At 67.8% G+C, this 55,183-nt stretch carries 55 protein-coding genes, 1 tRNA gene and 1 pseudogene (1 of these 57 cut by a window edge); 34 read left to right on the top strand and 23 right to left on the bottom strand.

Features of this window, described 5'->3' with window-relative positions:
• On the top strand, window positions 1–197 hold the 3' portion of the coding sequence (locus AAEX57_RS12955) for a GNAT family N-acetyltransferase (protein ID WP_342092761.1). It extends 163 nt beyond the left edge of the window; only the last 197 of its 360 coding nucleotides appear in the window; the start codon falls outside the window, past its left edge; the stop codon is at window positions 195–197.
• A gap of 24 nt (window positions 198–221) precedes the next feature.
• On the opposite strand, the gene AAEX57_RS12950 is transcribed toward AAEX57_RS12955, so the two are convergent.
• Together AAEX57_RS12950 and AAEX57_RS12945 are read right to left on the bottom strand one after the other, a co-directional pair.
• The gene (locus AAEX57_RS12950) at window positions 222–569 is read right to left on the bottom strand and encodes a DUF3054 domain-containing protein (RefSeq protein ID WP_342092762.1); all 348 of its coding nucleotides are present in this window, start codon (window positions 567–569) and stop codon (window positions 222–224) included.
• 44 nt (window positions 570–613) lie between these two features.
• Complete coding sequence (locus AAEX57_RS12945) at window positions 614–1,045, bottom strand: hypothetical protein (protein WP_342092763.1); 432 nt, start codon at window positions 1,043–1,045, stop codon at window positions 614–616.
• Between the two features lie 158 nt (window positions 1,046–1,203).
• Between AAEX57_RS12945 and dop the strand changes: the two genes are divergently transcribed.
• Genes dop through der form a run of 6 tightly spaced genes read left to right on the top strand, consistent with a single transcriptional unit; the run spans window position 1,204 to window position 6,748 of the window.
• Window positions 1,204–2,694: a depupylase/deamidase Dop gene (gene dop / locus AAEX57_RS12940; RefSeq protein WP_342092764.1), complete on the top strand. Its 1,491-nt coding sequence runs from the start codon at window positions 1,204–1,206 to the stop codon at window positions 2,692–2,694.
• A 10-nt stretch (window positions 2,695–2,704) separates the two neighbouring features.
• Window positions 2,705–2,893, top strand: coding sequence for a ubiquitin-like protein Pup (locus tag AAEX57_RS12935; protein ID WP_342092765.1), 189 nt, complete (start codon window positions 2,705–2,707; stop codon window positions 2,891–2,893).
• Entirely contained in the window at window positions 2,890–3,969 is a 1,080-nt protein-coding gene (locus AAEX57_RS12930; RefSeq protein WP_342092766.1) for a prephenate dehydrogenase, read from the top strand. Before AAEX57_RS12935 ends, AAEX57_RS12930 begins: the two co-directional genes overlap by 4 nt.
• 19 nt (window positions 3,970–3,988) lie before the next feature.
• The gene (cmk, locus tag AAEX57_RS12925) at window positions 3,989–4,660 is read left to right on the top strand and encodes a (d)CMP kinase (RefSeq protein WP_342092767.1); all 672 of its coding nucleotides are present in this window, start codon (window positions 3,989–3,991) and stop codon (window positions 4,658–4,660) included.
• A 1-nt stretch (window position 4,661) separates the two neighbouring features.
• Window positions 4,662–5,354, top strand: coding sequence for a lysophospholipid acyltransferase family protein (locus tag AAEX57_RS12920; RefSeq protein ID WP_342092768.1), 693 nt, complete (start codon window positions 4,662–4,664; stop codon window positions 5,352–5,354).
• Between the two features lie 11 nt (window positions 5,355–5,365).
• Window positions 5,366–6,748, top strand: coding sequence for a ribosome biogenesis GTPase Der (gene der, locus AAEX57_RS12915; RefSeq protein WP_342092769.1), 1,383 nt, complete (start codon window positions 5,366–5,368; stop codon window positions 6,746–6,748).
• A gap of 105 nt (window positions 6,749–6,853) precedes the next feature.
• Here the strand turns inward: der and AAEX57_RS12910 are convergent, their stop codons facing one another.
• Entirely contained in the window at window positions 6,854–7,099 is a 246-nt protein-coding gene (locus tag AAEX57_RS12910; protein WP_342092770.1) for an LPXTG cell wall anchor domain-containing protein, read from the bottom strand.
• 10 nt (window positions 7,100–7,109) lie between these two features.
• Window positions 7,110–8,837, bottom strand: a complete 1,728-nt coding sequence (locus AAEX57_RS12905) for a sodium:solute symporter family protein (protein ID WP_342092771.1) — start codon at window positions 8,835–8,837, stop codon at window positions 7,110–7,112.
• Between the two features lie 157 nt (window positions 8,838–8,994).
• Between AAEX57_RS12905 and AAEX57_RS12900 the strand changes: the two genes are divergently transcribed.
• Window positions 8,995–9,068, top strand: a tRNA-Pro gene (locus AAEX57_RS12900).
• An 887-nt stretch (window positions 9,069–9,955) separates the two neighbouring features.
• Here AAEX57_RS12900 and AAEX57_RS12895 read toward each other — a convergent pair.
• Entirely contained in the window at window positions 9,956–10,546 is a 591-nt protein-coding gene (locus AAEX57_RS12895) for a TetR/AcrR family transcriptional regulator (protein WP_342092772.1), read from the bottom strand.
• A 150-nt stretch (window positions 10,547–10,696) separates the two neighbouring features.
• Between AAEX57_RS12895 and AAEX57_RS12890 the strand changes: the two genes are divergently transcribed.
• The 3 genes and pseudogenes from AAEX57_RS12890 to AAEX57_RS12880 all read left to right on the top strand — a co-directional run bounded on the left by AAEX57_RS12890 (window position 10,697) and on the right by AAEX57_RS12880 (window position 13,298).
• Window positions 10,697–11,650: an alpha/beta fold hydrolase gene (locus tag AAEX57_RS12890; protein ID WP_342092773.1), complete on the top strand. Its 954-nt coding sequence runs from the start codon at window positions 10,697–10,699 to the stop codon at window positions 11,648–11,650.
• Window positions 11,647–12,575 (top strand): annotated as a pseudogene (locus tag AAEX57_RS16255) (serine hydrolase domain-containing protein). Before AAEX57_RS12890 ends, AAEX57_RS16255 begins: the two are co-directional and overlap by 4 nt.
• Window positions 12,576–13,094: 519 nt before the next feature.
• Window positions 13,095–13,298, top strand: coding sequence for a helix-turn-helix domain-containing protein (locus tag AAEX57_RS12880; protein ID WP_342092774.1), 204 nt, complete (start codon window positions 13,095–13,097; stop codon window positions 13,296–13,298).
• 183 nt (window positions 13,299–13,481) lie between these two features.
• Here AAEX57_RS12880 and AAEX57_RS12875 read toward each other — a convergent pair whose 3' ends face one another.
• From AAEX57_RS12875 to AAEX57_RS12860, 4 genes are all read right to left on the bottom strand, one after another.
• A complete protein-coding gene (locus AAEX57_RS12875) occupies window positions 13,482–14,243 on the bottom strand; it encodes a MerR family transcriptional regulator (RefSeq protein WP_342092775.1) in 762 nt (253 codons plus the stop codon).
• Entirely contained in the window at window positions 14,237–15,439 is a 1,203-nt protein-coding gene (locus tag AAEX57_RS12870; RefSeq protein WP_342092776.1) for an MFS transporter, read from the bottom strand. Before AAEX57_RS12870 ends, AAEX57_RS12875 begins: the two co-directional genes overlap by 7 nt.
• A gap of 430 nt (window positions 15,440–15,869) precedes the next feature.
• Window positions 15,870–16,025, bottom strand: coding sequence for a hypothetical protein (locus tag AAEX57_RS12865; protein ID WP_342092777.1), 156 nt, complete (start codon window positions 16,023–16,025; stop codon window positions 15,870–15,872).
• Between the two features lie 201 nt (window positions 16,026–16,226).
• The gene (locus AAEX57_RS12860) at window positions 16,227–17,447 is read right to left on the bottom strand and encodes an MFS transporter (protein WP_342097790.1); all 1,221 of its coding nucleotides are present in this window, start codon (window positions 17,445–17,447) and stop codon (window positions 16,227–16,229) included.
• Window positions 17,448–17,508: 61 nt separating this feature from the next.
• Between AAEX57_RS12860 and AAEX57_RS12855 the strand changes: the two genes are divergently transcribed.
• On the top strand, window positions 17,509–18,126 hold the full coding sequence (locus AAEX57_RS12855; RefSeq protein WP_342092779.1) for a TetR/AcrR family transcriptional regulator: 618 nt from the start codon (window positions 17,509–17,511) through the stop codon (window positions 18,124–18,126).
• Between the two features lie 219 nt (window positions 18,127–18,345).
• Window positions 18,346–19,044 carry an MOSC domain-containing protein gene (locus tag AAEX57_RS12850; RefSeq protein WP_342092780.1) on the top strand — a complete coding sequence of 233 codons (699 nt, stop codon included), beginning with the start codon at window positions 18,346–18,348 and terminating at the stop codon, window positions 19,042–19,044.
• 694 nt (window positions 19,045–19,738) lie between these two features.
• Here the strand turns inward: AAEX57_RS12850 and AAEX57_RS12845 are convergent.
• Both AAEX57_RS12845 and AAEX57_RS12840 read right to left on the bottom strand, forming a co-directional pair.
• On the bottom strand, window positions 19,739–20,179 hold the full coding sequence (locus AAEX57_RS12845; protein ID WP_342092781.1) for a pyrimidine dimer DNA glycosylase/endonuclease V: 441 nt from the start codon (window positions 20,177–20,179) through the stop codon (window positions 19,739–19,741).
• A gap of 2 nt (window positions 20,180–20,181) precedes the next feature.
• Window positions 20,182–21,153 (bottom strand): SDR family NAD(P)-dependent oxidoreductase, encoded by a 972-nt coding sequence (locus AAEX57_RS12840; RefSeq protein WP_342092782.1) that lies wholly within the window; start codon window positions 21,151–21,153, stop codon window positions 20,182–20,184.
• 366 nt (window positions 21,154–21,519) lie between these two features.
• Here AAEX57_RS12840 and AAEX57_RS12835 point away from each other — a divergent pair, with 366 nt between their 5' ends.
• Window positions 21,520–21,708, top strand: a complete 189-nt coding sequence (locus tag AAEX57_RS12835) for a hypothetical protein (protein WP_342092783.1) — start codon at window positions 21,520–21,522, stop codon at window positions 21,706–21,708.
• 140 nt (window positions 21,709–21,848) lie between these two features.
• On the opposite strand, the gene AAEX57_RS12830 is transcribed toward AAEX57_RS12835, so the two are convergent.
• The 5 genes from AAEX57_RS12830 to AAEX57_RS12810 form a co-directional block, all read right to left on the bottom strand.
• The gene (locus tag AAEX57_RS12830) at window positions 21,849–22,361 is read right to left on the bottom strand and encodes a M23 family metallopeptidase (protein ID WP_342092784.1); all 513 of its coding nucleotides are present in this window, start codon (window positions 22,359–22,361) and stop codon (window positions 21,849–21,851) included.
• A gap of 360 nt (window positions 22,362–22,721) precedes the next feature.
• Entirely contained in the window at window positions 22,722–24,242 is a 1,521-nt protein-coding gene (locus tag AAEX57_RS12825; RefSeq protein ID WP_342092785.1) for a xylulokinase, read from the bottom strand.
• 175 nt (window positions 24,243–24,417) lie between these two features.
• Window positions 24,418–26,127, bottom strand: a complete 1,710-nt coding sequence (locus AAEX57_RS12820) for a ribonuclease J (protein ID WP_446721159.1) — start codon at window positions 26,125–26,127, stop codon at window positions 24,418–24,420.
• 21 nt (window positions 26,128–26,148) lie between these two features.
• The gene (locus AAEX57_RS12815; protein ID WP_342092786.1) at window positions 26,149–27,747 is read right to left on the bottom strand and encodes a peptide chain release factor 3; all 1,599 of its coding nucleotides are present in this window, start codon (window positions 27,745–27,747) and stop codon (window positions 26,149–26,151) included.
• 118 nt (window positions 27,748–27,865) lie between these two features.
• Window positions 27,866–28,597: an SH3 domain-containing protein gene (locus AAEX57_RS12810; protein WP_342092787.1), complete on the bottom strand. Its 732-nt coding sequence runs from the start codon at window positions 28,595–28,597 to the stop codon at window positions 27,866–27,868.
• Between the two features lie 319 nt (window positions 28,598–28,916).
• Here AAEX57_RS12810 and AAEX57_RS12805 point away from each other — a divergent pair, with 319 nt between their 5' ends.
• Window positions 28,917–29,252, top strand: coding sequence for a DUF4333 domain-containing protein (locus AAEX57_RS12805; RefSeq protein ID WP_342092788.1), 336 nt, complete (start codon window positions 28,917–28,919; stop codon window positions 29,250–29,252).
• Between the two features lie 275 nt (window positions 29,253–29,527).
• On the top strand, window positions 29,528–31,273 hold the full coding sequence (locus AAEX57_RS12800; RefSeq protein WP_342092789.1) for a hypothetical protein: 1,746 nt from the start codon (window positions 29,528–29,530) through the stop codon (window positions 31,271–31,273).
• A 78-nt stretch (window positions 31,274–31,351) separates the two neighbouring features.
• On the opposite strand, the gene AAEX57_RS12795 is transcribed toward AAEX57_RS12800, so the two are convergent.
• A complete protein-coding gene (locus AAEX57_RS12795; protein WP_342092790.1) occupies window positions 31,352–32,314 on the bottom strand; it encodes an SPFH domain-containing protein in 963 nt (320 codons plus the stop codon).
• A 42-nt stretch (window positions 32,315–32,356) separates the two neighbouring features.
• On the opposite strand from AAEX57_RS12795, the gene AAEX57_RS12790 reads away from it, so the two are divergent.
• Window positions 32,357–32,905: an SRPBCC domain-containing protein gene (locus tag AAEX57_RS12790; RefSeq protein ID WP_342092791.1), complete on the top strand. Its 549-nt coding sequence runs from the start codon at window positions 32,357–32,359 to the stop codon at window positions 32,903–32,905.
• A gap of 27 nt (window positions 32,906–32,932) precedes the next feature.
• Here the strand turns inward: AAEX57_RS12790 and AAEX57_RS12785 are convergent, their stop codons facing one another.
• On the bottom strand, window positions 32,933–33,604 hold the full coding sequence (locus tag AAEX57_RS12785; protein ID WP_342092792.1) for a TetR/AcrR family transcriptional regulator: 672 nt from the start codon (window positions 33,602–33,604) through the stop codon (window positions 32,933–32,935).
• 160 nt (window positions 33,605–33,764) lie between these two features.
• On the opposite strand from AAEX57_RS12785, the gene AAEX57_RS12780 reads away from it, so the two are divergent.
• The 3 genes from AAEX57_RS12780 to metW are packed head-to-tail and all read left to right on the top strand — an operon-like array spanning window position 33,765 to window position 36,873.
• Window positions 33,765–35,066, top strand: a complete 1,302-nt coding sequence (locus tag AAEX57_RS12780; RefSeq protein ID WP_342092793.1) for an O-acetylhomoserine aminocarboxypropyltransferase/cysteine synthase family protein — start codon at window positions 33,765–33,767, stop codon at window positions 35,064–35,066.
• Window positions 35,063–36,259 (top strand): homoserine O-acetyltransferase MetX, encoded by a 1,197-nt coding sequence (gene metX, locus AAEX57_RS12775; RefSeq protein WP_342092794.1) that lies wholly within the window; start codon window positions 35,063–35,065, stop codon window positions 36,257–36,259. Before AAEX57_RS12780 ends, metX begins: the two co-directional genes overlap by 4 nt.
• Window positions 36,256–36,873: a methionine biosynthesis protein MetW gene (gene metW, locus AAEX57_RS12770; protein WP_342092795.1), complete on the top strand. Its 618-nt coding sequence runs from the start codon at window positions 36,256–36,258 to the stop codon at window positions 36,871–36,873. Before metX ends, metW begins: the two co-directional genes overlap by 4 nt.
• Here the strand turns inward: metW and AAEX57_RS12765 are convergent.
• The gene (locus tag AAEX57_RS12765; RefSeq protein ID WP_342092796.1) at window positions 36,854–37,807 is read right to left on the bottom strand and encodes a 5'-3' exonuclease; all 954 of its coding nucleotides are present in this window, start codon (window positions 37,805–37,807) and stop codon (window positions 36,854–36,856) included. The two genes, metW and AAEX57_RS12765, sit on opposite strands and share 20 nt — an antisense overlap.
• Before the next feature lie 43 nt (window positions 37,808–37,850).
• Between AAEX57_RS12765 and AAEX57_RS12760 the strand changes: the two genes are divergently transcribed.
• The 4 genes from AAEX57_RS12760 to AAEX57_RS12745 are packed head-to-tail and all read left to right on the top strand — an operon-like array spanning window position 37,851 to window position 41,340.
• On the top strand, window positions 37,851–38,303 hold the full coding sequence (locus AAEX57_RS12760; RefSeq protein ID WP_342092797.1) for an Lrp/AsnC family transcriptional regulator: 453 nt from the start codon (window positions 37,851–37,853) through the stop codon (window positions 38,301–38,303).
• Window positions 38,287–39,858, top strand: coding sequence for an apolipoprotein N-acyltransferase (lnt, locus tag AAEX57_RS12755; RefSeq protein WP_342092798.1), 1,572 nt, complete (start codon window positions 38,287–38,289; stop codon window positions 39,856–39,858). The genes AAEX57_RS12760 and lnt overlap by 17 nt, the downstream gene beginning before the upstream one ends.
• Window positions 39,859–39,913: 55 nt before the next feature.
• Complete coding sequence (locus AAEX57_RS12750) at window positions 39,914–40,768, top strand: polyprenol monophosphomannose synthase (RefSeq protein ID WP_342092799.1); 855 nt, start codon at window positions 39,914–39,916, stop codon at window positions 40,766–40,768.
• Window positions 40,769–40,770: 2 nt separating this feature from the next.
• A complete protein-coding gene (locus AAEX57_RS12745) occupies window positions 40,771–41,340 on the top strand; it encodes an FxsA family protein (protein WP_342092800.1) in 570 nt (189 codons plus the stop codon).
• A 79-nt stretch (window positions 41,341–41,419) separates the two neighbouring features.
• Here the strand turns inward: AAEX57_RS12745 and AAEX57_RS12740 are convergent, their stop codons facing one another.
• The 3 genes from AAEX57_RS12740 to AAEX57_RS12730 all read right to left on the bottom strand — a co-directional run bounded on the left by AAEX57_RS12740 (window position 41,420) and on the right by AAEX57_RS12730 (window position 43,257).
• The gene (locus tag AAEX57_RS12740) at window positions 41,420–41,752 is read right to left on the bottom strand and encodes an RNA polymerase-binding protein RbpA (protein ID WP_342092801.1); all 333 of its coding nucleotides are present in this window, start codon (window positions 41,750–41,752) and stop codon (window positions 41,420–41,422) included.
• A gap of 128 nt (window positions 41,753–41,880) precedes the next feature.
• Window positions 41,881–42,684 (bottom strand): glycerophosphodiester phosphodiesterase, encoded by an 804-nt coding sequence (locus AAEX57_RS12735; protein WP_342092802.1) that lies wholly within the window; start codon window positions 42,682–42,684, stop codon window positions 41,881–41,883.
• 39 nt (window positions 42,685–42,723) lie between these two features.
• Window positions 42,724–43,257, bottom strand: a complete 534-nt coding sequence (locus AAEX57_RS12730) for a PGPGW domain-containing protein (RefSeq protein WP_342092803.1) — start codon at window positions 43,255–43,257, stop codon at window positions 42,724–42,726.
• Window positions 43,258–43,380: 123 nt separating this feature from the next.
• Between AAEX57_RS12730 and pdxY the strand changes: the two genes are divergently transcribed.
• Together pdxY and AAEX57_RS12720 are read left to right on the top strand one after the other, a co-directional pair.
• Window positions 43,381–44,235, top strand: coding sequence for a pyridoxal kinase PdxY (gene pdxY, locus AAEX57_RS12725; protein ID WP_342092804.1), 855 nt, complete (start codon window positions 43,381–43,383; stop codon window positions 44,233–44,235).
• Window positions 44,235–44,762, top strand: a complete 528-nt coding sequence (locus tag AAEX57_RS12720) for a 2'-5' RNA ligase family protein (RefSeq protein ID WP_342092805.1) — start codon at window positions 44,235–44,237, stop codon at window positions 44,760–44,762. Before pdxY ends, AAEX57_RS12720 begins: the two co-directional genes overlap by 1 nt.
• Window positions 44,763–44,873: 111 nt before the next feature.
• On the opposite strand, the gene AAEX57_RS12715 is transcribed toward AAEX57_RS12720, so the two are convergent.
• On the bottom strand, window positions 44,874–46,403 hold the full coding sequence (locus tag AAEX57_RS12715; RefSeq protein WP_342092806.1) for a helix-turn-helix domain-containing protein: 1,530 nt from the start codon (window positions 46,401–46,403) through the stop codon (window positions 44,874–44,876).
• Window positions 46,404–46,666: 263 nt separating this feature from the next.
• On the opposite strand from AAEX57_RS12715, the gene AAEX57_RS12710 reads away from it, so the two are divergent.
• The 8 genes from AAEX57_RS12710 (at window position 46,667) to AAEX57_RS12675 (ending at window position 54,558) form a co-directional block, all read left to right on the top strand.
• Window positions 46,667–48,166, top strand: coding sequence for an alkaline phosphatase (locus AAEX57_RS12710; protein WP_342092807.1), 1,500 nt, complete (start codon window positions 46,667–46,669; stop codon window positions 48,164–48,166).
• 108 nt (window positions 48,167–48,274) lie between these two features.
• Window positions 48,275–48,841, top strand: coding sequence for a hypothetical protein (locus tag AAEX57_RS12705; RefSeq protein ID WP_342092808.1), 567 nt, complete (start codon window positions 48,275–48,277; stop codon window positions 48,839–48,841).
• Between the two features lie 28 nt (window positions 48,842–48,869).
• A complete protein-coding gene (gene lpdA / locus AAEX57_RS12700; protein ID WP_342092809.1) occupies window positions 48,870–50,270 on the top strand; it encodes a dihydrolipoyl dehydrogenase in 1,401 nt (466 codons plus the stop codon).
• A 157-nt stretch (window positions 50,271–50,427) separates the two neighbouring features.
• A complete protein-coding gene (locus tag AAEX57_RS12695) occupies window positions 50,428–51,399 on the top strand; it encodes a hypothetical protein (RefSeq protein WP_342092810.1) in 972 nt (323 codons plus the stop codon).
• Between the two features lie 32 nt (window positions 51,400–51,431).
• Window positions 51,432–52,010, top strand: a complete 579-nt coding sequence (locus tag AAEX57_RS12690; RefSeq protein WP_342092811.1) for an HhH-GPD-type base excision DNA repair protein — start codon at window positions 51,432–51,434, stop codon at window positions 52,008–52,010.
• Window positions 52,003–52,413, top strand: a complete 411-nt coding sequence (locus AAEX57_RS12685) for a (deoxy)nucleoside triphosphate pyrophosphohydrolase (protein ID WP_342092812.1) — start codon at window positions 52,003–52,005, stop codon at window positions 52,411–52,413. The genes AAEX57_RS12690 and AAEX57_RS12685 overlap by 8 nt, the downstream gene beginning before the upstream one ends.
• A 10-nt stretch (window positions 52,414–52,423) precedes the next feature.
• The gene (locus AAEX57_RS12680; RefSeq protein ID WP_342092813.1) at window positions 52,424–53,398 is read left to right on the top strand and encodes a diacylglycerol/lipid kinase family protein; all 975 of its coding nucleotides are present in this window, start codon (window positions 52,424–52,426) and stop codon (window positions 53,396–53,398) included.
• Window positions 53,395–54,558 carry a phosphatase domain-containing protein gene (locus AAEX57_RS12675; RefSeq protein ID WP_342092814.1) on the top strand — a complete coding sequence of 388 codons (1,164 nt, stop codon included), beginning with the start codon at window positions 53,395–53,397 and terminating at the stop codon, window positions 54,556–54,558. Before AAEX57_RS12680 ends, AAEX57_RS12675 begins: the two co-directional genes overlap by 4 nt.
• Window positions 54,559–55,183: the final 625 nt, after the last annotated feature.

The following is a 55,183-nucleotide window of genomic DNA, read 5'->3' as shown; positions in this document are numbered from 1 at the left end:
TGGTGGCGGTGGTGGACGCCGTTCCGGTTGGCCTGTTGGGCGTGCACACCGGCGAGGGGTGGCAGCTGCACGGCCTGGTGGTCAATGCTTCGATGGCCGGGCAGGGAGTCGAGGAGCGTCTGGTGGCGGCTGCCGAAGAGCTGGCCCGGCCGATGGGCTCCATCACCGGACTGGACGGCGTGATGCACCAGCTGTGAGGCCCGCGCGGTCAGCTGGTGGGCTCAGGCGGTGAGCTTCTTGCTCAGGAGCAGTCGCCAGCCCACCAGGAAGAGCCCGGTGACCACGGTGGTGACGACGATGAAGGCGGTCTGGGTGCCGCCACCCGTCGCGGCGCGCAGGGCCAGGCCGCCCCAGGCGGTGACCAGCCAGACGAAGACACCGGCGCCCAGGGTGCCGACGGGGCGCTTGCGCCACAGCATGATCAGCCAGGCGATGGCGCAAGCCACCAAGAAGGGCCACACCACCGGGATCAGCCGGCTCAGCAGGCTCTCGGAGTGGCTCAGCACGCCGATGATGGAGAACAGCACAACCAGCGCCAGGTCAATGGCCAGCACAACTTGCTTCGTCATGGCCTCAGCCTATCGGCGCGCCCTCCGAGACCGCGGCAAGCACGTCACTGCTGCTGGATCTTGGCGCGCTCGGCCGCCGGCAGCTGGCCGAGCTGGCAGTCCAGGATGGCCATGGCCTGCTGCCCACTCAGGCCGAGGTGCTTCTGCAACGCGTGCAGTGCCTCGTCACGGGTGGCTCGGTCATGCACCAGTTGGACGATCGGCATCGGATCGTTGACCAGCAGCGCGAGCGCCTGCAGGACCGGCCGCATAGCGGCCTCCAGCTCCCGTCGCTCTTCGGGCGTGGGGACGTACTCGTGGTGCTCGTTGCTCAGGAACTCGCCGCAGAAGGGGCAGTATTCCACCGGCCGCACCTCGCCCTGGTTCGCCGCCGTTCTCAGCAGGACCTGCCCGGTCTCGGCGTCCAGTACCAGCGGCCCATCGGGGGCGTCCAGGGCTTCCTGGAAGAAGTCGCAGTCGCCGTGGATTTGGCTCATGCACCGATGGTCCCACGAGCCCAACCCTGCATGTGTTGCACAACCGGCACCATTGTCCGGGCAGTGCGGGGAAGATCCCCGCGGGACGCAGCGACTATGACGCTCATCATGTGCAACGTATGCAGGGTTGGGCGCCCGGGCCGGGCTAGGGTTCGAGCGTGAGCATCCTGGGCCTGGAGACCGAGTACGGCGTCTTCGTCACCGGGCTGGGCTCGGAGCAGCGCCAGCCCGACCCGATCAGCCTGTCCGAGGCGGTGATCGGGGCCGTGGCCGCGCCCGGCACCCGCTGGGACTACGCCGACGAGCAACCGCTGGTGGACGCCCGGGGAACCGTGCTGCCGCGCCGGATCGCCCACCCCGACCTGCTCACCGACGAGGTTCGCCAGGCCAACCGGCTGCTGGGCAATGGCGGCCGCAGCTATGTGGACCACGCCCACCCGGAGTGGTCCGGGCCCGAAGTGACCTCCGCCACGAATGCAGTGATCTGGGACCGGGCGGGGGACCGGCTGCACGCCGACGCCGCCCGTCGCGGCAGCGAACGCACCGGGTTGAGCATCCACCTGGTGAAGAACACCACCGACAACAAGGGCCGCAGTTACGGCTGTCACGAGAACTACCTCCTGCCGCGGGGGCTGTCCTTCCAACGGATCGTCGAGCAGTTCACTGGCTTCCTGGTCAGCCGTGTTGTGGTCACCGGCGCCGGCCGGGTGGGACTGGGGCAGGCGGGGGAGCAGCCCGGCTTCCAGCTCAGCCAACGGGCCGACTTCTTCGAGCGGCTGGTGGGGTTGGAGACCACGGTGAAGCGGCCGATCATCAACACCCGCGACGAGCCGCATTCGGACCAACGCACCCATCGTCGGCTGCACGTGATCACCGGCGACGCCAACCTCAGCCAGGTCGCCACCCTGGTCAAGGTGGGTTCGGCGCAGCTGGCGCTGCGGGCGATCGTCGCCGGCGCACGACTGCCGCAGTTGGCCGACCCGCTGGCCGCGCTGCGTGCCTTCAGCCGGGACCCGTCCTGCACCGTCGCCCAGCCGTGCATCGACGGGGTGGCGCGGACTGCCGTCGAGCTGCAGCGGCTGTGGCTGGAGGCCGCCACCGGTCAGGTGGGACAACCCGACACGATCACCGATGCCGAGCTGGTGCTGCGGCACTGGGACGCGATTCTCGCCGACCTGGCCACCGATCCCGCCCGGTGCGCCGACCGATTGGACTGGGCCGCCAAGCTGCGGCTGCTGAACGGACTGCGCGCCCGACACGGCTGCGGCTGGGATGATCCCCGGCTGACCGCGCTGGACCTGCGCTACGCGGATCTCACCGACGGCCTGTTCAGCAAGCTGGAAGCTGCCGGGGCGGTGCAGACCCTGGTGGACGAAACAGCAGTTGAGCAGGCCAGACACAGCCCGCCGCCGGATTCCCGCGCCTGGCTGCGTGGCACCCTGGTCAGCCGGTTCGCGGAACATGTCGTCGCCGCCAACTGGGATCGGATCAGTCTTGCCACGCCGGTGGGCCTGCAAACCCTCCACTTGGTCTCACCGCTGGACGGCGACCGGGAACGGTGGGCGTCGAGCCTGGCAGCGGTGCATGAGATGGGTGACCTGGTGACGTGGGGCGAGTCGATAGGCTGGAGCTCCCAAACCCAGCAGTGAGAGGCGTGACGTGAGCGAGCAGCAGCGGGTCAACCGCACCCGCACCAGCCACGAGCAGGACGAACAGGTGGAGCTGCCGCAGGCCAGCACCACCGGCTCCGACGAGGGTTTCGACGCCCTGCTCGACGAGATCGACGGGCTGCTGGAGAACAACGCCGCCGAGTATGTCCGCAGCTTCGTGCAGAAGGGCGGGCAGTGAGCGAGGCTTCCGCCACGGGGGAGCTGGGCCCCGTGGTGGTGGTTGGTGCCGGACTGATCGGTTCCTCGATCGGGATGGCCCTGACCCGGGCTGGCGAGCGGGTCCACCTGGTTGATGCCTCCAACATCCATGCCGTCGTCGCGGCCGGGCTCGGTGCCGGGTTGATCGAATTTCCCCAGACGGAGTCGATCCGGCTGGTGGTGGTGGCCACCCCGCCCTCGGCCGTGGTGCAGGAGGTGCTGGAGTCGCTGGAGCTCTCCCCGGCGGCAGTGGTCACTGACGTCGCCTCGGTGAAGGGACGGGTGCTGGCGGACCTGACCGACAGTGGCGCCGACTTGTCCCGCTATGTCGGATCGCATCCGATGGCGGGTTCGCAGCACGCCGGACCGCTGACCGCCAGCGCGGATCTGTTCGTGGATCGCACCTGGGTGGTGTGCCCCCGCCCGGAGAACTCGCCGGAGCACGTCCAGCGGGTGCGTGACCTGGCGACGCTGTGTGGCGCCCGGATCGTGGAGATGGATGCCACCGACCATGATGAGGCGGTGGCGCAGGTCAGCCACCTGCCGCAGCTGATGAGCACCCTGACCGCGCAGCAACTGCGTGGCGTCGATCCGACCCATCTGCAACTCGCCGGGCAGGGCATCCGTGATGTCACCCGGATCGCGGGCAGCGACCCGGTGATGTGGCGCCAGATCCTCACCGCCAATGCCGGTGCGGTCCGGCTGGAGCTGGAGCGGGTCCGCAAGGGGCTGGACGAGCTCTTCGAGGTGCTGGACGAGCCTGAGGCGCTGGAGGCCTTCATGGCCCGCGGGCGCACCGCGGTGAAGTTGCTGCCCGGAAAGCACGGTGCGCATCCGACGGACTGGGAGGCCGTCGTGGTGGAGATCCCCGATGCCCCCGGCGCCCTGGCACGGCTCTTCGTTGACATCGGTGAGGAGGGCGTCAACGTCGAGGACCTGTCGATCGAACACGACGACGCCCGCGAGGTCGGCTTCCTCTCCGTGGAGGTGAGCCCCGACCACGCCACCCGGCTGCGCGATGCGATGCGCACCAAGGGTTGGTCGCTGCGCGCATGAGCCCCGGTACCCTGTTGGGGTGAACGACAGCCTGCTCATCGCCATCGACGGACCCAGCGGATCCGGCAAGTCCAGCACCTCTCGCGGGGTGGCCCAGCGCCTCGGTCTGGCCTACCTCGACACGGGGTCGCTCTACCGGGCAGCGGCGATCTGCTTCCTGGAATCCGGGCTGGATGCGGCGCAGACCGAGCTGGTCACCGAGCTGGTCACCAGCGCCACCATCGTGCCCGGTACGAACCCGGAGCATCCGTCGACCACGGTCAACGGCCGCGACGTCACCGCCGAGATCCGTGACCCCCGGGTGAGCGAGAAGGTCTCCGTCGTCGCTACCATCCCGGCCGTCCGGGAATGGCTCAATGAGCAGTTCCGCGCCATCATCGATGCGCATCAGCGCCGGATCGTGGTGGAGGGGCGCGACATCACCACCGTCGTCGCCCCCGACGCCGACCTGCGCGTGCTGCTGGTGGCCGACCCGGCAGCGCGGATCGCCCGTCGTCAGGCCGAGCTGGGTGGCGCCGTGAACACCGAGCAGGTCACCGACCAGGTGGTGCGGCGGGACCGCGACGACGCCACCGTCAGCCAGTTCGAGAGGCCCGCCGAGGGCGTCGAGCTGATCGACTCCACCCACCTTGACCTCGGCCAGGTGATCGACACGATCTGCCAGATGGTGCCCGCCGGCAAGCAGGCCTGAGATGGGGGAGCTGGACATCCCCGGCCAGGTCCCCGACCTGTCGGTGTTGCCGCCGCTGCACACCCCGCTGCTGAAGAGCTTTCGCGCCCCGGTGCGGGCCTGCTTCCAGGCCCTCTGGCGGGTGCAGTTGCACCACGCCGATCGCATTCCCGACGGCCGGGCGATCCTGGCCTTCAACCACGTCGGCATCCTCGACGGGCCGTTGGCCGTGGCCGTCTCCCCGGATTCGCAGGCGATGGCCAAGATGGAGCTGTGGCGCTCCAAGCCGCTGGCCGCGGTGCTGGACGGCATCGGCCAGATCCCGATCGACCGGTGGAATCCGGATCCGCGGGCAATCCGGCGGTGTGTGCAGGTGCTGGAGGCCGAGCGCAAGCTGGTGATCTTTCCCGAGAGCCATCGGGGAGCGGGAGATTTTGCCAATTTCAAGCGTGGCGCAGCCTACTTGGCGATGGTCACCGGGGCGCCGGTGGTACCCGTTGCCCTGATCGGCAGCGCGGTAGGCGGGACCGGGCTGCGCTCCTTGCCGAGGCCGCGGCAAGCGGTGCACGTCGTGTACAGTGAGCCAGTTGCTGTGCCGGCCCAGGAGTGGCCGCGCAGAGCCGGTGAGGTCGCCGATCTCACCGAACGGCTGCGCCAGTTGTGCGCGCAGCACGTCCAGCAGGCCCAGCGCGAGGTGGGTCTGGAACTGCCCTGAAGGATCCCGTCATGACCGATGACTTCACCACGCCCGAATTCGACGCCTTCCAGGCGGAGATCGACGAATCCACCGCCATCAAGCCCGTGCTGGCCGTGGTCGGACGCCCCAATGTGGGCAAGTCCACCCTGGTCAACCGCATCCTGGGCCGGCGCGCCGCCGTCGTGCAGGACACGCCCGGCGTCACCCGTGACCGGGTCAGCTACGACGCCAACTGGAATGGCCGCGAGTTCGTGGTGGTCGACACCGGCGGTTGGGTGAGCGATGCTCGGGGCCTGGCGCACCAGATTGCCGAGCAGGCCGAGCTGGCGATCGGCGCCGCCGACGCCGTGCTCTTCGTCGTCGATGCCCAGGTGGGCACCACCGACGAGGACGAGGCCGTCGTGCAGGTGCTGCGGCGCAGCAAGAAGCCCGTCGTGCTGGCCGCCAACAAGGTGGACGACCAGCGCACCGAGGCCGAGGCGGCCTCCATGTGGAACCTGGGTCTGGGGCAGCCGTGGGCCATCTCCGCCATTCACGGCCGCGGCACCGGCGACCTGCTGGATGCCGTGCTCGAGGTGCTGCCCGAGGCACCCAAGGAGCAGTACCGCGAGGTGGGCGGTCCCCGCCGGGTGGCGATCGTCGGCAAGCCCAATGTGGGCAAGAGTTCCCTGCTGAACAAGCTCTCCGGCCAGCAGCGCGCCGTGGTCAGCGACATGTCCGGCACCACCGTTGACCCCGTCGACGAGCTGTGCGAGGTGGGCGGCCAGCTGTACCGGCTGATCGACACCGCCGGCATCCGCAAGCGGGTCAAGGAGGCCAGCGGCCACGAGTACTACGCGTCGCTGCGCACCCAGGGTGCGATCGAGCGGGCCGAGGTCTGCGTGGTGGTGATCGACGCGTCGGAGCCGCTGAGCGAGCAGGACCTGCGCATCCTGTCCAATGTGGAGGACACCGGCAAGGCGCTGGTGATCGCCTTCAACAAGTGGGACCTGACCGACGAGGAACGCCGCCGCTACCTGGATCGTGAGATCGAGCGGGATCTGGTGGCCTTCACGTGGGCGCCGACGGTGAACATCTCCGCTCTGACCGGGCGCAATGTGGACAAGCTGAGCAAGGCGATCGAGGAGGCCCTGGAGGGCTGGGAGACCCGGATCTCCACCGGCAAGCTCAACGCCTTCCTTGGCCGGGTCGCCTCCGCCCATCCGCATCCGCTGCGCGGTGGCAAGCAGCCGCGCATCTTGTTCGGCACGCAGGCGCAGAACTGCCCGCCCACTTTCGTGCTGTTCACCTCCGGGCTGCTCGACCAGGGCTACCAGCGCTTCGTCGAGCGCCGGCTGCGTGAGGACTTCGGCTTCACCGGCTCCCCGGTGCACGTCGAGGTGCGGGCCCGGGAGAAGCGCGGCAAGAAGTAGCTCGCTGGCCCTACGCCAGCTGAGACCCAATCTTCGTCGGCTGAGCCTGTCGAAGCCAGTGGCCGTCACCCGCAAGATCGGGGTGACGGCCACTGGCCCTTTTCGTCAGTCGACGTGCACCTCACGCAGCTTGAGCGGGGTCATCCTGGCGCGCAGCAGGAAGAGCCCGCCGCTGACCAACAGCACGATGCCCGCGATGAGGTTGGCATTGACGCCACCGGTCTTGGCGAGTTCCGGATCGGCAAACAGGCCCATCGCTGTGAGGATCAGACCGATGATCGCCAGCATGGCACCGATCAGGGCGCGGATGTCCAGCGGCTTGATCGTGCGGGTGGATGGTGTGGTGTTCATGCTCAGCTCCTCAGAAGATGCAATTCAGGATGATGACCATCGCCATCGCCAGGCAGGCCAGCGGGATGGTCCGGCTGTACCAGGGCTTGCCCTGCTCCTCGGCGTCGGAGAGATCGGCCTTCGGGGTCTCGGAGTAGACGAAGCCGCGCAACTGTTCGCGAGGCTTGGGCGTGGTGAACAGTGAAACGACGACGCTGACCAGCAGGTCCATCACGAAGCCGGCGCTGGCGGCGACGAAGGCCAGGCCCTGACCCGGCAGTGAATACCAGTTCAGGCCGATCTCCGGGTTGCCGCCCAGCCAGACCAGGATGGCCGACAGGGTGCCGGTGATCAGGCCCACCCAGCCGGCCGTCGGGGTGCTGCGTCGCCAGAACATGCCCAGGATGAAGGTGGCGAACAGGGGAGCGTTGAAGAAGCCGAACAGGGTCTGCAGGTAGTCCATGATGTTGCTGAACTGCCCGGCGATCATCGCGGTGAAGATGGCCGTGACCACGGCGATCGCGGTGGCGATCCGTCCCACCGCGACGTAGTAGTCGTCGCTGCGGCCCTTCTTGATGTAGGTGCCCCAGATGTCCACGCTGAAGACCGTGTTGAAGGCGGAGACATTCGCGGCCATGCCGGCCATGAAGGCGGCGAGGAGGCCGGTGATGGCCAGGCCCAGCAGGCCATTGGGCAGCAGGTCTCGCATCAGCAACAGGAGGGCGTCGTTGTAGGTGACCCCGCTGCCCGCGGCGCCGCCCGCCGGGTGTCCACCGCCCTTGAGCTGGGCGATCTCGGGCACCAGAACGGCGGCCAGCATGCCCGGCAGGATGGTGATGGCCGGAACCAGCATCTTGGGGAAGGAGCCGATGATCGGCGTCTTGCGGGCCGCCGAGAGCGATTCCGAGGCCATGGCGCGCTGCACCTCGACGAAGTTGGTGGTCCAGTAGCCGAAGGAGAGCACGAAGCCCAGCCCGAAGACGATGCCGATCACACTCAGCGACGAGCTGTTGAAGCCGGACAGGGCCTGCCCGGGCCAGGAGTTGAGCTGCTGGGCGGCGCTGGGAACCTGGGCGCTGGCGGGCGCATGCGCGGCTCCCTGGGCGATCTGCGCCTTGAGCCCACCCCAGCCACCGACGCGGTGCAGACCGAGCATCACCAGCGGCAGCAGGGAGGCGACGATCACGAAGAATTGCAGCACCTCGTTGTAGATGGCCGCGCTCAGGCCGCCCATGGTGATGTAGGCCAGCACGACGAAGGCCGCCACCACCAGGGCCACCCACATCGGCCAGCCCAGCAGGGCGTGCACGATGGAACCAAGCAGGTACAGGTTGATGCCGGCGATCAACAATTGCGCCAGGGCGAAGGAGATGGCATTGACCAGATGGGCGCCGGGGCCGAAGCGGCGCAGCATGAACTCGGGAACCGAGCGCACCTTGGAGCCGTAGTAGAAGGGCATCATCACGACGCCGAGGAAGATCATGGCCGGGACGGCGCCGATCCAGAAGTAGTGCACCGTCGGGATGCCGATCTGGGCGGCGGTGGCAGACATGCCCATGATCTCCACCGCACCGAGGTTGGCGGAGACGAAGGCGAGACCGGTCACCCAGGCGGGCAGGGAACGGCCGGACTGGAAGTAGTCAGCGGCGTCGGCAACCTGGCGCTTGGCCAGCCACCCCACGCCCAGGACGAAGACGAAGTAGACCACCAGGATCAGGTAGTCGACGGCCTTCGCGTCGATCAGTGTTTCCAGCAGCATCGCTGTACCTTTCGAGTCGGATCATGCCGGCTGTGCGCGGCCCGGCAATGGTACGACCACAGTGATGGCGCGTGCAGCCCGGGGGTGATCCACCGGTTGATTGGCGCCTGTGGCGCAGTTCCGGTAGTGTTCTTTGTCGGGTCGGAAACGGCCTGGACGGGCTGTAGCGCAGCTTGGTAGCGCACTTGACTGGGGGTCAAGGGGTCGCAGGTTCAAATCCTGTCAGCCCGACGTCCGAAGGGGCTTGTCAGAGCGAGTTGGCTCTGGCGGGCCCCTTCTTCGTGCCCTATACGTGCCCTATCGACTTTACAGAACTCCCTTCAAGCCTGAATGTGGCACCTGCGTTCCCCCTAAGTGACTAGGCGTTTCTCCTAGGTACCTTGCGCGTGTTTCCCCAGCGGCGTGGCCCGTCAGCGAGATGTTCAGTCAGGCTCTCAGCACTCCTCGGGCGCGACGCCACCTGCGAACGCAAGCGCCGCGGACGCCGCTGCGAATTCGTGTGAGAGCCGGTCTGGTTCTCCGGTCCCGTGCACCAGCAGCGCGTCATCCAGCGCCGTTCGAACTCAGTTCCCAGCGCTTGGGCCGGGGTACTGGCCAGTGTGGCCACGGCGAGGGCTCCAAGCAGCCCGCGCTCCGCCCGGGAGGCCTCCCCAGCGAAGCCGGCGCCGCGAGCCACGAGGACCATCATCGGCAGAAGGCTGGCGATGCTGGCAGCCGCGACCCGTCGGCCGTTGGCTGGATCCGTCACCCGGCCCCACTGACAGCGGTGTGTGGCAGGCGCTGCGTGAGAACGGCGGTGTGCGTGGCAATGCTGGCCGTCACGCCACCGAATGCCAGTGCGACGGCAAAGCGAAGCGGGATCTCTCACGAAAGGACTGGACAAGCTGCACTGCTCGGACTCCCAATCTCGGCGACAGATGATGACGGATTCACGAGACGCCACAGAGGCGCCGTGCCAGCGCGGGCCGATGTAGAACGGTCGGCGGGCCAATATTGTGGACTGCATGGGAACGCCAGGCATCCGCTGGGGGAACAGCGTGCAGCAGAGGTGTGAATTGTTCGACGGCCACATGTCAGGGGATTGATTGCAGGTGCCCGGCCTGGGGCGGGTTGGTGCATCACGCCGACGACTTGGCCGGGGACCTCGACGCAATGTGGCGGTGGATCACGTCGACCGCTTCCTCGTGGCGAATCGCGCCCGCCAGGACACACATCATGAGGCCGTCGCCCAGTGCGGAGAGTTCAAGGCCATCGGCCATGTCGTCCGGGGTGGGGGAACTGTGGCCGCGTGCCCGTGCGCACCGTCGGATCATCTCTGTGTGCCCGCCTTCGGTGGCTTCGCGTACCAGTTCTGCGATGGTCGGGTCTGCCCCCACGTGGGCGACGTAGGCGCACCAGACCGTGGCGGCGACCTTGCTGATCTGGGTTGTGGGGATGGTGTGGACGGCCAGGGCGGTGAGGTCGGCAAGAGCGTCACCGGTGTCGGTGTTCAGGTGTTGTGCCTCCGCGGTGGTGACCAGTTCTCGGCAGCCTTCGTGGACCAGTGCGTCCTTGCTGGGGAAGTAGTGCTGGATGCGGCCGATCGAGATCTGCGCCTCGGCGGCGACGGTTCGCAGGCTCGCCGTAGCGATCCCCTGTTGGTGGATCACCATCCACAGCGCGTAGACGATCTCCCGGCGACGGGCGGCATGGTCGACTATGCGAGGCATGCCGTCATCTTAACGGTATGGATGTCCTGTTACGATTGCGATATGAACGTACTGCGAAAGCACCGGGCGTTCGCTCCAGGGGCTCGGCCCGGATCCGACGGCATCACCATGCCGCCGCGCAAGGGGTCCCGTCGCCGGTGGAGAGCCTTCGTGAAGGCGGCCGCCGCCCTGGGGCTGGCGGTCCTGGTCGCGGTGGGCAGTTCGTTGCGAGCCGCTTCACCGGTAGGGCACTGGCGTTCGGCCCAGGGGCAGGACGCGTATCTGGCGTCGTACCGGGCCGCGTTCGCCGAGCTGCCTCGGCCCGCGGCAACCCTCGACCTGCGCACGAGCTCTGGCGTCGTGCGCGTCTATCGCTTCGCCACCACGCGGTCGGCCTCCGCGCCGGCGGTGGCTCCGCTGGTGCTGCTCCCGGGGACACGTTCGGCCACACCGGTGTGGGCGGACAACATGGACGACCTGCTGGTGATCGCGGACGTCTACAGTGTGGAACTGCTGGGCGAGCCGGGCATGAGCGTGCAGGAGCGCCCGATCACCTCCGCCGCTGACGAGGCGCGCTGGCTGCACGAAGTGCTTGCCCAGTTGCCGGAGAAGTCGCTCAACCTGGTCGGACTGTCGATCGGTGGCTGGACCGCGGTCAATCTGGCCCTGCACCATCCCGAGAAGGTCAACTCTCTGACCTTGATCGACCCGATCAACGTCTTTGGCGCGATCCCCTGGGGAACCGCTCTGCGATCCCTGCCCGCGGCGGCCTCGTGGCTCCCGAAGTCCTGGCGTGACGGGTTCAACTCCTTCACGGCCAACGGTGCCCCCGTGGAAGACGTCCCGGTGGCGGACATGATCGAACTCGGCATGCGCCACTACGCCCTCAAGAAACCCCAGCCGGGGATGGTCACCCCGGAACAGCTCGAGAGCCTGTCCATGCCCGTCCTCGCACTCGTGGCGGGCAAGTCGGTCATGCATGACGACCAGGCCGATGAGGTGGCTGCGCGACATCTGCGCCAAGGTACTGTTCGGCTGTATCCGGAGGCCTCGCATGCACTCAACGGGGAGGTTCCCGAGCAGATCGCCAAGGACATGACCGACTTCTTGGCGGACATCCGATGAGGCGCCTGGTCGTGACGCTCCTGGCGGGCCTCGTCTGCGCCGTCGCCATCCCTGCTCCGCATGGTCTGGCCGACGCGCAGGTCGCGGTGGGGGAGGCCTTCATTCGCGATGCCGGTCGTGCGGGGGTTCCTGGGGGAGCCCTGGCCCGGATCGAGAACGGGGCGGTGGTCGAAACGGTGAGCTTCGGCGACACGGCGGCCGACTCACGCTTCCTGTGGGGGTCGGTCTCCAAACCCGTGGCCGCTCGGGTCGTGCGTCCCCTTGTTGCCGAAGGACGCTTGACGACTGCAGACCTGGCTTCCGAGCACGTCGCTGGTGCGCCCCAAGTCACCGTTCGGAACCTGCTCTACCACACGGCGGGCCTCTCCTTCGGTGCGGACCATCTGGACGTGGACCGACCAGACGCAACGGCTCGCGAACTCGTCGCCGCTGTGCAGGAACCGTCAACACGCGACAGGGAGTACTCCTATTCCAGTTGGGATATGTGGTGGTGCAGGCGGTCGTCGAGGCAACATCCGGCGGGAGCTATGACAAGGCCTTGCGGGACACATTTCCTGGCACGACGATTCACGCGAATGTCACCGAATGCGGACGGACTACTCCGGGTCGCCACTTCATCGGTTCGAAGGCGGTGATCTGGGAGGCCGGCTTCGACGCTGCTGGTGGCGCTTACGGTTACACGTGCGGAACGATCGGGGATCTGGCGGCCTTCGCCGTCGACCACCTCCAGGACCCCGAGGTGGGTCGAGTGGTCGACACCGGCCATCCCGGTCAGGGTTACGCGTCGGGATGGCGCGTGACGACCGAGAATGACAAGCGCGCGACCCATTGGCACACGGGAACGGTTCCAGGGTACTTCTCTGCCATCCATCTCGACCCAGCCTCGGGCGACGGCGTCGTCATCCTGATGAATGCGTCCAGCTAATTGCACGAGAGCCAACTGGCACAGGTGACGCGCGCCGCATACGACCGCACCATGGGTCGAGAACCAGTAGCTCGCATCCCAGGCGCCGCGGCTGCCTCGTGGATCCCGGCATCCCTTGTGGGGGTGGCGATGTTGGTGCTGGGGATCGGGATCCGCTGGAGCCCCCGAACCAGTGTGGATGTCATCGTATGGGCGGTCTTGGGCACCATGGTGGTCGGCGCTTTCGTGGCCGCACCACGATTGCTGGGCGTTCCTCCCCGATACTTCTGGCTCTGGGAGCCGAGCGTGGTCCTCGCTGCCAGCACGGTGCTGGCAGCACTGATCACGGTTCTGGGACTCTCACTGCATCGCCGCTCAGTCAGCCGACGACCTGAATCATAGGAAGGCCTTACGGGGCCAGTGCGTAGGAGTCGGTTTCTGCGGGACGCCTCCCTCGAGATCTTTGCCATCGCCCCGGTGCGCGTGAGCGCTGTCATGCCGAAAGTGGTGCTTTTCGCCGGAGGCTCTTGAACGCCACTGATGAAGACTGTGATCGGTTCGGATGCTCGAGGGCACATCCTCGATGAATTGGCGCGTCTCGCTCGGGAGCGTCAGGATCTGGCCTCAGCAGAGGTCATCGCAGTGCGGCGAGCGCGAACCGAGGGATTCTCCTGGGCAGAGATCGGCGCTGTGCTCGGGGTCACGAAGCAGGCGATGCACCGCAAGTACGGCAAAGCGACCTGAACCCTCCAATCTGCCGCTGGTCTCGCCCAAGGAGTTGACACCGATCGCTCGGACAAATCTGGTGGTCGTGAGCCGGGGGTCCTCTGCAAGGGATTCGCCATGTAGCCGATGATCGGACGCTGCCCGGATCTTCAGTGCGGTCCGGGTGCGCGCAAGGAAAGACCGGGCATGTTTGGGTCGGCGTCAGTCAGCCATCTCGTAGCCTGCGTCCCGCAGCAGTTCATCGACCTGGCGGGTGAGCCGACGCCATGCGGGCGATCTCTGGGTACTGTGCAGGTCGATGAGCTGGTAGGGGGTGGTGTCCAAGTCGGACCACCAGTCCTCACCGGGGCGGTCGACGGGGTGGTGCGCTGTCGTGATTGCCACACAACGTTTGGCCAGGTCTTCGATACGTGGATCATCGGGGTTCCAGTCGTGCGCATCCGCCCACAGCCGATAGACCGCTTCAGCCTCGGGATCGTTCAGGGCCTCGGTCTGTGACCGCATCCAGTCCTCGCAGTGGTCTGGGTAGATCACCGAGATCAGCACCGCGGCCTCCCTCTGGATGTCCATGAAGCCTGGGGGAAGTCCCCACTGAGCCATCCGCGTCAGCAAGCGTTGAGCCTGAGGGCCCAGCACACCTGCATCTGGATCGGTCGTTCGCGTCAGCCGCGCCCGGTGGGTCTCCAGCTCACGGATCTGAATCGCGAGCAGGGTGTCGACGTCGCGGATCGCCCGGGCGAACTCCGCCGGTCCGGCCTCGAGCAGCTCGCCGACTCGCGTGAGTGGTACTCCCGCGGCCGCCAAACCGCGGATCCGCACCAAATTGATCACCGCGTCGGTGCCGTATCGGCGGTAGCCGGATGCGTCGCGCTCGGGTTCGGGCAGCAGACCGATCTGGTGGTAGTGCCGAACCGTGCGTACGCTGACGCCGACATGGGCGGCGAGCTGCGAGATCGTCAGCATCCGACCTTCTCCGGAGGTTCCACGAAGTCCCGCAGGTTCGTGGAGACAACGCCGTACACGGCGGCCGGGGCCCAGACGACCAGCAGCGCCCACACCCCGACCTGCAGGGGCCAGCGGCTGAGCAGCAGCGCGATCATCCCCAGCCCCAGCGGCGCGGCCACCAACGCCAGCGCGTTCAGCAAGCCGAATACCCGGCCCCGTTGCGCGTCGGGCACGTTCTCAGTCAGGCCCACGGTGAAGATCGGCCCCATGAGGCCGCCCGCAAGGCCGATGAATCCCATTCCGGCGGCCACTGTCCAGAACCCCTCGAGGGTGGCGATCAGGCCGAATGACGCGGTGAACAGCGCCAGCGATACCAGCCACGAGCCCCAACGCCAGCGCGTGGCGCCGACCGCGTACAGGATCGAACCGATGATCGAGCCCACGGCATAGATCGAGGAGACCGCGCCGAGGAGCCCTGGGGCATCCATCGCCTGGAAGTGGGCGGGCAAGATGACCGCCAGTAGCGGGGCGAACGGAAGGGCCGACGCGAACGAGAGGAGCAGGACGGCGACGATTCCGGGATTGGCCCTCACCACGGCCAAGCCGGCCAGTGGCGAGTCCTTTGGTGCACCAGCAGCGACGGCGGCAGCGGGACGCAGCGGCATGACCGCTGTCGCGAGGGCGGCAAGCGCTGAGCACCCCGCGGTGATCCAGACCACGCGGATAGGGTCAAGCACGGACATGAGGATACCGGCGAGCGCGGGTCCTGCCAGGAAGGTCACGCCGACGACGCTCTGACGGAGGGCGGCGATGCGGTCGAGCGTCGCGCCTGAGGTCTCAGCGACGTTGGCCATCAGGGTCTCGCGGGCCGTCATGCCGGGGACGTCGAACAGGACGCCGGCGAGTCCGAGCACGACAAACCACGCTACGTCGAGCCCCCAGAGACGATCAACGACAGCCAGAGACGCCACGCTGAGCGCCGATCCACAGTCAGCGGCAACCGCCATGCGTCGGCGGCCGATGCGGTCGATCAGATGCCCACCCACGAGCGCGGCGACAATGGCGGGAATCCCCGTGACCATCGACACGAGCCCGGCGGTCGCTGGGTCACCGGTGCGGGCCACGATCAGCCATGGCAAGACGATCGAGATCGTCGAGTTTCCGAATAGAGACGCACCCTCGGCAAACAGAAACAGCGGCAGGGAGAGCTTCATGTCCCCATCCTCAAAGGTTGACGTCGCGTCAGGGCAAACCCGTCTGTTGCGCTGCCAGGGTGACGATCGGGTCTGCATGACGTTTGGCTGCCCCCTGATCTGTCGCAATTGATCCGGAACCTGCCCCGGCAAGACGCACTATTTTGAGTTCCTATGCCACCGATGTCATCTCTCAAACGAGGGTGTCCAAGTCCAGTTCGTCCCAGCCTGTTGTTGGCAGTGGCTGGATGGTGTCGATCCATTCACGTCGCAGGTAGGGCCATACGGCCTGCACGCCACACGTCAACCCAGCCCAGTCGTCCGCTGACCGTTCGACCGGAGATCGAAAGAGCGTGGGATCCCACTCGGTGCCACCGAGGAAGAAGTCACACCAGACGGCGTAGTCAGTCAGGAGCACGAGATCCCGCGGTGCGCGGAAGGAGATCGTGGCTCACCCTTGGCGCAGCTCGTGTTCGACGCTGAGCAGCATGGACGCGTCCAGCAGCGTCTCCCGGCCATGCCATGCCCACACGGGCGGGTTGCCCTCGCAGTCGATTCCGTGGGCGGCCATCTCCTCAACCATCCGCTGGTACTGCGGCACAACCATTGGGCCGCCGACCCTGTCCCAGTCCCCAACGAGTGTGCCTTCACAGCGGAGCTGGGCGACACGCTCCAGCGGCTGGAAAGACTTCAACAACACCGTGTCCATCTCGCCAATGCTAGGCGGCAGGGCCACGGTCCCGATGCAGACCCCGGTGCTGGTCACCCCTCGCAACTCCGGGATACATCAACGTCCGCACCGCGGGGGTCACTCGGAAGTTCTGCCGGGCACACCGATGGTGCGGATGTGCGGGTTTGCGATGGCGATCACCGCGGTGAGACCGATGGCGCTGAGGAATGGGCTGATTGCCAAGGTCCATGGGCGGCTGGCGAGTGTTCCCGCGAGCAGTGTCGCCGCGGGTGCGAGCGCGAGGGTGAGGAACCCGCTGGCTCCCGCGACGCGTCCTTGGAGTTCGGGCGGTGTGATGGTGAGCTGGTAGGCCTGCACACCGGCCATGCCGGGCGGCAGCGTCAGGCACGCCAGACACAGCAGCGCAATGATGGCGTGGGGCTGCGGCCACACCGCCATGGCAGCGGCGCAGGCGCAGTTGGTCAGGATTCCGCCGATGAACAGGGTTGGTGTCCTGGCCCGGCGCAGCAACCACGGTCCAGCCAGGGCGCCGGCCAGTCCGGCTAGACCGTAAGCCGTCTGCATCCCACCGATGAGGGCATCGGACTGCCCCTGGGCCTTGAACGTGAGCGTGATCAGCGCCAACAGGCCGCCGAACCCGAACGACGCGATCGCGGTCATCCCCACCACGACCCGGATCGGCGGTGTGGCGACGATGAACCGCAGCCCGTCACGCAGGTCACGGCCTGGACGATGCGGCGGCCCGCCGTCGGCCGGGGCGGGTAGGGGTGTTCGGATCCGTCCCACGACCAGGGCGGAGACCAGGTTGAGCAGCGCATCACCGAGCAACGGGAGGGCATGCCCCAACGCGTAGAGCGCGCCAGCAAGACTGGGACCAATCAGGTTCGCGACCGCGGAGCGCGCCTGGTTCAGCGACGCCGCGGGCGCCAGATCCTCGCTCCGCACCAAGGTCGACAGACTCGCCTGCTCGGCCGGACCGAAGAAGGCCCCCAGCACTGCGACAAGGAACGACGCGACAACCAGGTGCAGTGGGTGGAGCACCCCGACCGCGGCGGCCGCAGGCACGGACGCGAGGACCACGGCGAGCAGCAGGGAGGTGTGAACCATGATGCGACGCCTGTCCCACCGGTCGGCCAGGACACCCGCCGGCAGGCTCATCAGGAGGCTGCCGATCGTGCTGGCGGCCATCACGACAGCACCCCACTGGCTGCTGCCGGTCAGATCGACGGTGTAGAGCATCAGAGCCAACGCGGTCATGGCCCCACCAGTGATCTGGCATGTCCGACCCCACAACAAGAGGGTGAAGTCCCGGTTGTGGCTCAGGGTTGACGTCTCCATGACCATCCTTCTTACGATGTATGAATACGTTATTCTTACACCATAAGTTCAAGGAGGCGTGATGGGGCGTGGACGCGGAACACCAGCAGGGCTGAACGCACAGGTCCTCCGGCAGGCGGTGCTCGAGGTAGCCGACACGGAGGGCCTGGACGCGGTGAGCGTCCGCAACGTGGCGCGGCACCTTGGGGTGGAGGCCATGAGCATCTACCACTGGTACCCGAACAAGGACGCGCTGCTCGCGGCAGCCTGGGACGAGGTCGTTTGCCGGCTCGACCCCGATGCCTTGTCCACGCAAGCGTCTTGGCAGGACTATGCGGGCGCTTTCGCTGACCAGCTCCGCGACCAGCTGCTGCGACACCCCAACGCGCTGCCGATCATGCTCGGTCGGCACGTCAGCACGCCGGAGTCCATGACCGTCATCGACCGCGTCGTCGCCAGCCTCCACCAGCGGGGCCTGTCGTACGCGTCAGCGGTGGACGTCGTGAACACGCTCAGCATGTTCACCATGGCCCACGCCCTCAATGAGTACGCCCTGCCCCGTCGACAGACCCCCGCGCCCGACCCTGAAGCTCATCCGGCACTGTGCGCGGCCTTAGCCGAAGGCATTCCCTCCGGCGCCGCAGTCGACCTCGACCACTTCCGCCGTGGAGTGGCTGCATTGGTCAACGCCGCCTGTTGAGAAGCGCTACTTTGCCGCGAGTCATGGAGTGTGACTCTTTGACGGTGTTGGAGAGCTGGTTGGCTGCTTCGCCCAGGACGGTGAAATTCCACAGCAGCGTTTCGGCGGCGGGGCGGATGACCGTCGAGACACTGCCAGCGGACCTGAGCACTCGAACTCCTCATCGTGGGCTGACCACGTCTCCGGGCACTCCGGGTGCTTGACACTAGGTTTGGTCCCATGCCCTTCCGTGTCACCCGCATCCGGCGTTACCCCGTCAAGTCTATGGGCGGCGAGGAACTCCGGTTCGTCCAGCTGGACCACCGGGGTGTGGCGGGCGATCGATGGTTCGCGGTGGTCGACGAGGAGGGGCATCTCGCCTCGGGCAAGGACTCACGCCGCTTCCGCCGTCACGACGAGGTCTTCGACTTCTCGGCCCGCACCGACGGCTTCACCGTTCACGTGGACGGTGACGGGCAGAGTTGGATGGCAGGAGACCCAGAGCTGGATGCCCACCTCTCGGCGCGGATGGGCACGCCCGTCTCTCTGCGCCCCGAGGGTCCCGTCCCGCACCACGACGGGAGCCCCGTCTCTCTGGTGGGCAGTGCAACCCTTGACTGGTGCGCCCGCGAGTGGGGAATCGACGCGGACCCCCGCCGCCTGCGTGTCAACGTGGTGTTGCAGACCAGTGAACCGTTCGCAGAGGAGGCCTGGGTGGGTCTCGACCTGGCCTTCGGCATCGCGCGTCTCCACGTCACCGAGCGCATCCCGCGCTGCCGGATGATCGACGTGCCTCAGGACGGTGCCCCAGCCGGGGACGGTTGGCTGAAGTACCTCGGGCGGGAGCGTGACATGAACCTTGGCGTCTACGCCCGGGTCGTCACCCCGGCGGCGATCACCGTGGGTGAGCGCGCGAAGCCGGGTGCCCCGCTCATGTAGGACCGCTACGTCCCCCAGCGGATCTGCTCTCTGGGGATCTTGGATGCGGTGGAAGCTGCCGTGCTGTGCGTCTGCTCATGATCGTCTTGCTCGCCGGCTGACCCACTGCCGCCACAGCAGAGTGGCCACGCAAGCTGCCGCCATCAACAGGGGTCCGGTGTGACCCGTGACCCCGAGTAGCCAGGCACCGGAGCGACCTCTGCGGCTTGAGGGCACCGGGCCGTCCGGGTCCCAGCTGGCACGTGTTGTGCCTTCAGGGCCGACGCCATCGGTGAACCAGTCGATCGTCCGGGTGATCGTGCCGTCGTCGCTGGTCCAGGTGCCATGTGAACGACACCGCCCCGAGGGCTGTGGTGCGCATCCAGCCTCCGTGTAGGTACCCATCACCGGGTCGTGGTTCTGCGGCACCACCCCGGGCACCGCCAGGACGAGGAAGACCACCGCCGTCACGGCCAAGGCGAGGTCACCTCCGGCCCAGTGTCCGCGGCGAGGGTTACGGGTCATGGGTCCAGTGTGGCAAGTAGAGGTGCCATCGGTGGCCGGCGCGGCCGCCCGGCCGTCCAGGCAGGCCGCGCCATGGTCACCATTCTCCTGTCACTCGTGACAGCAATCTGTTACGGCACCGCAGACTGCTGCGGTGGTCTGGCCAGTCGATTCTCGCACGTGATCCGCGGGCTGGTCACCCCGCACACGGTCAGTCTGGGCATACTTCTGGGGGGCGCTCCCAGCCCTCGACGGGCCCGGCCACCACCCGGAAGAGGGGATGCGGATGTGCCCCGTCCAACCTCGGCAACCAGTCAGGGGAGCGTTGGGTCACCTTACGCTGCAGGTGGTCGGCCTCGAAGGCCAGCTGGCCGTCGGTGACGCTCAGCAGCCCGGGCAGGTCGGCGGGCTCGACGATACGAGACCGGTCGAATCGGTAGCCGCGCGCGTCGGCCTCCTCCGCCAAACCGCAAAGCCACGCTCCCACGGCCCGCACCGGCTCGTCCGCGGCACGGAAGCGTTCGAGCTGCGGATGGTGTTGGTAGCCCTTCGTCAGGCCTTGCAGCACTTTCTGTGCCAGCAGCCCCTCACGCCAGCCGGCCACGAGTGCCATTCGGTCGAGGTGCTGCGGGTGCAGGCTCCACAGGCGCACGCTCAGGCGTCCGGTCGCTCGTTGGTGCGTCGACTCGCCCGGTCTCCCAAGGTCGTCAGACGGTTCACCAGCGGTGAACCGAGGCGTTCACGAGCCTCGTCGCCACGGATCACCTCAGGCTGGTCACCCTTGGGCAACACCCGGCTGACGAGCCCCATTGCGCGCACCGTGACGCCCGGCAGCACACCATGCACGCGACTGGCCAGGTGCGACAGTGGCGAGACGAGCGCCACCGGCCGTCCGCGCAGCACTGCCTCGACCATCTGGTGAGCGGCCTTGTTTGCATCCATGCTCAGGACGGGCAACGAGGCCGCCGGGGCAAACCACGCGTACTGCCGCGGTGCATCACCATAGAACGTGGCCGCCGTGTGCGAGCCGGTGCGCATCAGGCCGGGGACGATGGCGGTGACGGTGACACCGGTGCCCGCCAGCTCGGCAGCCAGGCCCTCGCTGAAACCCACGGCGGCGAACTTGGCCGTCGAGTAGGCCAGCAGCCGGGGCGGGCTGACCTTGCCGCCGATGGAGGCGACGATGCCGATTCGGCCGTGCCCGCGCGAGGTCATCAGCGGCGCCACGGCGAGGGCCAGATTGATCGGGCCCCAGGCCATCACGTCCATCGCCCGTTCGAAGTGCTCACGTCGGGTGGCCTGCCAGGGCCCGACCTCGATGATGCCGGCAACGTGCATGGCAACCTCGATCGGCCCGAGCTCGGTCTCGACGCGCCGCACGGCAGCCTCGACAGTCTCCCCGTCACTGGCATCGCAGGGGACGACCAGGATCTGGGCGGCCGGTGCGCGGGAGAGCAGCTGCAGGCGGGCGCGCTGCAGACTCGCCTCGTCACGGGCACACAGCGCCAGGTCATGGCCCCGTTCGGCCAGCTCCTGGGCCAAGAGCAGGCCGAGACCGCGAGAAGCGCCCATCACCAGGGCAACCGGACGTGTGGTGGTGTCAGCGCTGGGCGAGGACTGGGCCATCAGGGGCTCCTTCTTGGTACTGGCGGGGAAGTCGGGCACATCACCCGCAACCATTGTTGCGGTTCGGACGAATCGGCGTCACGCCCACGGGGGTGAGGCTTCCCTAACCCGATGCCGCATCTGCTTGCGATCGGGCCCCACCCCGCGGTGTCGGCGAGGGCCTCGTTACAGGCTCGTTGGAGCGGTGCGCGGGAGCCAAACTGACGGTCCTGGGCCGTCGTGCGGCGCGGCGCAACAACAAGGAGGGGCGACCGCACCATCAGGCCGGGCGGTTGCGCTCAGGGCTCAAAGCCCTCCCCAGCGACGCCCCGGTTCGCCTAGCGTGGCAGCCGCAGGACCATCCACACCCGATCCGAGGAGGACGTCGTGACCGAGAGCCCGTTCAAGCCCGATGTCGATCAGGACCCGGGCCCCGACATGCCGATGTCGGAAACCCGGCTGAACCCCGTGGACGAAAACACCGACGAGATGTTCGACGCGTCGAGCGGCGCCGCCGACGATGCCCGTCACGCGGCTGGCGAGCTGGACGCAGAGGCACACCTCGACGAGCACTGACCGCATCCCCGTCCAGGTGGGCGACGCCCAGAACGCGTGCCGCGGCGCCCACCGGGGTGGTGGTCACTCCTGCGGGGGGGGCTCAACGAACACATCGGCGCCGTCGCCGACGTGGGGCATCACGGGCACACGGTAGTCGGTCAGCTCCGCTGGGCGCGCAAGAAGCTCCACGGGTGCAGGGCGCTGCGATAGGTGCCGCCCACCGGGCGCACCTCGAAGTGCAGGTGAGGACCGTCCATGTCCTCAACCCCGCTCATCCCCGAATGCCCCAGCAGATCGCCGGGGCCAACTCGCTGCCCGTCCTGCACGACCACCGACGACAGGTGGCCCAGGACGATGTCGTGGCCGTCGGAGCGCAGCAGCAGGGCCTTCACGCCATACACCGTGCCCAGCGATGCGGGACGTACCCGGACCGTGCCCGAGATGGCGCTGCGGACCGGGGTGCCCACCGGGAGATCGATGTCGATGCCATGATGGCTCCCGGTCTTGGCATACCACGGGGCGTCGCTGTGGCCGAAGGACAGCATCACCGGATGCGTGCCGTCGAACCACGGGCTGGTGAAGCACCCGTGCTCCTCGGCACGCGTCACGTAGAAGCGACGGTTGCCCTTCCAGTAGTCGCTGGAGGCGGAGCACTTCGACGGGTCGAGCACGGCGCCATAACTGGTCCTGGTGATGGCTTCCGTCGTCGGTGAGGTTGTGGGTGTCGATGAGCTCGTGGGGGTGGGTGAGGTTGTGGGTGTCGATGAGCTCGTGGGGGTGGGTGAGGTTGTGGGTGTCGATGAGCCCGTGGGGGTGGGTGGGGTCGAGGGTGTCGAGGAGACTGCTGCGGAGGGCGAGCGGGAGGGCGTGGCGGGGGCCGACCCGGGGGTCGGGACGGCCCCGGACTGGTTGACGATCGTCGAGATCACCACGACCCCGGCCAGCAACAGTCCGACGCCCACCGCGGTCAGGGCCAGGACAAGAAATGGCCACCACCTCGGCCGCGGCTGCCGACGTCCTCGCATCGCGGGTCAGCTCCCGTGCCGCTGGGCGAAGTCCGCCTGCCGACGGAAGGTCTCCTGCAGCGCCGGGTAGAGCCCGGCCTGGATCTCCGCCAGCTCCCGATAGACCTCGTGCGCCTCCAGATCCGGCTGGACCACCTCGCCCAGGTGACACATCGCCGTGGCGGTCTCGGCCATCGAGCCGTGCACCCCCAAATGGGCCATCGCCATAACGGCCGCACCGAGCGCGCTGACCTCCTCGGTCTCGCAGCAGGTCAGGGGCAGCCCCAGCGCATCGGCCATCATCTGCCGCCACAGCGGGCTGCGCTGTCCGCCGCCCATCACCCGGACGCTGGTCAGCGGGGTGCCGGTGGATTCCTGCAGCCCGACGAGATTTCGGGCGACGGCGACACTGAGACCCTCCAGGATGGCTCGGTAGATCTCCGGCCGGCCATGGGATCCGGCCAGACCGACGATCGCGCCCTTCGCCAACGGATCCCACTCCGGGCTCTGCACCGCATTCCAGTAGGGGAGCACGCTCAACCCACCGCAGCCGACGGGCACCGCTGCCGCGGCCTCGTCCAGGGCGGGGTCCGGCTTGCCCTCCATCGCCGGATCACCCAGCTGGCTGCGGAACCACCCCGCAAGATAGGCGCCGGAATTGTGCACCACCTCAAGCACATAGTGACCGGGCAGCCCGGCGGCGTCGGTGCGGTAGACGTCGGCGGTGCGATATTCAGGGCTATGTACCCCGGCCACCACCGCGGTCCCCATGTTCAGGTAGGCCTCGTCGGGGCGCACTGCGCCACAACCCAGGCCGGCGGCCTGGCCGTCGCCGCAGCAGGCCACCAGCGGGATCGGCCCCGTCAAGCCCAGATCAGCGGCCACCTCGGGCAGCAGCTCGGCCAGCACCTCACCCGGCGGAACCAGTTCCGGCAGCTGCTCGCGGCGAAGACCAGCGGCCTGCACCAACTGGTCGCTCCAGGTGAGTGCGGCCATGTCCAGCATGCCGAGGCTGTCGGCGGTGGCGGCCGAGTCCAGCCACTGTCCGGTCAGGGCGTGGGTCAGGTAGCAGTGCACGCTGGCCACCATCGTGGCCCGGGCGACGTGGTCCGGCTCGTGCTGGCTCAGCCAGGCAATCTTGTAGATCGACGGGGTGACATCCGGCTGGAAGCCGCTCAGCCGGTGTACCTCCTCACTGCCGATCCGCGCCACCTGCTCGCTGGCGCGCCCATCCAGCCACAGGATGCCGGGACGGATCGGCTCGCCGGTCTCGTCCACCAGGGCGAAACTCTGCCGCTGGGGGGTGACGGCCATCGCCTGGATCCGCGCCCGATCGGCGGCGTCCAGCTGGCCGATCGCGTCGGTGACGGCCTCGCGGGTGCTGCTCCACCACTCGCGCGGATCCTGCTCATAACGGTCCATCCCCGGGGTGAGCATGGCGACGGGGCGGCTGGCCTGGGCCAGCACCTGCCCGGTGGCGTCGACGACGAGGGCCTTGGTGCTGGTCGTCGAGGAATCGACGCCGATCACCAGTGGCGTGGTGTCCATCTGCAAACCTCCAAGTTCGTGATGCGACGGTGCATCAGGCCCACCAGCCTAGGACCTGCAGGGGCCGTGCTGGCACTGCTGTGCGATGAACCGGGAGGCGCGGCGCTACCGGGAGCACATCGTCACGCGGCTGGTGGAGGCCTGACAGACAGGCGTCCACCAGCCCACGTCGCGACTACGCGTCGATCAGAACCGGGATCACCACGGGACTGCTGCGCCGCCCGCGCTGGAACCAGTTGGTGACGGTGCGGAAGACCTCCTGCTCCAGCACCTCCTGGTCGGTCCGGCCGGCGGAAACCGCGCTGTGCAGGGCCTTCTGGATCTTCGGGGTGAGCTCCTCGAATTCCTCGGCGCTGGGCAGGGCACCCTTGCTGAGGTATTCGGGATCCTCCACGATGTCGCCATTCTTCGGGTCGATGAACAGCAGCACCGTCACCACGCCGTCCTCGGCCAGGGCGCGACGATCGGCCAGCGTCTCGTCGGTGACGACGTCCACCTTGCCGCCCTCGACGAAGACCTGCCGGGCCGGGGCCTGCCCGACCACCTTGATCCGGCCGTCGACCAGGTCGATCACCGCGCCGTCGCGCACCACCAGCACATTCTTCTCGGGCACGCCGGTGCGCTTGGCGATCGAGGCCTGGGCGTCCAGGTGACGCCACTCGCCGTGGATCGGCAGCACATTGCGTGGCTTGATGATGTTGTGGCAGTAGGCCAGTTCACCGGCGCTGGCGTGCCCGGAGGTGTGCACCTTGGCATTGCCCTTGTGCACCACATTGGCGCCCAGCTCGGCCAGCTGGTTGATGATCGAATAGATGGAGCTCTCGTTGCCGGGGATCAGCGAGCTGGCCAGCAGCACGGTGTCGCCGGGGCCCACCTTGATCTGGTGGTCGTTCTTGGCGATCCGGGCCAGGGCCGCCATCGGCTCACCCTGGGAGCCGGTGCAGATCAGCACGGTCTTGTTGTCGGGCATCCGGCTCAGGTCGCGGTGGTCCACCAGCACGCCCTCGGGGATCTTGAGGTAACCGAGATCCCGGGCGATGCCCATGTTGCGCACCATGGAACGGCCGACGAAGGCCACCTTGCGGCCGTGCTCGTGGGCGGCGTCGATCACCTGCTGGATGCGGTGTACGTGGCTGGCGAAGCTGGAGACGATGATCCGCTTCGGGGAGGTGCGGAAGACCTCCGCGATCGCCGGTCCCAGATCCCGCTCACCGGTGGTGAAGCCGGGCACCTCGGCATTGGTGGAGTCGGGCATGAAGACGTCGACGCCCTCCTCACCGAAGCGGGCGAAGGCCCGCAGGTCGGTGATGCGCTGGTCCAGCGGGAACTGGTCCATCTTGAAGTCGCCGGTGTTCAGCACCGTGCCGCCCGCGGTGCGGACGAAGACGGCCAGGCCGTCGGGGATCGAGTGGTTCACCGCGGCGAACTCGCAGTCGAAGCTGCCGACCTTGACCCGGTCACCCTCACGCACCTTCTGCAGCACCGGCTTGATCCGGTACTCCTGCAGCTTGGCACTGATCAGGGCCAGGGTCAGCTCGGAGCCGACCAGCGGGATATCGGGGCGCAGCTGCAACAGGTAGGGCACGCCACCGATGTGGTCCTCGTGCCCATGGGTCAGCACGATGCCGTCGACGGCGTCGAGCCGGTCCGCGATCCAGGCAAAGTCGGGCAGGATCACGTCGATGCCGGGCTGGTCGGGGTCCGGGAAGAGCACGCCACAGTCGATCACCAGCAGGCGACCGTCGATCTCCAACACGTGCATGTTGCGGCCGATCTCACCCAGGCCACCCATCGGGACGATCCGCAGCACCCCCTTGTCGGGGGCGGTCAGGGCGTCCTTGGCGGCGGACTTGGGCTTACGGGACGAGGAACGATTGCGAGCCATCGATGCTCCTTTCGAGCGGGGTCAGGCGCTGGCCGGGCCAGCAGGGTCATGGGTCAAGGATTCGAGCAGGACGTCGGGATTGCGCTGCCGGAAGAAGCGCGCCTGCCATGAGTCGGCGAACAGGGCGAGCAGTGCGCCGTCACTGCGTTGCGCCACCTCGGCGCCGGGATGGGCGTCGATGGTGGGTGCGTCGGAACTGCGGGTGAGCATTGCCAGGCCGAAGGGCAGGCCGTCCAGGCGGATCGGGGCATTGAACTCGTGCTCCATCCGGTGACTGACCACCTCGAACTGCATCGGCCCGACGGCGGCCAGGATCGGCATCTGGCTGGGGCGACGATCCGAACGCAGCACCTGGATCACGCCCTCCTGGTCCAGCTGCTCGATGCCGCGCTGGAACTGCTTGTGCCGCGACGGATCGACAGCGCTGGCCTGCCGGAAGTGCTCCGGCGGGAAGGACGGGATCTCCGGGAAGGTGACCGGCTCGTCCAGGTAGAGGGTGTCGCCGGCGCGCACGTCACCGGCATTGACCAGACCGATCACATCGCCCGGCCAGGCCTGCTCGATGGTCTCACGATCCCGCCCGAAGACATTGGAGGCGTACTTGGTGGCCAGCGGGCGACGATTGGCAGCGCGGGTCACCACGTCGCCGCGGTGGAAGACGCCGGAGCAGATCCGGGCGAAGGCCAGCCGATCGCGGTGGTTGCGATCCATTCCGGCCTGCACCTTGAAGATCTGGGCGCTGAACGGGGCCTCCAGCGGCCGCGGCGAACCGTCGACGTCGGGCCGGGGATGCGGCGGCGGCGCCAGCTCGGAGAGCACCTCCAGCAACTGGCCGATGCCGAAGTTCAGCACCGCCGCGGCGAAGAGCACCACGGTGCTGCGCTGCGCCAGGTAGTCGTCCAAGTCATGGGCATAGCCGTCGGCGGCCAGCAGTTCCGCCTCTTCGGCGGCGGTGGTGTAGACCTCGCCCAGCCTGGCCTCGGCCTCGGCCGGGGTCATCCGCTCCTCGATCGCCAGCGTGCTGCCGCCGGGTGTGCGGGTGTACTGGATGTACTCGCCGGTGCGGTTGTCGATCACGCCATGGAAGTCGCCGGCGATCCCAACCGGCCAGGTCAGGGGCGTGGGACGCATCCCGGTGCGCTCCTGCACCTCGTCGAGCAGCTCGAGCGCCTCGTGGCCGGGGCGGTCCCACTTGTTGATCACGGTGATGATCGGGATGCCGCGCTGCTTGCACACCCCGAAGAGCTTCATGGTCTGCGGCTCCATGCCCTTGGCGGCATCCAGCAGCATGATCACGCTGTCGACGGCGGTCAGCACCCGGTAGGTGTCCTCGGAGAAGTCGGCGTGGCCGGGGGTGTCGACGACATTGAAGACCAGGTCGTCGTGCCGGAACTGGATGGCCGACGAGCTGATCGAGATGCCGCGGTCCTTCTCCATCTCCATCCAGTCGCTGACGGTCGCCTTGCGGCCTGCCTTGCCATGCGTGGCCCCGGCCTCGTTGAGAACGTGGGCGTGCAGCAGCAGGGCCTCGGTGAGCGTCGACTTGCCCGCGTCGGGATGGCTGATCACGGCGAAGGTGCGTCGCCGGGAAGCGTGCGTGAGCAGCTCGGCAGTATCCACAGGGGCGGTCTCCAGAATGAAGGCGAAGGCGCGGGCGGGTGCCCAAGCCGACCAATTGTTTCACAGCACGGCATCGGGCCCGAATCCTCGACGAGGACTCGGGCCCGACGGCGGGCGGTCAGCGAACGCTGACGTGCACGTGGTTCTTGTGGTTGGCGTTGTCGCTGCCGCGGTTGGACATGTAGCGCCAGCCCTCGCTGGAGCGCTGCACCGACCAGATCTTCTGGTCCCAGATCACGTAGCTGACGCCCAGTCGCGACGCATTCGCGCGCAGGTGGTTGGCGATCTCGGAGCCCAGGGCCCGGTTGGAGCGATAGTTCGGGATCATCACGTCGACGGCGCGGCCCGAGCCGTGGTCGCCGCCGTCACCCGCACGGTAGCCACCGATGCTGGAGATCTGCGGGAAGTTGTTGCGAACGGTGACGGCCACCCGGTAGCCGTTGCCGTTGACGCCGCGCGGCATGCTGATGTGGCGGGCGCTGCTGGTGACCGCGGCGCGCTTCGGGGTGACCTTGGACTTGCTCGTCTTCACGGGAGCCGTGGTCAGGTAGCGCTTGGACACCCAGGCCTGGCGGCCCTTGTAGTTGACCGGCTGCCAGCCGCGGGTTGCCGAGCCGGCGTTGCCGACCCGGTAGCCCTTCTTCAGGGTCCCGAGGGTGCGGTAGCCCTTGCCGGGGCCGGTGCGCAAGTAGACGGTGCCGGTGGCGTACCAGAGCTTGGCCTTGGCGGCGGGCAGTTGGCGCGACGGGGCGGTCGGCGCGGCGTGCGCCGTTGAGGTGCAGCTGAGGGCCACGGGCCCGGCGCTGATGGCCATCAGGGCCACGGAGGCGATGGTGGAGCGCATCTTCATGAAGGGTTCCTGACATGTGGGGTTCGTTTGACTGCCAGTGAACCTTGGCACATTTTCCCCCGCAGCTGAAATTATCTCAGAATGTCTCTCAGGATTTGAGGGGGTGCACGGAGTGCCCTCGGGGCGCGGAATTCCCGTGTGTGCAGGGGTCTGGGTTATCTGAGGAGTTCCTGTGAGCTGAGATCTGGTGACACACGGCTCTGGCTCTCAGTTCCATGCCCCTTGGCGTGCGATTCAACACGCGGTGAATTCTGGGGCTTAACTGAACGGGCAGATCGACGGTCAGAGGGGGTGGTCCCCACGCATCCAGCGTTCCATCATGGCGAAACCACCTGTCACCGCCGTGGCCAGCCTGCTGGCCCTCGCCCTGTCCATCACCGCTTGCTCCACGTCGGTCAGCACCAGGCGCAGCATGGAGAAGAGCAGGATGGAGACGAAGGTCTCCGAGATGCTGACCGAGAAGGTCGGTCAGAAGCCGGACAAGATCGAGTGCCCGGGGGATCTCAAGATGAAGCTGAACGAGAAGATGATCTGCACGCTGACCGCCGGAGCCGACCAGCTGCCGGTGGATGTCACCGTCGACAATGCCGACGAGGGCAAGGAGCACATCCAGATCAAGGTGGGGGAGACGCCGATCCCGATCAGCACCCCCTGACGCGTCCTCGCGGGGTCACTCGGCGGATCGCGGAGGAGGTGGGGCGTTTGGGCATCCTGGCCGCTGGCCGGGGACTCCTCTCGTCGGCGCTGAATCCCTTGTGACTAGGGGTTGTTGCGACAATTTGTTGAGTACGCGCAGCTATGTCTAGCATCTGACCCAGTGGACTTCGCAGGGGTCGGGCGGACCCTTGCGAGGCGCGTCCAGAGGGACGGCCCGGCGGGGGCGTGGTTCCACCGACCCACCCCCCCGACAACCGAAGGACCATTCCCGACATGATCCGTCATGCCCGCTTCGGCGCGCCGATCTCCGGCGCCCTCGCCGCCGTCCTGATGGCTGGCATCCTCGCCCCGACCCCGGCCGGCGCCGCCAAGGCCACCACCTTCACCACCGAGAGCCCGGTCCTGACCTCCAAGCAGGTCGGCCAGACCCTTGCCCTGCGGGTCACCCCGAGTGACTCGGGCAGTATCGACTGCACCACCGTCGGCTTGGCCCTTGTTGGTGGCCAGAAGCTGCCCGTCAACTGGTACCTGTCCGGCTGCTGGCGGGGTGGGGTCAATCTCGTGACCCCCATCACCCGCAGCATGGTGGGCAAGGCCGTCCGGCTGCAGGGTACGGCCACCGGCATGAAGCGCAGCCCCGCCGGCAGCAGCACCATTGGCCGGGCGAAGGCAACCAGCCAACCCGTCGTGCTGGGCCAGGCGCCGGTCCCGCCGCGCCCCGAGCCCACTGCCACCAAGCCCATCGCACCCAAGCCCACCGAACCCAAGCCCACCGAACCCAAGCCCACTGCACCGGCCAAGCCCGACGCGGGAGCCACCCCACAGCCGGGCGGGAGGATCGCCTCGCTGCAGCTCCCGCGGATCGCCTGGGAAGGCGGCCCCGGCTACTACTCCCGCTTCCCCGATGCCGTCCGCGGCGGCTGGACCAGCCCGGCTCACTTCCCGATTGCTGTCTGGTGGGGCGGGGCAAGCTCCGATGCGGAGGTGCGGGCCGACAAGGCTCTGGGGATCAACACCTATGTCGTGACCAATCCGTCCATGGACCATCGCCTCTTCGCCCGTAACGGTGTCAGCTACATCGGCTCCGGGGTCCGCAACCAGCCCCGCAGCGACCGGGCCTGGGTGGGGGACTACCTGGACGACGAGGTGGACGGGCGCTTCGCCCCGCAGCCCGGCCTGGCCCACCTCAAGTCCATCGCGAACAAGCTGCCAGACCACCGCAAGTTCCGCTACGCCAACTTCACCGGCATGCTGATCAGCTGGCACCAGAACAACCCGGCGTGGAACAAGGCCGCGGACAGCTACGCCAATTCCTTCACCGACACCGTCAGCCTGGACACCTACTGGTACTCCACGGGCCAGTGCAGCTGGGCCCAGCCCAATGGCTTCGCCTACCAGACGCCCTTCACCAAGCAGACCTGCCGCAGCCCGCAGAACTACGGCCGCACGGTGGAGTCGATGCGTTGGCGGGATGCGCGCGACGGCAAGCTGCAGCCGGTGTGGAATTTCATCGAGAATGTCGACGTGGCGGCCGACGGCACCAGCTTCCACGATCTGACACCGGCCGAGGTGAAGGCGGCCGCGATCAGCTCGATCATCCACGAGGCCCGTGGACTGATCTGGTTCAACCAGTCCTTCGGTGGCAAGTGCAGCACCGGCAATGCGCTGCGCGACGCCCAGCGTCCTGGCTATGCCTGCCGCGCCCAGGTGCTCGCGATGGGTGAGGTCAATCGGCAGGTCCAGGCCCTGGCACCGGTGCTGAACACCCAGTCCTACCGGTGGGATTTCGGGCCGGGGCTGGAGACGATGCTCAAGCTGCACGACGGGTCGGCCCACATCTTCGCGATGAGCAGTGACGCGGTTCATCCCGGCCGACGCACCTTCACCCTGCCCCCGCAGCTGCGGGGCCGCAGCATCGAGGTGCTGGGCGAGAACCGCACGATCACCCCGGCTGCCGATGGCACCTTCACCGACACCTTCGCCAGCCTGACCAGCTACCACGTCTACCGAATTCGCTGAGCCCAAACCCCGGGCCGCACACAACGGGTCCCGGCACTCCAGAACGGAGTGCCGGGACCCTGGTGTTGTGCAGCCGGTCTACTTCTTGGTCTCCTGGGCCGTGGGCGTCGGCGTCGTGGAATCGACAATCACGCCGCTGCCGCCGCCGCTGGCCGGCCAGCAGGAGAAGCCGACCGGGATCTGCTGGCCCTTCTGCACCATCTCGGACATCTGGTCCAGGCACTTGCTGACCAGCACATTCGGGTCCTTGCTGACCGAGGCGGCCAGCTCCTTGTTGGCCGCGGCCTCGGCCGCCGCGGTCTTCTTGCGCTGTTCCGCGATCCGGGTATTGCCAACCTCGGTCTGGTAGGCGTCGATCCGGCTCTGGGTCTGCGGGTCGAAGTCCACCTTCGGGATGATCACCGAATCGATCACCAGCCGGTCGCCGATCTTCTCGGTCAGGCGCTTCTTCACCTGGTCGGCCACGCTGTCCAGGCTCTTCGCGTCACCGGTGGCGGTGGCCAGCGGGTTGTAGTCCTTGAAGGCCTCGTTCAGGGCGGCGGAGAGCTCCTGCTCCTGCAGGGCGGGGCCGATCCGCTCGAAGGTCTTGTGATCGCGGTACAGCCGGTCCGCCGCGTCGGACTTGATCCGCCAGCGCACCGCATTCTGCACATAGGCCACGGACTGGTTGCCCAGCCGGATCTCGGTCCGCTTGTCGCCCAGGTTGTCGTCGATCTGCACGGTGCCATCCATCTTCACCACCCGCTCCCACGGGGCCTTGATGTGCAGGCCGTTCTGCATGGTGCCGACGGGGCGCCCGAAGGCGACGCGGATGCCCACCTGCTGGGTGGGAACCAGGGTCACGCAGGAGACGGCCAGGGCCACCAGCCCGGCCAGCAGGGCCCCACCACCCAGCACCCGAGCGGTGGTGCGAGGAGCCGGGCCGGACTTGGCCGGCTTGCCCTTGCCGGGGGAGGTGACGGTGGGGGTGGTGGACAGGGAACGGGAACCGAAAAGGGCGATCAGGCCGATCACGACCAGCGCTGTGGCTAGGAGGAACATGTCTTCCACTGTAAGGGTGGTCGGGGTGCAAGAATGGCCGTCATGACCACCAGTCTCACCGACGATGCGCTTGCCACCCTGACCCCAGCCCGTGTGCGACTGGGCGTGCTCACCCTGACCTGCCAGCTGCCGGCAGTCCAGGACGAGGTCTGGCGCTGGATCACCGAGCCCGACGAGCTGGCGCGCTGGTCACCGATCGTGCCCAACCGGTCGCTCGACGGCGTGGGCGAGGCCACCAGCAGGGAGACCCCCGACGCCGAAGAGGTCGACGCCACGGTCACCGAGGCCCGCGCGCCCTGGTTCCTGGAGCACCGCTGGGGCCCCGAGGTGATCACGTGGCAGCTGGCGCCCTCCGGCGAGGGCACCCAGCTGAACCTGGTGCACGAGCCCTCCCAGTCGGAGCAGATCGCGGAGCTGGCGGCGGGCTGGCACCTCTGCCTGGTGGTCCTGCGTCGCCTGCTGGCCGGCGTCGAGACCGGACGCTGTGTCGGGCAGGACGCCGTGGCCCATGGCTGGCCGCACGTGCGCGATTGCTATGCCGAACTGTTGAAGGAGCAGCTGCCCGATGGCAGCTGTGGCAGCGACGCCTGAGGCCAGCCGGTCATCGAGTGGTCAGACTCAGACCCTCAGCCCGCTGATCGCGGTGGTCAGCACCTCGTGCACGGTCTCCAGCGGCATCTCGGGGTTGTAGGCGCGCCGGTCCAGCGTCGCCACCACCAGCGCCCCCAGCAGCGGCATGGTGACATTGCTGACCTTCTCCGCCGGCAGCAGCCGGCTGCCCTTGGCGGCGGCCCGATCCTCCGCCAGTTCGGCCATGATCTCCAGCAGGGGCTTCATCAGCACGTCCCGGGCGTCGGCCAGGCACTTCGACCACGGCCGCTGCAGCCGGAAGAGCTCGGTGACCAGCACCTGGGCGGGGGCCGGCGCGGCGTCGGCGGCCCGGAGCACCCGCCACACCGCCTCGCTGAGCGCATCCCAGCCGCGTCGTCCCTCCCGTGCGGCCTGGACGTCGTCGGCGATGGTCTGCGCGGCCTCCTTGATCAGCTGCTCGAACAGGTCGGCCTTGTTCTTGTAGTTGTAGAAGATCGTGCCCTTGCTGACCCCGGCGGTCTCGGCGATCTGTTCCATGGAGGTGCCGGTGTAGCCCTGTTCCGCGAACAGTTCGCTGGCCGCTTGGACGATCTTGCGTCGGGTCTCCACCTTGCGCGCGCTGCGCCCGTCCACCCGGCCCCGCGCGGTGAGCGGCATGTCGGAGGAGTGGGACGGCAGGCCGGTGTGCACTTTGACCACGAGTTGTTCCTCCCGACGCTCGACAAGTGCCAGCCAATCTAGCTGACCGAGCGGGTCCGAATTGTGTTTGTGGTCACATCTTGGCGAGGTGACCACCCCTCGAAGCGCTCCGGTTAGCCTGAGGACTCGTCGCCCCACCGGGGCTGGAAGGAGCACTCCCATGAGCACCCCCACCGATCCCCGCCACCCCGCGACCTTGGCTGTCCACGCCGGCCAGGAGACCGCGGATCCGACGACGCACGCCCGGGCGGTGCCGATCTACCAGACGGCCGCGTTCACCTTCGACTCCACGGAGCACGCCGCGAGCCTGTTCTCGCTGGCGCAGCCCGGCAACATCTACTCCCGGATCATGAACCCCACCACGAGCGTCTTCGAGGAGCGGGTGAATGCGCTGGAGGGCGGTGTCGGGGCCCTGGCCACTGCCTCCGGTGCGGCGGCCGTGACCTATGCGGTGCTGAACCTGGCGGGAGCCGGCGACAACATCGTCGCCATGTCCACCCTGTATGGCGGTACCTTCGCCCTGTTTGCGCACACCCTGCCGCAGTTCGGGATCGAGGCGCGTTTCGTGGACCCGTCGGATCCGACCGCGTTGGCAGAGGTGGTCGATGAGCGGACCAAGTTGGTCTTCGGCGAGTCGATCGGCAATCCGACGCTGAATGTGGTGGACCTCGACGCCTGGAGCCAGGCCGCCCACGCCCTGGGGCTGCCGCTGGTGATCGACAACACCGTGCCTTCGCCCTACCTGTGTCGTCCCTTCGAACACGGCGTCGACGTGGTGGTGCACTCCGCCACCAAGTATCTGGGTGGGCACGGCACGGCGATGGGCGGCGTGATCGTGGATTCCGGCCGCTTCGACTGGACGGCGAATGCCGAGCGCTTCGCCAACATGACCGGGCCCGACCACGCCTACCACGAGGTGGTCTGGACCGAGGCCGCCGGTGCGGCCGCCTACATCACCCGGGCACGCACCGTGCTGCTGCGCAACACCGGCGCCACCCTGACCCCGATGAACGCCTGGCTCTTCCTGCAGGGGATGGAGACCCTGCACCTGCGGATGGAGCGACACTCGGCCAATGCGTTGACCATTGCCCAGCACCTGGAGCAACACCCGGACGTGGCGTGGGTGAACTACCCGGGGCTGGAGGCCAGCCCGCAGAAGGCGGTCGCCGACCGGGTGCTGACCGGGCAGGGCTATGGCGGCATCGTCAGCTTCGGCCTCAAGGCCGGCCGCGAGGCCGGTTCGCGATTCGTCGATTCGTTGGGGCTGTTCAGCCACCTGGCCAATATCGGCGACACCAAGAGCCTGGTGATCCACAACGCCACCACCACCCACTCGCAGCTCACCGAGGATGAGCTGGTGGCCGCCGGGGTGCCGTCGGAGATGGTGCGGTTGAGCATCGGCATCGAGCACGTCGACGACCTGATCGCGGATCTGGACCAGGCGCTGGAGGCCAGCCGGTGACATCCGACGCCGACCACCCCGGTGACCACCCCGAGCCGGGGCAGCTGGGCCTGGTGGAGACCCAGTCGGTGGAGCTGTTCAGCCCCGAGCAGCCGCTGGTGCTGGCCAACGGCCAGACGCTGGGGCCGATCACCGTCGCCTACGAGACCTATGGCGAGCTGAACGACGAGCGGGACAATGGCATCTACATCTGTCATGCCCTGACCGGCGACGCGCACGCCGCGGGATGGCACGAGGGTGACAAGCACCCCGGCTGGTGGGACAACCTGATCGGGCCCGGCAAGCCGATCGACACCAACCGCTGGTTCGTGGTGTGCAGCAATCTGCTGGGCGGTTGTCAGGGGACCACCGGGCCGTCGTCGATCAATCCGGCGACGGGGGAGCCGTGGGGACTGGACTTCCCGCTGCTGGACATCACCGACTTCGTCACGGTGCACCGGGAACTGGCCCGCCGGCTTGACGTGCGCCGCTGGCACGCGGTGGTGGGCGGCTCGATGGGCGGGATGCAGGCGCTGGACTGGTCGCTGAAGTACCCCACCGAGATGTGCAATGCCGTGGTCATTGCCTCCACCAGCCGGCTGACCGCGCAGAACATCGCCTTCTCCGCCGTCGGCCGCGAGGCGATCATGCGCGATGAGTCCTTCCACGGCGGCGACTTCGCTGCGCAGGGGGAGAATCCCGACGTCGGGCTGTCGATCGCGCGGATGATGGCGCACATCACCTACACGAGCGAGGAGGGCTTCGACGAGAAGTTCGGCCGCCGCCCCCAGTTCGGCGACAGCACCCGCGGCTTCGGGGTGGACTTCGCCGTGGAGAGCTACCTCGAGCACCAGGGGGAGGCCTTCCTGGGCCGCTTCGACGCCCTGAGCTACCTCTACCTGACCCGGGTGATGGACTACTTCGACCCCTTCGCCGCACGCGACGCGCTGGATCTGGTCAAGCAGCACCCGGTGAACTACCTGGTGGCCAGCTTCGACACCGACTGGCGGTTCAGCACCGAACACTCCCGGCGGATTGCGCAGGTGCTGGAGCGCGGCGGGCTGCCGGTCAGCTTCCGGGATTTCCGTTCGCCCTGGGGGCATGACTCCTTCCTGCTGGAGGTTCCGCCCTACCACCAGACCGTTCGGGCCTTCCTGGAATGCGAGTCCGCGAGCCATCCCCACACCCACAGCGGACGGACGGTGAGCGCATGAATCCGCATCGCTACGGCCTGCGGCCGGATCTGGAACTGGTCGCCGACCTGGTGCCCGAGGGGGCGCGGGTGCTCGATCTGGGCTGCGGCGGGGGCGAACTGCTGGACGTCCTGGTGCGCACCAAGGGCTGCCACGGCACCGGCGTCGAGAAGGATCCCGACGAGGTGCTGCGCGCCCTGTGGCGCGGCGTGCCGCTGCTGGAGCTGGACATCGACAGCCAGCTGGAGCAGTTCGCCGATGAATCCTACGACGCGGTGGTGCTCAGTCGTACCTTGCAGACCGTCCGGAACCCGGAACAGGTGCTCACCCAGATGGCCCGGATCGCGCCCCGGATGGTGGTCTCCATGCCCAATTTCGGGCTGTGGCGCCACCGGCTGCGGCTGCTCAGCGGGCACATGCCGCGCAGCAAGGACCTGCCCTTCACCTGGTACGACACCCCCAACCTGCACCACGCGACGCTGGTGGACCTGGAACGCTTCTTCGGTGGCCTCGGGCTATCGATCGAGCAGCGGATCGCCCTCGACGAGGGCGGCCACCGCAGCCGGCTGGCCGGCGCACGGCCCAACCTGCTGGCCGGCGCCGGGCTCTACGTACTCACCCGGCCAAGGCCGTGAGGATCCGCTCCAACGAACCACCCAGCCCCCACCGCTGGTCCAGCGCAGCGAGCGCGGTGCGGTCGATTCGTTCGGGCCTGATGGTCAGCGAACCGTCGGCGAGTTCGGGCAGCGGAAGGTCGGGCACCACCCGGACCACCTCGCGGGCCGCGGCCAGGTAGTCGACGGCCCCGGCCAGCTTGGCACGCACCGAGGGGCTCATCGTGGACTCGGGGTCGCCGGCTGCTGCCAGCATCCCCTCCAGATCGCCGTGGCTGGCCACCAACTGTCCGGCTGACTTGTCGCCGATGCCCTTCACCCCCGGCAGTCCGTCGGACGGATCGCCCCGCAGCACCGCAAAATCGACGTAACGGTTGGCGGGCACGGCGTACTTGGCCTGCACCCAGGCCGGGTCCACCAGGTCATGTTTGGCGACCCCCTTGCCGATGTAGATGATCCGGGTGTGCTCGTCGGCCAGCTGGAAGAGGTCCCGGTCGCCGGTGACCACCAGCGACTCCCCGTCGTGCTGGCTGGCCAACGATCCGATCACATCGTCGGCCTCGTAACCGTCGCGGCCCACGACGGCGATTCCCAGCGCTGCCAGCACCTCGCGGATCACCAGCACCTGGTGGGCCAGGCCCTCGGGGGACTCCTCGGCCAGGCCACCGGTGGCGGCCAGGGCCCCGGCCCCGACGACGCCCACCCGGTCGGCCTCTGCCGCGCCACCGGCCACCCGGTGGGTCTTGTAGCTTGGCAACAGCTCCACCCGCCAGGCGGGCCGCCAGTCATTGTCCCAGGCACAGGCCAGGGCGTCGGGGGAGTACTGCTCCACCAGCCGGGCGATCGCATCCAGCAACCCCCGGACTGCATTGACGGGCTCGCCCTGCGGCGAACGCATGCTGGACGGCAGACCGTAGAAGGACCGGAAGTACATCGAGGCAGTGTCAAAAATCATGAGCTTGGCGCTGTTCACATGAAAATAGTGTCACCATGTGCCCATGGAAAGCACAGATCAGCAGATCTTGGCGTTGCTGGCGAGTGAGGGGCGGATGTCCTACACCGACATCGGCCGGGAGACGGGGCTGTCCACCTCGGCCGCCCAGCAGCGGGTCCGACGCCTGGAGCAGCGCGGCATCATCTCCGGCTACCACGCCACGATCAACCCTGAGTCGCTGGGGCGAAACCTGACGGCCTTCATCTCCATCCGTCCGCTGGATCCGGAGACCGACGAGGCCACCCCCGCGAAGCTGGACGGCATGCCCGAGATCGCGTCCTGCTTCTCGGTGGCCGGCGACGCCTCCTACCTGCTGGAGGTGCACGTGGGCACCCCGGCCGAGCTGGATGCGCTGCTCACCCGGATTCGCACCGCCGCCAATGTGACCACCGTCACCACCGTCGTGCTGACCACCATCTTCCGGGACCGGCCGATGCTCAATGCGCCGAGCGCCTGAACGTCTGATCGCCCTCGTGCTGGGCGCCCTGGCGGGCACCGCGTGGCAGTCGCTGGGCTGGTGGCCGACCATCTTCGTCGCCCTGGCCGGCTTCGGGCTGCTGATCGGGCGCACGCAATCAACCGAGCCTCCCCGAGCCCTGCGCCGGGCCGCCGGGCTGGGGTGGTTCTTCGGGCTGGGACAGGGGATCGTCGCGCTGCACTGGGTGTACGTGATCGGCTGGTACGTGGTGCCGCCGCTGCTGTGTTTCATGGCCCTGTGGCAGGCCCTGGTGGGGCTGGCGATCGGCTGCGCCCACCGGCTCAGCACCAACCCGGTCGTCGTGGCACTGCTGAGCGCCTGCGCCTGGTCGTTCTCTGAATTCGGCGCCGGCCGGGTGCCCTTCGGTGGCTTCGGCTGGCTGCGGCTGGCCTACACCCAGATCGATTCCCCGCTGGCCGGCTGGCTGCCCCTGGTCGGCGTGGGCGGGCTGAGCTTCGTGGTCGCCCTGCTGGCCCACCTGGTGGGGGCGCTGCCGGCCCTGTGGCGTGGCCGACGCTGGTACGCGGTACTGGCCGCGAGCCTGGCGGCCCTCCTGGTGGCCGGTGGCCCGGCTGCCGCCCGGCTGACCCCCGTCGAGCCCCCGGAGCCGGGGGAGAAGCCGATCAACGTCGGCGTGGTGCAGGGCAATGTGGACGGTTCGGCCGGGCCACAGGCCATGGGCTATGCCCGCTCGGTCACCGACAACCACGTCAGCCAGACCGTCACCCTGATGGCGCGTGCCCGGGCCGGCCTCGATCCGATGCCGGACTTCGTGCTCTGGCCGGAGAACTCCACCGACATCGACCCGACGACCGATCCGCAGACCGCTGCGCTGGTGGAGCGGGCCAGCCGGATCACCGGCCTGCCGATCCTGGTGGGGGCCGTGATGGAGGGCCCCGGCGTCGACGAGCGGCAGACCAGCGCGCTGTGGTGGACCACCCAGGGGGAGATCACCGCTCGTTATGACAAGCGCAACCTGGTGCCCTTCGGGGAGTGGATCCCCCTGCGCAAACAACTGTTGCCGGTGCTTCCGGTACTCAGCCAGGTGGGTGCCCAGTCGATTCCGGGCAGCATGCCCGGCACGTTGCACGTCACCCTGGCCGACCAGAGCCCGCTGGTGATCGGCGACGTGGTCTGCTTCGAGCTGGCCTGGGATTCGACGGTGCACGACACTGTCACCCACGAGGCCGAGGTGCTGGTGGTGCAGTCCAACAACGGCACCTACACGGGCACCGCGCAGCCCCGCCAGCAGTTCGCCATCACCCGAGCCCGGGCACTGGAGCTGCGCCGGGAGATCGTCGTCGCCACCACCAATTCGCTGTCGGCCCTGGTGCATCCCGACGGCAGTGTCACGGGCCTGACCACCGAGGGCACCGCCGCGGCGCGGACCTTCACCGTGCCGCGCCGCACCGGCATCACCCCGGCGGTCCGCACCGGGCCGGCGATCGAGCTGGCGGCCTCGGTGGCCGGCCTGGTGATGATCCTGGCCGGTGCGGGCCGTGCCTTCACCCGTCGAGGCTTGGCCGGTCAGTAGACTGGAAAGACCGGCACACAACGACGGGTGACGGGTACGCGACAAGGGGTAAGCCATGGTGGACCGCAGGGAGCCGACCGACAAGGTGCTCGTCATCATCCCGACCTACAACGAGGCCGAGAACATCGAGCCGATCATCACTCGGCTGCGCGCGGCGGTTCCGGACGCGCATGTGCTGGTGGCCGACGACAATTCCCCCGACGGCACGGGCGAGATCGCGGACCGGCTGCACGAGTCCGATCCGGAACACATCCATGTGATGCACCGCAAGGGCAAGCAGGGCCTCGGCGCTGCCTACCTGGCCGGTTTCCACTGGGGTCTGGATCGTGGCTACAACGTGCTGGTGGAGCATGATGCCGACGGTTCGCACCAGCCGGAGCAGCTGCCCGCCATCCTGGAGGCGCTGCAGGATGCGGACATGGTCAAGGGCTCCCGCTACGTGAAGGGCGGCTCGGTGGTGAACTGGCCGACGAGCCGGCTGCTGATCAGCCGCGGCGGCTCGCTGTGGACCCGGATGTGCACGGGCATGGACGTCAAGGACATCACCGGCGGCTTCAACGCCTTCCGCGCCTCCACCCTGCGCGCCATCGACCTGGACGAGATCGCCAGCGCTGGCTACTGTTTCCAGCTGGATCTGGCCTGGCGGGTGGCCAAGGCCGGTCTGAAGATCGTCGAGGTGCCGATCGAGTTCATCGAACGGGAACGCGGCGAGTCCAAGATGAGCAAGGACATCGTCACTGAGGCACTGATCCGCACCACCCTGTGGGGCGCCGAGTACCGGGCGCTGCAGCTGAAGGAGCTGGCCGGCAAGGGTGTCAAGAAGGCCGAGCCGCTGGTCGGCCAGGCCAAGCAGACGGTCGCCAAGGTGCGCAACCAGCGCAGCTCCGGCGGCACCGGCACCGGGAGCTGAGTGTGGCCGCCCCGCGTCGCAATGGCTGGGCCCTGCCCGTGCTGGTGGCTCTGTTGGTGGCGATGCCGATCGCGGAGGTCTGGCTGTTGATCCAGACGGCCCACGCGATCGGCGGGTTGCCGACGATGGCGATCCTGGTGGCCGAGGCCCTGATCGGCGGCTGGCTGATGAAGCGGGAGGGCGCCAGGGCCTGGCAGGCGCTGAGCGCGACGATGCACAGCGGTCGGCTGCCCGCCGCGGAGCTCACCGACGCGGCCCTGGTGCTGGTCGGCGGCGTGCTGCTGATGCTCCCCGGCTTCCTCACCGATGTGGTCGGCTTCGTCTTCCTGCTGCCCCTGACCCGGCCGTTGGCCCGGAACCTGGTCGGTTTCTTTGCGGCCCGTCAGGTGAGTCGGGCCGGGATCGACGTCGACCTGCTGAAGGCACGCGGCCGGCCGGGCATGACGATCGAGGGCGAGGTGATCCCCGGGGAGACCGTCGATGGACCGCCCGGTTCGGGATCCACGGCCCGGCGCCGGCCGGATCGCGGCGACGAGGGGGAGCCCCCGGCCATCACCGGCACCGTGCTGTGAGCCAAGGCCGTCGACGACGCAAGAAGGGGAGCCCACACCTGGTGGGCTCCCCTTCGTCATGCGCGGGACTGGCGCGGTCTCACTGGTCCTTGCGGAGCAGTTCCAACCGTTCGGCCAGCAGAACCTCGAGTTCCTTGATGCTGCGGCGTTCGCGCAGCATGTCCCAGTGGGTCCGCTGCGGCTTGGTGACCTTCTCCTCCGGCTGGGTGCCGTCGCTGCGCAGGCTCTGCGCGCCGCAGCGCGGGCACTCCCATTCGGCAGGAAGCTCGGCCTCCATGGCAAAGGTGACCTCGAAGTGGTGTTCCTTCTCGCAGTCGAAACCGATCGTCTGACGGGCAGCGAACTCGATGCCCTCCTCGTCCTCGAAGCTCTTGGCTCCCAGGCCCATTCCTCGTAGTGCTCGATCTGCCATTGGTCGTTCCTCCTCGTCGCCCCCGACGTGCCTGGTCCTGCGGAAATCGCGAAACCCCGGATGCGGGGGTGTCCAACACTGATCACAACGAGTCGGGGGCGGGCTTTGTTCCCCCGGCACGCTGCCTCTCAGCTGAGGGGAGCTGGCCCCTGGTGCCACAGGCCGCGCTCGAGGAGCACATCCCGCAACACCGCGATCTCGTCCGTGACGAGGCCATCCACCCCTTGGTCGATCAACTCGTGCATCTGTGTGGCGTCATTGATCGTCCACACGTGCACCACCTTGCCACGTCTGTGCGCGGCGTCAAGCAGCCAAGGGGTCAACAGCCGCACCCGACGGCCGCGCACGCTGTGCTCGACGGGCAGCTGGAGCGCGACGCCGGGGCTGGCCAGCAGCCGGGGGAGTAGCGGCACCCGGGCGGTCCAGGCCACCCCCACCGGGCCGCTGGCGGTGGCCACATCGCAACCCATCAGCCGACGGAAACGGTTCAGCCGGGCGGCGCCGAAGGAACCGACACAGACCCGCTGCTCGGCCCGATGGGCGCGCAGGCAGCTGACCAGCGGATCGACGGCGCCGGGCGCCTTGATGTCGATGTTGATCCGGGCGGTGGGGAAGGCCTCCAGCACCTCGTCCAGCGTGGGGATCTGGTCGGCGCCGGCGATCCGGGCGCGTCGCACGGTGGCGAAGTCGGTCTCGGCAACGGCGCCCCGACCATCGGTCACCCGATCCAGTACGGCGTCGTGGAAGGCCACCAGCTTGCCGTCGCGGGTGGCGTGCACGTCGGTCTCCAGGTGGGTGTAGCCCAAGGCCAACGCCTCGCCGAAGGCGTGCAGGGTGTTCTCCCGCCCCAGATTGGCCTGCAGCAGCGATCCACCGCGGTGGGCCAGTGCGATGAACGGCTGGTCGAAGTAGCCGAAGTCTCGGGCCTGCATGCTGGCCAGCCTAGCCAGCCCTCATCCGGGATTCGATGCTCAGCGTTCGATCAGGGGAAGCCGGTCCAGCTCCTGGGCGATGGAGTCGGGCATCCAGGTGGGCACCCCGTGCCAGGCCGCCAGTCCGTACCAAGCGCCCAGGGCGCAGACCACGCACAGCACGTAGAAGATGTGCCGGGTGCGATCGGGCCACCCCAGGAACCAGTCGAAGGCCCGCTTGAACCACATCATCACGTTGTGCGCCCAGGTGAATTCGCTGGACCACACCACCAGGCCCAGCATGAACAGCGGGATGCCGCCGGGTCCGGGGAGCCAGCCGGTCAGCGCGGCGCCGATCATCATCAGCGCACCCACCAGCGCCACCCCGATCCGGTACCAGAACAGCGCCAGCGGATTGGCTCGAATCCGGGCCCGCCAGGCCCACCGGTCCTGCTGCCAGTCGCGGGTCTTCTTCTCGGCGACGGGGGTGAAGTCGTCGGCCAGCTCCACCGGAATCGCGTCACCCGGCGTCGCCTCCACCACGCTCACCTCGGCGATGGTCGCCGGCTGGGTGCGGGTGGGCTCTGACTGCATGCCCTAGAGCATGCCAGAGCCGCGGTCGCCAACCCAAGACACCCCGGTCTGGTGGCATCTCCACCCGTGGTCGTAGACGTGCCGAGGAGACCTGGAGGCCCTGCCAGTGGCAGAATCGAGCGGGTGACCACCATCCTGTCGATCCAGTCGCACGTCGCCTACGGCTATGTCGGGAATTCCGCGGCTGTCTTCCCCCTGCAACGGCTGGGGGTGGAGGTGTGGCCGGTGCTCACCGTGAACTTCAGCAACCATACCGGTTATGGCGCCTGGCGCGGACCGCTGATCGGCGCCGACCAGGTCTCCGACGTGGTCACCGGGATCCAGGAGCGCGGCTTCCTGCGTGGGGTGGATGGTGTGCTCTCCGGTTTCCAGGGCAGTGCCGACATGGGGCAGGTTATCCTTGACTCGGTGGACATGGTGCGGGCGGAGAACCCGTCGGTGATCTACTGCTGTGACCCGGTGATGGGCGACGTGGACACCGGCTTCTACTGCCTGCCGGGAATCCCGGAATTCATGCGTGACCAGGTGATTCCCCGGGCCGACGTGGTCACCCCCAACCTGTTCGAGCTGGAATTCTTGGTGGGTCGGACGATTCGCACCATGGACGACGTGATGCAGGCGGCGCAGGAACTGCACGCCAGGGGGCCGGCGACGGTGCTGGTCACCTCGGTGCGCTTGCCCGAGGCGGCGAACGACTCGATGCGGATGGTGGCGGTGACCTCCGACGGTGCCTGGCAGGTGGAGACCCCCCGGATCGAGGGCTACTTCACCGGCACGGGAGACATCACCAGCGCCCTCTTCCTGGCCAAGATGCTCGGCGGCCAGCCGATCCACCAAGTGCTGCAGGAGACGGCGGCAGTGGTCTACTCGGTGCTGCAGACGACGGCGGACCTGGGCCGCAGTGAACTGGCCCTGGTGCAGGCGCAGGACAACATCGTGGCGCCCTGCTGGAGCTTCGAGGCCATCCGGATCGGCTGATGACCCGCTGGCCCGGGCACGCGGTGCTCCAGGTGCCGGTGCCACCGCTGGAGCCCTACGTCCGCGGCCGCTACCACTTCTACGACCCGTCGCTGCTGGGCGTCAGCGATCTGCCCGGGATCGGCTTCGTGCATGCGCACGTCACGGTGCTCGGGCTCTTCGACGAGCTGCCCGATCCGGGCGACGTGGCGAGCGTGGCCGGGCGGATGACGGGCTTCGACGCGCACTGTCGGCGCGTCCGCGCCTTCCCCAATGGGATCATCCACTGTCCGGCCGAGCCCGCGGAGGGTTTTGGCAGGCTGCACGACCTGGCGCGGGCGGCCTTCCCCGGCATCGAGCCCTACCGGGGCCACTACGACGTCGACCCCCACGTGACGTTGGACGCCGTGGGGGTCGAGGTGTCAGTTCGCAGCGTGGCCCGGGAACTCAGCGGCGTGTTGCCGGTGACCTTCCGGGCCGAGGCGCTGGATCTGGTCTGGTACGAGCAGGGCCGGACCAGGCTGCTGGGCCGGTGGGGCCTGGGGTGAGCTGACACAACCGTCGCTGCAGACTCAACCACGATGGCCGAGCCTGTCGGGGCCCCTCGACAAGCTCGGGAGCGGTGGTCGGGTCAGCCCCAGACAACGCTCCCGCTCAGCTCACTCGTGGAAGACCTCGATCCGCGCACCGAGCTTGCTCAGGCGCATCGGGAGATCCTCATAGCCGCGGTTGATCACGTAGACGTCGCGCAGCACCGTCTCGCCGCGGGCGGCCAGAGCGGCCAGCAGCAGGCAGACGGCGGGCCGCAGGGCCGGCGGGCAGACCAGGTCCCGACCGCGCCAGCGGGTCGGGCCGTTGACGATCAGCCGGTGCGGATCCAGCAGCTGCACGTTGGCACCCAGCTTGTTCAGCTCCAGCAGGTGGATCGCACGGTTCTCGTAGACCCAGTCGTGGATCATCGTCTGGCCCTCGGCCACCGCGGCGATCACGGCGAAGAAGGGCAGGTTGTCGATGTTCAGGCCGGGGAAGGGCAGCGGATGGATCTTGTCCTGGGCGGCGCGCAGCGTCGACGGGTGCACGGTGATGTCCACCAGCCGGGTGAAGTCATTGCGGCTGGGGTATTCCTCGCTCATCACGTACTGCAGGCCCATCTCGTCCAGCACGGCGAGCTCGATCTCCAGGAATTCGATCGGGCAACGGGTGATGGTCAGCTGGCTGTCGGTGACGATGGCCGCGGTCAGCAGGCTCATCGCCTCGATCGGATCCTCGGAGATGTCGTACTCCACGTCGACATTGATCTCCTCGACGCCAGTGATGGTCAGGGTGGTGGTGCCGATGCCCTCCACCTTGACGCCCAGCATCTGCAGGAAGACGCAGACGTCCTGCACCATGTAGTTCGGCGACGCATTGCGCAGCACGGTGACGCCCGGGGTCTGCGCGGCGGCCAGCAGCGCATTCTCGGTGACGGTGTCGCCCCGCTCGGTGAGGGTGACATGGCGCACCTGCGCCACCTTGCTGACGTCGACGTCTGCCTGGTAGTAGCCCTCGGTGGCCTCGACCTCCAGTCCGAACGGGCGCAGCACCTGCAGGTGGGGCTCGATGGTGCGGGCGCCCAGGTTGCAGCCGCCGGCATAGGGCAGCCGGAAGGACTTGTACTGCTGCAGCAGGGGGCCGAGGAACATGATGATGCTGCGGGTGCGGCGGGCGGCCTGCACGTCCATGGCGTCCAGGTCGAGCTCGGCCGGGCGACGCAGGGTGAGGTCGGTGTGGTCTTCGTTCCAGGTGGCCTCGACGCCGATGCTGGTCAGCACCTCGAGCAGGCGGTTGACCTCCTCGATCCGGGCGATGCCGCGCAGGACGGTCGTGCCCCGGTTGATCAGGCTGCCGCAGAGCAGCGCCACGGCGGCATTCTTGCTGGAACGCACCTCGATGGATCCGGACAGCTTGGTGCCGCCCTGGATCCGGAAGTTCATGGTGCCGCCGGAGGCGGGCGTGATCAGTGGGGATTCCAGCGCTTCGGCAATCCGGTTGATCATTTCCAGGCTCAGATTCTGGTTCCCGGCCTCGATGCGATGCACCGCGCTCTGGGAGGTGTTCAGGACATCGGCGAGCTGGTGTTGGGTGAGCCCGCGCTGCTTGCGAGCGTCACGGATCAGGCGGCCGATGGAGGCAGGAGTGGTCTCAGTCACGCCGTTCAGGATAACTCACACCTGAGATACTGCCGATGTCGAGGCTGCTCCTCGGCGGGTCGCAGGGCTCCCGATGGGCCGCGCCGAGGGGGCATCCCCGACGCACTATGCCGCCCGTCTCGTCGATTCCTGTTCAATTGCTGTACGTCTGCTGGCCGATCGGGTGCGGTCTGACCCAGATAGCTTTCACGGCGTCCGGTACACGGCTCGACCAGTCTGGCTGTCGTGGGCGGATGTCCAGACTCACAGACCCAGGGAGCATCATGAACAAGTCCTTCCGCGTGGCGGCGGCGGCAATTGTGACCGCCAGCCTTGGCGCCTCGGCCGCCGCCGGTGTCGCCGTCGCCGACCGTAAGAACGACCGTCAGATCCGCAATGTCATCTACCTGGTGGGCGACGGCATGGGCCACACCCACGTCGATGCCGCCCGGCAGCGCTACTACGGCGCCGACGGCAAGCTGGTGATGGAGACCATGCCCAACATCGGGCAGAACCGCACCTACTCCATCGAGCCCAATTCCGGCCAGCCGGGGGAGCACGACTTCAAGCCCAACTACGTCACCGACTCCGCCTCGGCCGCCACCGCCTGGTCCTCGGGCGTCAAGAGCTACAACGCTGCGCTGGGAGTCGACGGCAAGGGCAAGGCCAAGGCCACCGTGATGGAGCTGGCCAAGAAGGCCGGCTACCGCACCGGCAATGTCTCCACCGCGGAGATCACCGACGCCACTCCCGCCGGCCAGATGAGCCACGTGCTGATGCGCGGCTGCCAGGGCCCGGAGTACAGCGCCAAGGCCTGCCAGAACACCGAGGTCACCGGCAAGCAGCTGCCGACCAGCGACATCCGGGTCACCCCGGTGGCTGACCAGATTGCCCGCAACGGCACCGCCGACGTGATCATGGGCGGCGGCCTGAGCCGCTTCGATGCCGCCGACGAGAAGGCGCTGAAGGCCCAGGGCTACACCGTGTTGGGCTCCCCGGCCGCGCAGCGCGTCGCCACCGAGCGGGACATGGACCGGGTCAAGGTGAAACGGGGCAAGACCAACAAGGTCTTCGCGCTCTACAACAAGGGCAACCTGACCATCGAGAAGAGCAAGCGGGAGAACCCGTCGTCCGCGGAGGCCAAGGAGCCGAACCTGGCGGAGATGACCCGCAAGTCGATTGCGCTGCTGAACACCAACAAGGGCAAGAAGAAGGGCTTCTACCTGCAGGTGGAGGGCGCCCTGATTGACAAGCGTTCGCACGCCAACGACGCCGCCCAGACCCTGGAGGAGACCAAGGCCTTCGATGAGGCCGTGCGGGTTGCGCTGGACTTCGCCAAGAGGGACAAGCACACCATGGTGATCGTGACCGCCGACCACGAGTGCGCCGGCTTCAACATCATCGAGAAGGGCACCTACACCAACTCCGAGGCCGCGACGCCTCCGGCGAATGTGGACAGTGGCAACCCCGCCAACAACTCCGTCCCCTCCCGGGCGAAGGGCGGCAAGCTGGATCCGAAGCGTTCCAGTGGCATCATCAACGGTGACGGCAAGAACGACCCGGCCAACTTCGGCCCGGCAACCTTCCGCACCCCCGATGACGCCGCCGGCGTGAAGGACGGTTCCGAGGATGCCAGCCTGTGGCTGAGCTACCTCTCCGGCAACCACACCGGTGCCGACGTGCCGGTCTACGGCTACGGCCCCGGATCGCAGAAGGTTTCGGGCAACATCGAGAACACCGACCTGTTCGACATCGTCGGCAAGGCCCTGCGCGTCACCAAGTGACCCACTGAGCAGTAGCACGAAGCAATAGCACGCCCGGGGACCGCGCGGCAGGCTTGCCGCGTGGGCCCCGGGCCTGTCCATTCCCGAACCATCCAGCCCCAGGAAGCCATGTCACCGCATCTGCACCGCCCCGCCATCCGCTCAGCCGTCGTCGTCGCCGCCCTTGCCGTCAGTCTGGGCCTGAGCGCCTGCGGCAGCGATGAGGAGGCCACTCCGCCGGATCCCAGCGCCGCCGTGGCCACCAGCCTGCCGGGGCTGAGCACTCCCACCGGCGATCCGACGCTGGCGTCGATGGACGCCCTGTCGCCCCAGCCGGGCACGGTGGTGCAGGCCAAGGGACCCTTCGACAACCGGTTCACGCTCAGCAAGCTGAAGCTGGCCGACGGCAAGCTGACCGGCACCGTCACCGTCACCAGCGATGTCTCCGAGCTGCTGGAGCTGCAGGTGCTGGCTGGCTTCCATGACGCCGACGGCAAGCTGCTGCAGACCGGTCGCTTCACCCATCATCTGGACGGGGCGCATGACCATGCGCAGGAGGAGCATGACCATGCCGCCTCCGGCTCGGCCAGCCCGAACTTCTTCCACTCCACGGACTTCACCATCGAGGTGCCCAAGGACGTCTCCGCAAAGGCGGTCTCGGCCAGCGTCGGAGTTCCGGTTCTGGTGAACGAATGAGTCTTCCCCCGTGCCCTAGAGTGAAGCCATGAGCTCACACTTTGACGTCGTTGTCCTTGGCGCAGGCCCCGGTGGCTATGTCGCCGCCATTCGCGCCGCCCAGCTCGGCAAGAAGGTCGCCATCATCGAGAAGGAGTACTGGGGTGGCGTCTGCCTGAACGTCGGCTGCATCCCCACCAAGTCGCTGCTGCGCAATGCCGAGATCGTGCACCTGGTCACCAAGGAGGCCGACACCTTCGGCCTGTCCGGTGAGATGACCGCCGACTACGGCAAGGCCTTCAGCCGTTCCCGCCAGGTCAGTGACCGGATGGTCAAGGGCATCCACTTCCTGATGAAGAAGAACAAGATCCAGGAGTTCTCCGGTTGGGGCACCTTCACCGACGCCAAGACGATCAGCGTCGCCAAGGAGGACGGCAGCAGTGAGGACGTCACCTTCGACGCCTGCATCATCGCCGTCGGCGCCACCACCAAGCTGCTGCCGGGCACCGAGGTCAGCCAGAATGTGGTGACCTACAAGGAGCAGATCCTGGCCGACAACCTGCCCAAGAGCATCATCATCGGAGGCTCCGGCGCCATCGGCACCGAGTTCGCCTACGTGCTGAACAGCTACGGCGTCGACGTCACCATCGTCGAATTCCTGGATCGCCAGGTGCCCGCCGAGGACAAGGACATCTCCGCCGAGCTGCAGAAGCAGTACAAGAAGCTCGGGATCAAGGTGATGACCTCCACCGCCGTGAAGGCTGTGGAAGACACGGGCTCGGGCGTCAAGGTCACCGTCGAGCCCGCCAAGGGCGGCGAGCAGCAGGTGCTCGAGGCCGACAAGTTCCTGCAGGCGATGGGCTTCGCCCCGCGCACCGAGGGCTTCGGCCTGGAGAAGACCGGCGTGCAGCTGACCGACCGTGGCGCCATCGCCGTCGACGACTACCTGCGCACCAATGTGGACGGCATCTACGCCATCGGCGACTGCACCGGCAAGATGATGCTCGCCCATGTGGCCGAGGCCCAGGGCGTCGTCGCCGCCGAGACCATCGCCGGCGCCGAGACCTACCCGGTCAACTACGACTTCATCCCGCGCGCCACCTACTGCCAGCCGCAGGTCGGCTCGATGGGCTACTCGGAGCAGCAGGCCAAGGACAAGGGCTACGAGGTCAAGGTGGGCAAGTTCCCCTTCGCCGCCAATGGCAAGGCCTGGGGCCTGGGCGAGGGCGTCGGCTTCGTCAAGATCGTCGCCGATGCCAAGACCAATGAGATCCTCGGCGCCCACATGATCGGCCCCGAGGTGACCGAGCTGCTGCCCGAGCTGGTGCTGGCCCAGCAGTGGGACCTGCGCGCCGACGAGATCGGCCGCACCGTGCACGCCCACCCGACCCTGTCGGAGGCCCTCAAGGAGGCCGCTGAAGGTGTCGTCGGCCACATGATCAACTTCTGATCCCACCTGGTCACAGATCACTGGACCACGCTCCCCGAGCTCGTCGAGGGGCCACAGCAGGTCCCGCGGAGACGTCTTCCGCGGGACCTGCTGTGTTTGGTGCGACGCACGATCGCTCGGTCGTGGATTTCGTGACCAGTCGGTTAGGGTTTCCGACATGGCCTTTTCTCGTGCACGGGCAAGTCTTGCCGCCGCCGTCGTCCTCACTACGGCACTGGGTGCTGCCTGCAGCGGCCAGGACCAGCCGGGCCCCGACATTCCAGCACCCGAGACCTCCCAGGGCTCCGTTGCCAGCGCGATACCGACGCCGACGCCCACCCCAACGCCTGCGGCCGAGCTGCCCCGCGGCGGCCGGACGATCTTCCCCACCTACCGTCTGTTCGGCTACTCCGGCGCACCCGGTGCGCCCGGGCAGGGGCGGCTGGGGATCGGCGCCCTGGATGACCGGATGGTGGAGATGGAGAAGCGCGCCCAGCCTTATGCCAAGGGCCGCAAGATCATGCCGATCATGGAGCTGATCGCCACCACCGTGCACGGCTCGCCGGGCAAGGACGGCATGTATCGCACTCGGATCGACGACGCGGTGATCAAGGAGTGGCTGACCACCGCCCGCAAGCACAAGGCGATGCTGCTGCTCAACATCCAGCCCGGCCGCTCCACCTTCCCGGCCGAGATCAAGACCTACGAGAAGTGGCTGGCCGAGCCCGACGTCGGGCTGGCCCTGGATCCGGAGTGGCGGATGGGTCCCAACGAGGTGCCGATGAGGACCTTCGGGCATGTCAAGGCTGCCGAGCTGAACGAGTCTGCCCAGTGGGTCTCCAACCTGGTGGCCAAGCACAACCTTCCGGAAAAGGTGATGCTGTACCACCAGCTCAACGAGGGCGTGGTGGGCAACGAGGCCGCGCTGAAGCCGGCCAAGGGCGTGGTGATGATCAAGTCCGTCGACGGCATCGGCTCGCCCGCGGCCAAGACCGACACCTGGCAGCGCGTCGTGGCCAAGAAGCCGAAGTTCGTGCACGGCGGTTTCAAGCTCTTCTACCAGGAGGACGTGCAGACCGGAGGACGCCTGATGACCCCGGCCGAGGTGATGGCGCTCAAGCCCACCCCGGAGTACGTCCTGTTCGAGTGACTGGGCACCGCCCAGCCAATACCCTGATGGACATGACCTCCCACCTCACCGGCGATCCCGCCGCGGATGCGCTGTTGGCCAGCAACGACGATGCCCTGTTGATCGGCATGTGCCTGGATCAACAGATCCCGATGGAGAAGGCCTTCAGTGGCCCCGCGGTGATCGCGGAACGCTTGGGCGGCACGCTGGACGTGGCCGCGATCGCCGCGATGGACGAGGTCGATTTCGTGGCACTCTGTGCGCAGAAGCCCGCCGTGCATCGCTTCCCCGGGTCGATGGGAGCCCGGGTGCACCAGCTCTGCACGGTGCTGACCGAGGAATACGACGCGTCAGCCGCGCAGGTGTGGGCCGACGGTGATGGCCCCACGGTGCTGAAGCGGCTCAAGAAGCTGCCCGGCTTCGGCGACCAGAAGGCGCGGATCTTCCTGGCGCTGTTGGGCAAGCGTCGTGGTCTGGCCGCCGACGGCTGGCGCGAGGCCGCCGGGGACTACGGTCTGGACGGTTACCGCTCGGTGGCGGACATCACCGACGAGGCCTCCCTGCAGAAGGTTCGCGAGACCAAGAAGGCCGCCAAGGCCGCGGCCCGGGCGAAGCAGAACGCCGATGCCTGAGCCGGCCGTCCGACGACTCGTCGTCGGCGCCATCATCACCGGCGACGACGGGCGAGTCCTGGCCGCGCAGCGTTCCTACCCCGAACAGTTCGCGGGGCTGTGGGAGTTCCCGGGCGCCAAGGTGGAGCCGGGGGAGAGCCCCGAGGCGGCCCTTTCCCGGGAAGTGTGGGAGGAGCTGGGCTGCCGGATCGAGATCGGCGACGAGCTGACCAGGGATGGCGGGGCCTGGCCGGTCAACGAGCGGCTGGAGCTGCGGGTCTACCATGCGCGGCTGGTCACCCCACCGACGGCCGGGCACGCGCACCACACCGTCGCCTGGTTCCCGGCGGCCGAGCTGCCAACCCTTGCCTGGCTACCGGCCGACACCGCGATCGCGCGCCTGCTGGCCGACACTGCGGTCTAGGCTGGCCAGCATGACCAGGACGCAGGGCGATTCCCCGCGCACCATCCCCACCCGGCCGGTCGCGATCCTCAATCCGGTCGCCAGGGGCTGTGACCGGGTTGTCGACAACATCACCCGCCGGGCGGCCCTGGCCGGCTGGCCGGTTCCGGTCATCATCGAGACCAGCCCGCACGATTCCGGCGGTGGCCAGGCCGCACAGGCACTGGAGCTGGGGGCAGACCTGGTGATCGTCGGTGGCGGGGACGGCACCGTGCGTGCCGTGGCGGAGCGGCTGCGTGGCACCGGCGTCCAGCTGGGAATCATCCCGCTGGGCACGGCCAACATCTTCGCCCGCAACCTGGGCCTGTCACCCCGACGGCTGGACCGGGCGGTGCAGATCTCGATGTTCGGTTCCGCCAGCGCCGTGGACCTGGGCGTGGCCACCTTCACCATGGCCTCCCTGCCCGGCCAGGGCTCCCGCGAACACCTCTTCCTGGTGCTCGCCGGTCTGGGCAATGACGCCGACACGGTGAGCAGCACCCGTCCCGGGCTCAAGCGACGCCTGGGCTGGCTGGCCTACTTCGAATCCGGTGCCCGTCACATGGTCCGTCGGCCGATTCGGATGACTGTCACCATCGATGACCAGCCGCCGCACGCCAGGGCCCTGTGGAGCTTCCTGGTGGGCAATGCCGGACGGATCCCGCTGGGGATCGAGGTCTTCCCAGAGGCCCGGCTGGACGACGGGAAGCTGCGCACCATGGAGGCCCGGATCAGCCACCTGTGGCAGTGGGCACCCGTCGCGCTGGCCGGGCTGCGGCGCACCGCCCGGACCCCCGTACTGGTGCATGGGGTGGCTCGGCGGGTGCGGTTGCGGCCCGAGTCACCCACCGCGCTACAACTTGATGGGGACACCTTCGGCCCCGTCATCGACGTCGACATCCACGTGGACCCCGGCGCGCTGTTGGTGCGCCAACCGCACACCCGAACCAAAGGAGGCCGCCCATGACCGCCGAACTCAGCTTGACCCGGGAGTTGCTGGCCCACCGCACCGGCGAGCAGGACGAGAACCGGATCCTCGGACTGATCGAATCGCTCGAGCCTCACGAACTCAACGAGTTGTTGACCGAACAGGGGGCGGAGCGGCTCTTCTCTGCGATGGACGACCGGATCTTCGGTGCCGACAATCGATCCGCCCTGCTGGAGTTGGTGGCCCAGCGCCGGGCCGGTGACCTGGAGCTGCATGCCCGGGCGGCGGTGATCCACGCGCTGCAGACCGGCCGGACCAGCGACGACGAGGAGGCGCGGATCGCCGACCTCCTGTGCGCCGTGCACGGTGACGAGCTCACCCACCTGAAGAACATCCTCAACCTGCGCAATGACCACCATGACCTGGAAGGTCTGGTCTTCATTGACCTGGACGACGCCTCGGTACGCGAGCGGATCCTGCAGCACTTCGCTGTAGAGGCCCAGGGCCAGCAGTTCACTGAAGCCAAGGTGCTCTCCGACATCGACGACACCGTCTTCTGCAAGTTGCATGACAAGCGCTATCCCCGGGGCACCCTGTACCCGGGGGTGCTCGCCTTCCAGGAAGCGTTGGACAAGGGCCCCGACGACGATCCGAAGAGCCTGGGGGATCTGACCTTCGTCACCGCCAGGCCCGGTGACTTCTTCGGTCTGGTGGAGAACCATTCACGGGAAAGCCTCAAAAGGGCTGGCATCGCCGATCTCTCCCTGATGTCGGGCAGTCTGTTCAGCCTGTTCACGCTGGATTCCATGGCCGGCAAGAAGCTGGAGAACATCAGCCACTACACCCAGCTCTTCCCCGAATACCGGATGACCTTCATGGGGGACTCCGGGCAGGGCGATGTCCGGGTGGGGGAGAAGCTCTGGGAGCTCTACCCCGGGGCGATGGATGCCGTCTTCATCCACGATGTCGTGGACACCCCCGACGAGGAACGTGCCGAGCACGCCGAGCACCAGGTCTGGTTCCACGACACCTACGTCGGCGCCGCCAACAAGGCCCTGGAACTGGGGTTGATCTCCCGGGCCGGTCGGGATCACGTGGTGGACGAGGCACAGCGCGCCCTCGAGCAGATCAAGTGGGAGGATGCCGCGCAGCGCGACCGGATGACTGCTCTGTTCCAGCGCGACATCACCGCAGCCTGAGCCATTCGCCCCCGATTGCGGGGTGGGACCGGTGGGCAGGGTCGTCACCGTGATGGTTGGGCGGGACTGGTGGGCAGGGTCGTCACCGTGATGGCTGGGCGGGACTGGTGGGCAGGGTCGTCACCACGATGGCCGAGCCTGTTGAGGCCCCTTGCACGACCTGAGACTCCTCAAATCCACTTTGACTAGGGCCTTTGAAGCGCCTCCACATTCTTCCACGAAGCTCTTGCATCTGCCTGGGTATCTGTGTATGCTGATCCAGCTCTTGAAACCGGGCCACGACGCGCGGACGGGAGCCGGGCAATGTCTGCCACCCCACTTCCTCAAAGATGTGCGGGGCGACGCATTTCCCAGAAGTTGTTCGAGATCCCCGATTTGCACGGGGAATCGAAAACAACTAAAGTTTTACGAGTTGCAGAAATGCAGCGGGGAGTTCGGTAAAAGGAACTTCCAGCCGGATGAAATTGCCAATTTGAACAAGGCAAAAGATTCCGGTAAGCTTGATCGAGTTGCCCCAAGCGGAAGACCGGATGGTTGGATGTGCGGGTTGTGCCCGAAACTTGAGAACTCAACAGCGTGTCTAAAGTCAATGCCAAGTTTTACCCGTGGCTATTGCAGTGGATCC

This window comes from Luteococcus sp. H91 (genome assembly GCF_038433135.1).
Taxonomy (GTDB): Bacteria; Actinomycetota; Actinomycetes; order Propionibacteriales; family Propionibacteriaceae; genus Luteococcus.
This window is presented reverse-complemented; position numbering and strand designations above follow the sequence as displayed.

What these genes read in the sequence shown, in the direction of transcription:
- AAEX57_RS12950 (WP_342092762.1), bottom strand. Translation starts at nt 569, where the DNA reads ATGACGAAGCAAGTTGTGCTGGCCATTGACCTGGCGCTGGTTGTGCTG.
- AAEX57_RS12945 (WP_342092763.1), bottom strand. Translation starts at nt 1,045, where the DNA reads ATGAGCCAAATCCACGGCGACTGCGACTTCTTCCAGGAAGCCCTGGAC.
- AAEX57_RS12920 (WP_342092768.1), top strand. Translation starts at nt 4,662, where the DNA reads ATGGGGGAGCTGGACATCCCCGGCCAGGTCCCCGACCTGTCGGTGTTG.
- der (WP_342092769.1), top strand. Translation starts at nt 5,366, where the DNA reads ATGACCGATGACTTCACCACGCCCGAATTCGACGCCTTCCAGGCGGAG.
- AAEX57_RS12910 (WP_342092770.1), bottom strand. Translation starts at nt 7,099, where the DNA reads ATGAACACCACACCATCCACCCGCACGATCAAGCCGCTGGACATCCGC.
- AAEX57_RS12905 (WP_342092771.1), bottom strand. Translation starts at nt 8,837, where the DNA reads ATGCTGCTGGAAACACTGATCGACGCGAAGGCCGTCGACTACCTGATC.
- AAEX57_RS12895 (WP_342092772.1), bottom strand. Translation starts at nt 10,546, where the DNA reads ATGCCTCGCATAGTCGACCATGCCGCCCGTCGCCGGGAGATCGTCTAC.
- AAEX57_RS12880 (WP_342092774.1), top strand. Translation starts at nt 13,095, where the DNA reads ATGAAGACTGTGATCGGTTCGGATGCTCGAGGGCACATCCTCGATGAA.
- AAEX57_RS12875 (WP_342092775.1), bottom strand. Translation starts at nt 14,243, where the DNA reads ATGCTGACGATCTCGCAGCTCGCCGCCCATGTCGGCGTCAGCGTACGC.
- AAEX57_RS12870 (WP_342092776.1), bottom strand. Translation starts at nt 15,439, where the DNA reads ATGAAGCTCTCCCTGCCGCTGTTTCTGTTTGCCGAGGGTGCGTCTCTA.
- AAEX57_RS12865 (WP_342092777.1), bottom strand. Translation starts at nt 16,025, where the DNA reads ATGGTTGTGCCGCAGTACCAGCGGATGGTTGAGGAGATGGCCGCCCAC.
- AAEX57_RS12860 (WP_342097790.1), bottom strand. Translation starts at nt 17,447, where the DNA reads ATGGAGACGTCAACCCTGAGCCACAACCGGGACTTCACCCTCTTGTTG.
- AAEX57_RS12855 (WP_342092779.1), top strand. Translation starts at nt 17,509, where the DNA reads ATGGGGCGTGGACGCGGAACACCAGCAGGGCTGAACGCACAGGTCCTC.
- AAEX57_RS12850 (WP_342092780.1), top strand. Translation starts at nt 18,346, where the DNA reads ATGCCCTTCCGTGTCACCCGCATCCGGCGTTACCCCGTCAAGTCTATG.
- AAEX57_RS12840 (WP_342092782.1), bottom strand. Translation starts at nt 21,153, where the DNA reads ATGGCCCAGTCCTCGCCCAGCGCTGACACCACCACACGTCCGGTTGCC.
- AAEX57_RS12825 (WP_342092785.1), bottom strand. Translation starts at nt 24,242, where the DNA reads ATGGACACCACGCCACTGGTGATCGGCGTCGATTCCTCGACGACCAGC.
- AAEX57_RS12820 (WP_446721159.1), bottom strand. Translation starts at nt 26,127, where the DNA reads ATGGCTCGCAATCGTTCCTCGTCCCGTAAGCCCAAGTCCGCCGCCAAG.
- AAEX57_RS12810 (WP_342092787.1), bottom strand. Translation starts at nt 28,597, where the DNA reads ATGAAGATGCGCTCCACCATCGCCTCCGTGGCCCTGATGGCCATCAGC.
- AAEX57_RS12805 (WP_342092788.1), top strand. Translation starts at nt 28,917, where the DNA reads ATGGCGAAACCACCTGTCACCGCCGTGGCCAGCCTGCTGGCCCTCGCC.
- AAEX57_RS12800 (WP_342092789.1), top strand. Translation starts at nt 29,528, where the DNA reads ATGATCCGTCATGCCCGCTTCGGCGCGCCGATCTCCGGCGCCCTCGCC.
- AAEX57_RS12795 (WP_342092790.1), bottom strand. Translation starts at nt 32,314, where the DNA reads ATGTTCCTCCTAGCCACAGCGCTGGTCGTGATCGGCCTGATCGCCCTT.
- AAEX57_RS12790 (WP_342092791.1), top strand. Translation starts at nt 32,357, where the DNA reads ATGACCACCAGTCTCACCGACGATGCGCTTGCCACCCTGACCCCAGCC.
- AAEX57_RS12780 (WP_342092793.1), top strand. Translation starts at nt 33,765, where the DNA reads ATGAGCACCCCCACCGATCCCCGCCACCCCGCGACCTTGGCTGTCCAC.
- metW (WP_342092795.1), top strand. Translation starts at nt 36,256, where the DNA reads ATGAATCCGCATCGCTACGGCCTGCGGCCGGATCTGGAACTGGTCGCC.
- AAEX57_RS12765 (WP_342092796.1), bottom strand. Translation starts at nt 37,807, where the DNA reads ATGATTTTTGACACTGCCTCGATGTACTTCCGGTCCTTCTACGGTCTG.
- AAEX57_RS12760 (WP_342092797.1), top strand. Translation starts at nt 37,851, where the DNA reads ATGGAAAGCACAGATCAGCAGATCTTGGCGTTGCTGGCGAGTGAGGGG.
- lnt (WP_342092798.1), top strand. Translation starts at nt 38,287, where the DNA reads ATGCGCCGAGCGCCTGAACGTCTGATCGCCCTCGTGCTGGGCGCCCTG.
- AAEX57_RS12750 (WP_342092799.1), top strand. Translation starts at nt 39,914, where the DNA reads ATGGTGGACCGCAGGGAGCCGACCGACAAGGTGCTCGTCATCATCCCG.
- AAEX57_RS12740 (WP_342092801.1), bottom strand. Translation starts at nt 41,752, where the DNA reads ATGGCAGATCGAGCACTACGAGGAATGGGCCTGGGAGCCAAGAGCTTC.
- AAEX57_RS12735 (WP_342092802.1), bottom strand. Translation starts at nt 42,684, where the DNA reads ATGCAGGCCCGAGACTTCGGCTACTTCGACCAGCCGTTCATCGCACTG.
- AAEX57_RS12730 (WP_342092803.1), bottom strand. Translation starts at nt 43,257, where the DNA reads ATGCAGTCAGAGCCCACCCGCACCCAGCCGGCGACCATCGCCGAGGTG.
- AAEX57_RS12720 (WP_342092805.1), top strand. Translation starts at nt 44,235, where the DNA reads ATGACCCGCTGGCCCGGGCACGCGGTGCTCCAGGTGCCGGTGCCACCG.
- AAEX57_RS12710 (WP_342092807.1), top strand. Translation starts at nt 46,667, where the DNA reads ATGAACAAGTCCTTCCGCGTGGCGGCGGCGGCAATTGTGACCGCCAGC.
- AAEX57_RS12705 (WP_342092808.1), top strand. Translation starts at nt 48,275, where the DNA reads ATGTCACCGCATCTGCACCGCCCCGCCATCCGCTCAGCCGTCGTCGTC.
- lpdA (WP_342092809.1), top strand. Translation starts at nt 48,870, where the DNA reads ATGAGCTCACACTTTGACGTCGTTGTCCTTGGCGCAGGCCCCGGTGGC.
- AAEX57_RS12695 (WP_342092810.1), top strand. Translation starts at nt 50,428, where the DNA reads ATGGCCTTTTCTCGTGCACGGGCAAGTCTTGCCGCCGCCGTCGTCCTC.
- AAEX57_RS12690 (WP_342092811.1), top strand. Translation starts at nt 51,432, where the DNA reads ATGACCTCCCACCTCACCGGCGATCCCGCCGCGGATGCGCTGTTGGCC.
- AAEX57_RS12685 (WP_342092812.1), top strand. Translation starts at nt 52,003, where the DNA reads ATGCCTGAGCCGGCCGTCCGACGACTCGTCGTCGGCGCCATCATCACC.
- AAEX57_RS12680 (WP_342092813.1), top strand. Translation starts at nt 52,424, where the DNA reads ATGACCAGGACGCAGGGCGATTCCCCGCGCACCATCCCCACCCGGCCG.
- AAEX57_RS12675 (WP_342092814.1), top strand. Translation starts at nt 53,395, where the DNA reads ATGACCGCCGAACTCAGCTTGACCCGGGAGTTGCTGGCCCACCGCACC.